At 41.2% G+C, this 57,671-nt stretch carries 53 protein-coding genes and 2 pseudogenes (2 of these 55 running past the window's edge); 13 read left to right on the top strand and 42 right to left on the bottom strand.

Going from position 1 to position 57,671, the window contains the following annotated elements; translation table 11 throughout:
* On the bottom strand, window positions 1-867 hold the 5' portion of the coding sequence (locus tag MKY19_RS14925; RefSeq protein ID WP_339804043.1) for a LysR family transcriptional regulator. 27 nt of this gene lie to the left of the window's left edge; 867 of the gene's 894 nt are visible here — the first part of the coding sequence; its start codon is at window positions 865-867; its stop codon lies off the left edge, out of view.
* Between the two features lie 363 nt (window positions 868-1,230).
* Here MKY19_RS14925 and MKY19_RS14920 point away from each other — a divergent pair, with 363 nt between their 5' ends.
* Window positions 1,231-1,764, top strand: a complete 534-nt coding sequence (locus MKY19_RS14920; protein WP_339248302.1) for a GNAT family N-acetyltransferase — start codon at window positions 1,231-1,233, stop codon at window positions 1,762-1,764.
* A 131-nt stretch (window positions 1,765-1,895) separates the two neighbouring features.
* Here the strand turns inward: MKY19_RS14920 and MKY19_RS14915 are convergent, their stop codons facing one another.
* The 4 genes from MKY19_RS14915 to MKY19_RS14900 all read right to left on the bottom strand — a co-directional run bounded on the left by MKY19_RS14915 (window position 1,896) and on the right by MKY19_RS14900 (window position 6,879).
* Window positions 1,896-3,833: a hypothetical protein gene (locus MKY19_RS14915; protein WP_339804040.1), complete on the bottom strand. Its 1,938-nt coding sequence runs from the start codon at window positions 3,831-3,833 to the stop codon at window positions 1,896-1,898.
* 215 nt (window positions 3,834-4,048) lie between these two features.
* The gene (locus MKY19_RS14910; RefSeq protein WP_076299742.1) at window positions 4,049-4,942 is read right to left on the bottom strand and encodes a sugar phosphate isomerase/epimerase family protein; all 894 of its coding nucleotides are present in this window, start codon (window positions 4,940-4,942) and stop codon (window positions 4,049-4,051) included.
* Between the two features lie 24 nt (window positions 4,943-4,966).
* Window positions 4,967-5,824 (bottom strand): sugar phosphate isomerase/epimerase family protein, encoded by an 858-nt coding sequence (locus tag MKY19_RS14905; protein WP_339804036.1) that lies wholly within the window; start codon window positions 5,822-5,824, stop codon window positions 4,967-4,969.
* Entirely contained in the window at window positions 5,821-6,879 is a 1,059-nt protein-coding gene (locus tag MKY19_RS14900; protein WP_042188278.1) for a Gfo/Idh/MocA family oxidoreductase, read from the bottom strand. Before MKY19_RS14900 ends, MKY19_RS14905 begins: the two co-directional genes overlap by 4 nt.
* Window positions 6,880-7,002: 123 nt before the next feature.
* On the opposite strand from MKY19_RS14900, the gene MKY19_RS14895 reads away from it, so the two are divergent.
* Together MKY19_RS14895 and MKY19_RS14890 are read left to right on the top strand one after the other, a co-directional pair.
* Complete coding sequence (locus MKY19_RS14895; protein WP_339804032.1) at window positions 7,003-7,872, top strand: AraC family transcriptional regulator; 870 nt, start codon at window positions 7,003-7,005, stop codon at window positions 7,870-7,872.
* Between the two features lie 180 nt (window positions 7,873-8,052).
* Window positions 8,053-8,622, top strand: a complete 570-nt coding sequence (locus tag MKY19_RS14890) for a hypothetical protein (RefSeq protein ID WP_339804029.1) — start codon at window positions 8,053-8,055, stop codon at window positions 8,620-8,622.
* Between the two features lie 35 nt (window positions 8,623-8,657).
* Here MKY19_RS14890 and MKY19_RS14885 read toward each other — a convergent pair whose 3' ends face one another.
* The 6 genes from MKY19_RS14885 to MKY19_RS14860 form a co-directional block, all read right to left on the bottom strand.
* A complete protein-coding gene (locus MKY19_RS14885) occupies window positions 8,658-9,557 on the bottom strand; it encodes a glycerophosphodiester phosphodiesterase (RefSeq protein WP_339248287.1) in 900 nt (299 codons plus the stop codon).
* Between the two features lie 141 nt (window positions 9,558-9,698).
* Entirely contained in the window at window positions 9,699-9,902 is a 204-nt protein-coding gene (locus MKY19_RS14880) for a biotin transporter BioY (protein ID WP_339804026.1), read from the bottom strand.
* 151 nt (window positions 9,903-10,053) lie between these two features.
* Window positions 10,054-11,043: an ABC transporter substrate-binding protein gene (locus MKY19_RS14875; protein ID WP_339271364.1), complete on the bottom strand. Its 990-nt coding sequence runs from the start codon at window positions 11,041-11,043 to the stop codon at window positions 10,054-10,056.
* Window positions 11,044-11,173: 130 nt separating this feature from the next.
* Window positions 11,174-12,148 carry an AraC family transcriptional regulator gene (locus MKY19_RS14870; RefSeq protein WP_339804022.1) on the bottom strand — a complete coding sequence of 325 codons (975 nt, stop codon included), beginning with the start codon at window positions 12,146-12,148 and terminating at the stop codon, window positions 11,174-11,176.
* Between the two features lie 284 nt (window positions 12,149-12,432).
* Entirely contained in the window at window positions 12,433-14,193 is a 1,761-nt protein-coding gene (dhaK, locus tag MKY19_RS14865; protein ID WP_339804019.1) for a dihydroxyacetone kinase subunit DhaK, read from the bottom strand.
* A 1-nt stretch (window position 14,194) separates the two neighbouring features.
* Window positions 14,195-15,331 carry a glycerol dehydrogenase gene (locus MKY19_RS14860; RefSeq protein WP_339804016.1) on the bottom strand — a complete coding sequence of 379 codons (1,137 nt, stop codon included), beginning with the start codon at window positions 15,329-15,331 and terminating at the stop codon, window positions 14,195-14,197.
* 202 nt (window positions 15,332-15,533) lie between these two features.
* On the opposite strand from MKY19_RS14860, the gene MKY19_RS14855 reads away from it, so the two are divergent.
* On the top strand, window positions 15,534-16,568 hold the full coding sequence (locus MKY19_RS14855) for a PocR ligand-binding domain-containing protein (protein ID WP_339804013.1): 1,035 nt from the start codon (window positions 15,534-15,536) through the stop codon (window positions 16,566-16,568).
* On the opposite strand, the gene MKY19_RS14850 is transcribed toward MKY19_RS14855, so the two are convergent.
* The 7 genes from MKY19_RS14850 to MKY19_RS14820 all read right to left on the bottom strand — a co-directional run bounded on the left by MKY19_RS14850 (window position 16,531) and on the right by MKY19_RS14820 (window position 24,722).
* Window positions 16,531-17,067, bottom strand: coding sequence for a redoxin domain-containing protein (locus MKY19_RS14850; RefSeq protein WP_339804011.1), 537 nt, complete (start codon window positions 17,065-17,067; stop codon window positions 16,531-16,533). The two genes, MKY19_RS14855 and MKY19_RS14850, sit on opposite strands and share 38 nt — an antisense overlap.
* The gene (locus tag MKY19_RS14845; protein WP_339804008.1) at window positions 17,064-17,783 is read right to left on the bottom strand and encodes an ABC transporter ATP-binding protein; all 720 of its coding nucleotides are present in this window, start codon (window positions 17,781-17,783) and stop codon (window positions 17,064-17,066) included. The genes MKY19_RS14850 and MKY19_RS14845 overlap by 4 nt, the downstream gene beginning before the upstream one ends.
* Complete coding sequence (locus MKY19_RS14840; RefSeq protein ID WP_076286793.1) at window positions 17,776-18,597, bottom strand: ABC transporter permease; 822 nt, start codon at window positions 18,595-18,597, stop codon at window positions 17,776-17,778. Before MKY19_RS14840 ends, MKY19_RS14845 begins: the two co-directional genes overlap by 8 nt.
* Window positions 18,597-20,510 (bottom strand): NosD domain-containing protein, encoded by a 1,914-nt coding sequence (locus MKY19_RS14835; protein WP_339804005.1) that lies wholly within the window; start codon window positions 20,508-20,510, stop codon window positions 18,597-18,599. The genes MKY19_RS14840 and MKY19_RS14835 overlap by 1 nt, the downstream gene beginning before the upstream one ends.
* Before the next feature lie 202 nt (window positions 20,511-20,712).
* Window positions 20,713-23,880, bottom strand: coding sequence for an ATP-binding cassette domain-containing protein (locus MKY19_RS14830; protein WP_339804002.1), 3,168 nt, complete (start codon window positions 23,878-23,880; stop codon window positions 20,713-20,715).
* A gap of 102 nt (window positions 23,881-23,982) precedes the next feature.
* Window positions 23,983-24,399, bottom strand: coding sequence for an SRPBCC domain-containing protein (locus tag MKY19_RS14825; protein ID WP_042188254.1), 417 nt, complete (start codon window positions 24,397-24,399; stop codon window positions 23,983-23,985).
* The gene (locus tag MKY19_RS14820; protein WP_042188252.1) at window positions 24,399-24,722 is read right to left on the bottom strand and encodes a metalloregulator ArsR/SmtB family transcription factor; all 324 of its coding nucleotides are present in this window, start codon (window positions 24,720-24,722) and stop codon (window positions 24,399-24,401) included. Before MKY19_RS14820 ends, MKY19_RS14825 begins: the two co-directional genes overlap by 1 nt.
* 352 nt (window positions 24,723-25,074) lie before the next feature.
* On the opposite strand from MKY19_RS14820, the gene MKY19_RS14815 reads away from it, so the two are divergent.
* The 3 genes from MKY19_RS14815 (at window position 25,075) to MKY19_RS14805 (ending at window position 29,243) form a co-directional block, all read left to right on the top strand.
* Window positions 25,075-27,180, top strand: coding sequence for a subtype B tannase (locus tag MKY19_RS14815; RefSeq protein WP_339803998.1), 2,106 nt, complete (start codon window positions 25,075-25,077; stop codon window positions 27,178-27,180).
* A gap of 126 nt (window positions 27,181-27,306) precedes the next feature.
* Complete coding sequence (locus MKY19_RS14810) at window positions 27,307-27,999, top strand: response regulator transcription factor (RefSeq protein ID WP_339803995.1); 693 nt, start codon at window positions 27,307-27,309, stop codon at window positions 27,997-27,999.
* Window positions 27,996-29,243 carry an ATP-binding protein gene (locus MKY19_RS14805; RefSeq protein WP_339803993.1) on the top strand — a complete coding sequence of 416 codons (1,248 nt, stop codon included), beginning with the start codon at window positions 27,996-27,998 and terminating at the stop codon, window positions 29,241-29,243. Before MKY19_RS14810 ends, MKY19_RS14805 begins: the two co-directional genes overlap by 4 nt.
* Here the strand turns inward: MKY19_RS14805 and MKY19_RS14800 are convergent.
* The 5 genes from MKY19_RS14800 to MKY19_RS14780 all read right to left on the bottom strand — a co-directional run bounded on the left by MKY19_RS14800 (window position 29,227) and on the right by MKY19_RS14780 (window position 33,317).
* Window positions 29,227-29,550 (bottom strand): hypothetical protein, encoded by a 324-nt coding sequence (locus MKY19_RS14800; protein WP_339803990.1) that lies wholly within the window; start codon window positions 29,548-29,550, stop codon window positions 29,227-29,229. The two genes, MKY19_RS14805 and MKY19_RS14800, sit on opposite strands and share 17 nt — an antisense overlap.
* Window positions 29,551-29,896: 346 nt before the next feature.
* Window positions 29,897-30,805, bottom strand: a complete 909-nt coding sequence (locus MKY19_RS14795; protein ID WP_339803987.1) for a hypothetical protein — start codon at window positions 30,803-30,805, stop codon at window positions 29,897-29,899.
* Window positions 30,802-31,428 carry a sigma-70 family RNA polymerase sigma factor gene (locus MKY19_RS14790; RefSeq protein ID WP_339271338.1) on the bottom strand — a complete coding sequence of 209 codons (627 nt, stop codon included), beginning with the start codon at window positions 31,426-31,428 and terminating at the stop codon, window positions 30,802-30,804. Before MKY19_RS14790 ends, MKY19_RS14795 begins: the two co-directional genes overlap by 4 nt.
* A 251-nt stretch (window positions 31,429-31,679) precedes the next feature.
* Window positions 31,680-32,369: a hypothetical protein gene (locus MKY19_RS14785; RefSeq protein WP_339271336.1), complete on the bottom strand. Its 690-nt coding sequence runs from the start codon at window positions 32,367-32,369 to the stop codon at window positions 31,680-31,682.
* 81 nt (window positions 32,370-32,450) lie between these two features.
* The gene (locus tag MKY19_RS14780; RefSeq protein WP_339803983.1) at window positions 32,451-33,317 is read right to left on the bottom strand and encodes an alpha/beta hydrolase; all 867 of its coding nucleotides are present in this window, start codon (window positions 33,315-33,317) and stop codon (window positions 32,451-32,453) included.
* A 157-nt stretch (window positions 33,318-33,474) separates the two neighbouring features.
* On the opposite strand from MKY19_RS14780, the gene MKY19_RS14775 reads away from it, so the two are divergent.
* A complete protein-coding gene (locus tag MKY19_RS14775; protein WP_339803980.1) occupies window positions 33,475-34,173 on the top strand; it encodes a MerR family DNA-binding transcriptional regulator in 699 nt (232 codons plus the stop codon).
* Between the two features lie 406 nt (window positions 34,174-34,579).
* On the opposite strand, the gene MKY19_RS14770 is transcribed toward MKY19_RS14775, so the two are convergent.
* From MKY19_RS14770 to MKY19_RS14740, 7 genes and pseudogenes are all read right to left on the bottom strand, one after another.
* Window positions 34,580-35,293, bottom strand: coding sequence for a 5'-methylthioadenosine/adenosylhomocysteine nucleosidase (locus MKY19_RS14770; RefSeq protein ID WP_339803977.1), 714 nt, complete (start codon window positions 35,291-35,293; stop codon window positions 34,580-34,582).
* 191 nt (window positions 35,294-35,484) lie between these two features.
* The gene (locus MKY19_RS14765; RefSeq protein ID WP_339803974.1) at window positions 35,485-35,892 is read right to left on the bottom strand and encodes a GNAT family N-acetyltransferase; all 408 of its coding nucleotides are present in this window, start codon (window positions 35,890-35,892) and stop codon (window positions 35,485-35,487) included.
* Between the two features lie 168 nt (window positions 35,893-36,060).
* Window positions 36,061-36,390: an HIT domain-containing protein gene (locus MKY19_RS14760; protein ID WP_149646112.1), complete on the bottom strand. Its 330-nt coding sequence runs from the start codon at window positions 36,388-36,390 to the stop codon at window positions 36,061-36,063.
* Between the two features lie 280 nt (window positions 36,391-36,670).
* Entirely contained in the window at window positions 36,671-37,579 is a 909-nt protein-coding gene (locus tag MKY19_RS14755; protein ID WP_339803969.1) for a phosphotransferase, read from the bottom strand.
* Between the two features lie 433 nt (window positions 37,580-38,012).
* Window positions 38,013-38,192: pseudogene (locus tag MKY19_RS14750) on the bottom strand (SDR family NAD(P)-dependent oxidoreductase); the annotation flags it as partial.
* An 84-nt stretch (window positions 38,193-38,276) separates the two neighbouring features.
* Complete coding sequence (locus MKY19_RS14745; protein WP_339803966.1) at window positions 38,277-38,957, bottom strand: NAD-dependent epimerase/dehydratase family protein; 681 nt, start codon at window positions 38,955-38,957, stop codon at window positions 38,277-38,279.
* Between the two features lie 52 nt (window positions 38,958-39,009).
* A pseudogene (locus tag MKY19_RS14740) lies at window positions 39,010-39,144 on the bottom strand (MarR family transcriptional regulator); the annotation flags it as partial.
* A gap of 404 nt (window positions 39,145-39,548) precedes the next feature.
* Here MKY19_RS14740 and MKY19_RS14735 point away from each other — a divergent pair.
* Entirely contained in the window at window positions 39,549-40,766 is a 1,218-nt protein-coding gene (locus tag MKY19_RS14735) for an IS110 family transposase (RefSeq protein ID WP_339803963.1), read from the top strand.
* 285 nt (window positions 40,767-41,051) lie between these two features.
* Here the strand turns inward: MKY19_RS14735 and MKY19_RS14730 are convergent, their stop codons facing one another.
* The 4 genes from MKY19_RS14730 to MKY19_RS14715 form a co-directional block, all read right to left on the bottom strand.
* Window positions 41,052-41,675, bottom strand: a complete 624-nt coding sequence (locus MKY19_RS14730; RefSeq protein ID WP_042188240.1) for an HXXEE domain-containing protein — start codon at window positions 41,673-41,675, stop codon at window positions 41,052-41,054.
* A 23-nt stretch (window positions 41,676-41,698) separates the two neighbouring features.
* On the bottom strand, window positions 41,699-42,280 hold the full coding sequence (locus MKY19_RS14725; RefSeq protein WP_339803959.1) for a TetR/AcrR family transcriptional regulator: 582 nt from the start codon (window positions 42,278-42,280) through the stop codon (window positions 41,699-41,701).
* 257 nt (window positions 42,281-42,537) lie between these two features.
* Window positions 42,538-42,891: a VOC family protein gene (locus MKY19_RS14720; protein WP_042188233.1), complete on the bottom strand. Its 354-nt coding sequence runs from the start codon at window positions 42,889-42,891 to the stop codon at window positions 42,538-42,540.
* Window positions 42,892-42,967: 76 nt separating this feature from the next.
* The gene (locus MKY19_RS14715) at window positions 42,968-43,768 is read right to left on the bottom strand and encodes an aminoglycoside phosphotransferase family protein (RefSeq protein ID WP_339803955.1); all 801 of its coding nucleotides are present in this window, start codon (window positions 43,766-43,768) and stop codon (window positions 42,968-42,970) included.
* A gap of 220 nt (window positions 43,769-43,988) precedes the next feature.
* Between MKY19_RS14715 and MKY19_RS14710 the strand changes: the two genes are divergently transcribed.
* A complete protein-coding gene (locus MKY19_RS14710; protein WP_339803952.1) occupies window positions 43,989-47,099 on the top strand; it encodes an ATP-binding protein in 3,111 nt (1,036 codons plus the stop codon).
* A 59-nt stretch (window positions 47,100-47,158) separates the two neighbouring features.
* On the opposite strand, the gene MKY19_RS14705 is transcribed toward MKY19_RS14710, so the two are convergent.
* The 5 genes from MKY19_RS14705 to MKY19_RS14685 form a co-directional block, all read right to left on the bottom strand.
* Window positions 47,159-47,953: an SDR family oxidoreductase gene (locus MKY19_RS14705; RefSeq protein ID WP_339803949.1), complete on the bottom strand. Its 795-nt coding sequence runs from the start codon at window positions 47,951-47,953 to the stop codon at window positions 47,159-47,161.
* A 92-nt stretch (window positions 47,954-48,045) separates the two neighbouring features.
* Complete coding sequence (locus MKY19_RS14700; RefSeq protein WP_339803946.1) at window positions 48,046-49,074, bottom strand: helix-turn-helix domain-containing protein; 1,029 nt, start codon at window positions 49,072-49,074, stop codon at window positions 48,046-48,048.
* 40 nt (window positions 49,075-49,114) lie between these two features.
* Window positions 49,115-50,065, bottom strand: a complete 951-nt coding sequence (locus tag MKY19_RS14695) for an LLM class flavin-dependent oxidoreductase (protein ID WP_339803942.1) — start codon at window positions 50,063-50,065, stop codon at window positions 49,115-49,117.
* Window positions 50,046-50,408 carry a hypothetical protein gene (locus tag MKY19_RS14690; protein ID WP_339271312.1) on the bottom strand — a complete coding sequence of 121 codons (363 nt, stop codon included), beginning with the start codon at window positions 50,406-50,408 and terminating at the stop codon, window positions 50,046-50,048. The genes MKY19_RS14695 and MKY19_RS14690 overlap by 20 nt, the downstream gene beginning before the upstream one ends.
* A 52-nt stretch (window positions 50,409-50,460) precedes the next feature.
* Window positions 50,461-50,910, bottom strand: a complete 450-nt coding sequence (locus tag MKY19_RS14685; protein WP_339271310.1) for an OsmC family protein — start codon at window positions 50,908-50,910, stop codon at window positions 50,461-50,463.
* A gap of 151 nt (window positions 50,911-51,061) precedes the next feature.
* On the opposite strand from MKY19_RS14685, the gene MKY19_RS14680 reads away from it, so the two are divergent.
* The 3 genes from MKY19_RS14680 (at window position 51,062) to MKY19_RS14670 (ending at window position 53,852) form a co-directional block, all read left to right on the top strand.
* Window positions 51,062-51,544 (top strand): nucleoside deaminase, encoded by a 483-nt coding sequence (locus tag MKY19_RS14680; protein ID WP_042188217.1) that lies wholly within the window; start codon window positions 51,062-51,064, stop codon window positions 51,542-51,544.
* Between the two features lie 141 nt (window positions 51,545-51,685).
* Complete coding sequence (locus MKY19_RS14675) at window positions 51,686-52,660, top strand: glycoside hydrolase family 43 protein (protein ID WP_339803937.1); 975 nt, start codon at window positions 51,686-51,688, stop codon at window positions 52,658-52,660.
* 49 nt (window positions 52,661-52,709) lie between these two features.
* Window positions 52,710-53,852 carry a glycosyl hydrolase family 8 gene (locus MKY19_RS14670; RefSeq protein ID WP_339803934.1) on the top strand — a complete coding sequence of 381 codons (1,143 nt, stop codon included), beginning with the start codon at window positions 52,710-52,712 and terminating at the stop codon, window positions 53,850-53,852.
* Window positions 53,853-53,935: 83 nt separating this feature from the next.
* Here the strand turns inward: MKY19_RS14670 and araA are convergent, their stop codons facing one another.
* The 3 genes in view from araA to MKY19_RS14655 are tightly spaced (at most 32 nt apart) and all read right to left on the bottom strand, a layout consistent with a single transcriptional unit that may run on beyond the window.
* Window positions 53,936-55,360 (bottom strand): L-arabinose isomerase, encoded by a 1,425-nt coding sequence (gene araA, locus MKY19_RS14665; protein ID WP_149645589.1) that lies wholly within the window; start codon window positions 55,358-55,360, stop codon window positions 53,936-53,938.
* Between the two features lie 32 nt (window positions 55,361-55,392).
* The gene (locus MKY19_RS14660) at window positions 55,393-56,088 is read right to left on the bottom strand and encodes an L-ribulose-5-phosphate 4-epimerase (RefSeq protein ID WP_042188210.1); all 696 of its coding nucleotides are present in this window, start codon (window positions 56,086-56,088) and stop codon (window positions 55,393-55,395) included.
* 16 nt (window positions 56,089-56,104) lie between these two features.
* Window positions 56,105-57,671, bottom strand: the 3' portion of a protein-coding gene (locus tag MKY19_RS14655; RefSeq protein ID WP_339803930.1) for an FGGY-family carbohydrate kinase. 41 nt of this gene lie beyond the right edge of the window; the window shows 1,567 of its 1,608 coding nt (coding positions 42-1,608); its start codon lies beyond the right edge, outside the window; it ends in the stop codon at window positions 56,105-56,107.

Here is a 57,671-nt window from a genome sequence, read left to right as displayed (position 1 = left end):
ACCAATCCCGAGTTCAAGTAGAGTTTCTATGAATTCAGCGTTCTCCCCATTTAGTGAAATCAGGCTGGTACGTAAGGAGATGCCTTCCGTCTCCGCAATATCCACCCGTACTAACGTCCCAGCTGCTACTTCCTCTTGCACACTAAGTGCCGGAAGGAAACAGATACCTGCTTTTTTCAACACCAGCTTCTTGGCTGTCTCCAGGTTATCCACCTGATATTCAATTTTCGGTGGCTGTTCCATGTTCTCAAATACACGATGCAGTCGCATCCAATCCAAAGACCCGCATTCAAAAAAGACTAACGTCTCCTGGCGAATATCTTCCAGCGATGTACGTTGTGCCTTAGCTAAGCGATGCCCCTTCTCTACATATAGCGAAATGGGGTCTTCGCAGAAAGGAAAGGCTTGAATGGCTGGATTTACGACCTTACGGATAAAAGCCAGATCTAGCTCTTTCGATTTCAGCTTATCAATCAATACTTCCGTAGAAGCTGTCGTCAGCTTGATCGTGATATGCGGATACCTGCGCTTCAAATGAAGCATCAGATGCGGCATTAAATAATTGGATACCGAGACAGTACTGCCGATCCTCAGTTCATTTGGAATATGCCCCTTGGCCTGAACCTGATATTTACCGTTCTGATAGATCTGGAGAATCTGCTGGGCATAGGGAAGAAATTGCTTACCTTTATCCGTTAGGCTAATCTGCTTACCTAACCGATCAAACACTCTGCAATCCAATTCCCTTTCGAGCGATTGAATCCGTGCCGTAACTGTCGGCTGAGAGATATATAGGACTTCGGCCGCTTTATTGAAGCTTCCATAATGGTTAATGTAGACAAAAGCCTCAATATTTTCAATGTTCATCCCTAATCCCCCTAAACTAATATTAATTTTACTATTCCGATGAAAAAACAATGAAATAGAACGATGCTTTCCTATAGATTTTGTTTATATCTTATGCACCCCCCTATTTTTTGTCAACTTAAATTCCGTGTAAAATAATCGGATTTTCACAAAATTTCCTTCATAAATGATTAATAATTTAAAATTCGAAACTATAGAAGCTATAGTGAATCCCTTTATAATCGACTGTTATGTTTATTTCATATAGAGCTTTTCTATTCATTTATCAAAATAATAAAATACCCCTTATATAACTCGGAATTATCGTTTATAATGACTTCATTCGTATGAACTATACATTAACTGAAAGGGGATCGCGAGATTATGTCACAAAAGATTATTATCCGTGAAGCTGAGAATAATGACCGTGATGCCATCGCTGAAGTGATACTGGACGCTTACCACCAATACTCGGAAATTATGCCCGAGCCGTTGTGGCTAGCGTACCGGAAATCACTTCTTGAATCTGTCCATGGCGATGCCCCGATTATGCGGATCATCGCTGAAATCGACAAGAAAATCATTGGTAGCACACTCTTGTTTAGCTCCTCGGAAACGGCTTACGGTAAACCAGAGTTAGGCATTCACTCCCCTATCCTACGCCTGCTTGCCGTATCCCCATCCGCTCGCGGCCTCGGTGTTGCAACCCATCTAATTCACGAAGCTGCTAGGAGATCTCGTGAGTTAGGAGCCACCACTTTAAATCTGCATACCTCAGAAATGATGGCTTCAGCAATCAAGCTCTACTATCGCTTAGGCTTCAAACGGGCGTATGAGACCGATCTTATGAACGGGGAAACCCTGGTACAGGGTTTCCAACTAGACCTACTAACCTCAGTCCGTACAACAGCAGGATAAATATAAAATTCGAGACAGACTTACTCGATGAATATAACGTCTTCTTAACCGTTGTCTTGAAATTAAAAAAGAAGCCTCGGGAAGCTTCCCAATGATCTTATGTGATCATTGGGAAGCTTCCCGAGGCTCATTTAATTTCCTTTTTTATAGGTAATTTCTTTAAAACTCACAGTGATATTGCCTTCATTATACGCATCATCCAGGCGATGATCTAAAATTACAGTTGCTTTGGCGGGGATGGACGAAAAGCTAGCCCCCTTCTGCTTCTTCTTTACATCATAGAGATAATAAGAAACATTCTTAACCTTCAGCCCTATAGTATCCTTGTACAAAAGTTCTACGGAATAGGATTTTATCACAGCTACATTAGCGTCCATCCATCCTACAACTTCAACCGCTGCATCTTCTTGGTCGCTTTCAGTCTTAATGGAGCCGATGGGAAGCCCATCCTGATTATAAAAATCAATTTTTTGGGGAGCGATTTTCAAATAATCGATATCGATGTCATGGATTCGGTTTTGGTTCATCTCTGCTGTATCCATCCAGGCAATCGTGCCCGCCGGGTTCCACTTTATTTTCTCAGAAGGTACATATTGCTCTTGTGGTAAAGCTACAGTGCGTAGCGAAGCTCCTTTATTATCGTAAAAGGTTAATTGGCCGCTCTCATCATCATGTACAAATCTCTTAAAGGTTGGTGAAAGAAACAGGGATGGCGCACCGGTCGTCGAGTGAGGGATTACCGGATATTTTAGAAGATGCACATCGTCCTTTCCTTTCCTCAGATCAAACAACCATACATTGCCGAGGTAACTTTGCATAAATAATATTTGTTCATCCGCATTCCACTGGAATTTATAGATGTAGTCAGAATCATCAGAAAGCGGCCAAAAGTCTTCCCGAAGTCGCTCAATATCTCCTGTAACAACATTATAAGAGGACAAATGATATTTCCCAGCTTCTTTCGTCAGATCCGATTCCAGAAATAATAGATGATCCTCGTCCAACTTGATTAGCATATTATAGTTGTTCATAAATGCATTGTTCCAACGGTTATCGGTATCGATCAGCTCATCGCTCCATTTCACCATCACCTCATCCGTAGCAGGATCATGGGCTAGTAAAGCGTTAACTGCATTATGGTCACCATAGAAAAAATGAATGGTGTGATATAAGATTCCTTGTAATTCAACCACTGCCCCACCGTTTAATAGATAGTTATTTTCGGTTATGCCAATTGGTTTAGCCACCAGTTCTCCATTTGAGCTCCGTACTGCATTAAACTCCAGACCCTTAAAGTTTGCTTCCAAAAATATAAGTTTTTTTAACTCGACAGTTGATTCCTTAGTAAGTGTGTAGCCTGTGCTTGTTTCGTTCACATTCATTAACATGCCTTGCTCGCTTGTTTCGTTAATCCATAGATGAAAGGCATATTTATTATTATTTGAAATTAGAACAATATCGTAGTTAGGCGTTGCGGTATTTAAATTTCCTGGTATTTGTACAGCGGTACGGATGGCTCGGACGAAAGTTTCTATGCTTTCATGATCTATGTATTCAGCCTTTATGTTAGCATTCACTGAACCATGTGCTAGAGATTTCGCTACTGTGATTCGCTTGATTTCCTCGTCAATTTTTAGATTATCGGCTTCTACTTGTTGCTCATTGGGTTGAAATAAGTCAAGTAAAACTACTTTTTTTGTTTCCGGCAGCTTGTAATGTCCATTTTGTCCTGATTTGGTGAAAAGACCATTATTCTCGCCCTTAATCCAGAATGAGAACTTTTCGTTTTCTTTATTCTTCAATTCAACAGTAGCTTCATAATCGGGTGCTGCAATATCAAGCTTGGCGCTGTCATACTCAGCAGTATGTATAGCTTCATTGAATTGTTCTATTAAATTGTTGTCCGTTATGGTTATCGATTCACCGCCAGCATTCTGGACTTTAATGGAATTAACAGAACTCAGATCGATTAGTGGTTGATTCGCATTATCCTTATTCCCTGTATTGATACATCCAACAATGATTACTGAAATGACTGCTAAAAGGGCTAGTAGATTTATCTTTTTCATATAGGCTCCCCCTTCGTATTCTCTCTTCTTTAACGCCAAATAGAGGATAAAGTTGCAATAAATGAGATTAGCAATTGGATCAGATTCTTATCCTGAACTAAGTAAAATTGTTTGTAGCAATAAAAAAGCCACCGTACAGGCCTGTTCTCCTGTAAGGCAGCTTCTCTTTTATCCCAAAGGTTGGATGAACTATTTAATCATTATCACTACCATGTTCAGACCCGAAAAGCCTTTAAAAAATTCACAGCCTGGCGGATATCTTCCTCTGGATTAGTGCCAACTTCCCGTTCTATGGTCAGGAAACCTGTATAACCGATGTCATTCAGCGCTTGCAGATAATTGTTCCAGTCGACAGAACCTGCTCCAAGTGGAACTTCACGGAACGCCGAGCCGGTCTCGGCCATTTCAGCCATCTTCTCATGGTCTAATGCGGGTGCTTCATAACCATATTGACCGTAAACATCGCGCGGATCGATATCGGCAAGTTTGAGACCATCTTTAGCATGGGTGTGTACAATGTAGTCTTTTAGTGTATGAACACCTTGCACGGGATCATCACCAGTCACCATCACCATGTTGGCCGGGTCAAAATTAACAGAAACCCCTTTGGAACCCAGACCGTCGAGGAACGTCTTCAGACGCGCAGCGGGTTCTGGCCCAGTCTCAATCGCAAAGTAAGAATTCATCTCATGCGCGTATCTGCTTAGTTCCTCACAGGCGATGTGCATGGTTTCATAAATTTTACTGGTGTGGTCAGAGGGAACAATACCGATATGTGTAGTTACGATATCTGTACCTAGCTCCTTGGCCAGCTCCATAATGCGTTTGGACTTTTCGATTTTGGCACGGTTCTGTGCAGGGTCCTGAAATCCATGTCCGCCTAAATCTCCAACGAGGGCAGAGATTTCGAGACCCAGTGAAGCGATGTATTCCTTCCATTCACGGCGGGCTGAAGGAGAAAGGTTAGCGGGATCAAATTCACCTTGTACTGCATAAATCTGAACTCCATCAGCCCCTGCTTCTTTTGCCTTGCGCAACCCCTCTTTTACTCCGACCTGAAAACTGTCTACGATAACGCCGATTTTGTTAGTGATAATTGGTTTAACCATGCAATAATCCTCCTTTAAAATGAATTAGTTTTGGTTCCAAACCCGCTTGATGTATTGGAGCCCAAGTCTTGTCCCCTTACGGCACTCTTCCATTCCCTCAAATTCTACAGAGATATATCCGTCGTAGCCACTTTCTTTAACGGTTCGAATGACACTCGGCATATCGATGTCTCCTTGACCAACGATGGCACCCCTCAACCAGTTCCCACCAGTAGACTGGAACCAGCCTTCGCCAGGCTGGCGATCCTGCGGACGAATATAAAAATCTTTGAAATGTACCATCGAAGCAAGCTTAATATTGTTAGTCACAGCAATAAGCGGATTCTCATCTGCGCACAGGAAGTTACCAATGTCGAGTGTTGTACGGAAGTTATCTCTTCCTACTGCGTGAACCAACGCCTGTACACGATCGCTGTGCTGAATAAAGTATCCATGATTCTCCACACTGGTTGTGATGCCCAAACCTGCGGCATAATCGGCAATTTCTCGACAGGCTTCAGCTAAATGTGGAAGCTCTTCCATAAAGTGCGCAATAGATAGATCATTTGACGAGGCTACATCATGCCGCATCCGCTGAATGCCTAATGCCGCACAGACGTCTACTTCCCGCTTTACCCGCTCGACTTCACGCTGTCTTTCCGCTGTCTCCAGACCGGCAAAATTCGCCCCGATAGCATAATTAGACAACTCTAGTCCACGACCTGCTGCCGTTCGTACAATCTGATCAATTAGCTCAGGATTCTCAACCAAATTGATGCCCAAGGGTACAATCTCCGCATGCTCCGCGCCCAGATCGGCGATCGTCTCAATGACTCCTTCAAGCGTAAGCTCACCCGTTGAAAAAGCTGAATGCAAACTGTAGGTACTGATTCCTAGCTTCATAGTTTCACCTCTTCGCCTTTGGCAGCGGATTCATAGATCGCGCCGAGAATCTTCATGATTGTAACGCCGTCCTGCACAGGACTAATCGGTGTAGAGCCGTTGCTGATGTTGTTCGCAAAGTGATTAATCTCATTCTGGAATGCACTGTTGAACTCAAACCCCTTATGATCGGTCTGCGGATAGATATTGACGATCGTATCCGACTGTTCTTTGACGAGGACTATCTCAGGATCAATTTCAAACCCACCCTTGTCACCGTACAGACGGACCGAGCGCTCGTCTTCTTTGGCATGCAATGTAAAGCTAACATCAACCATCAGCGAAGCTCCATTCTCAAAACGAATTAGTGCATTTGCTAAATCTTCCACCGTATTGTTCGCTGCGTCGTAATCAGCGGCTTTATAGAAAGAAAGGTTCTTGATATTGGAACGATTGCCGAGCTTCCGGTAGGTATTGGCACTTACTGATACTGGATTCGGACGGCCCATCAAATACCAGCATAGATCGATCACATGGACGCCGATATCAATCAATGGTCCGCCGCCGGAGCGTTCAATATCACTGAACCAGCCGCCGGGATTACCAAGTCTCCGGAACGTCGTTGCCTTCGCATAGTAGATTTCACCGAATTCTCCTTGTTCCACCAATGTCTGAAGTAGCTGGGCATTAGAGTCATAACGTCGTACAAAGCCTACTTGCAAAATTTTACCGCTCTTTTCTACTGCCTGCTGAACCTGAAGCGCTTCTTCAACCGTGCGGCAAAGGGGCTTTTCCACAAGTACATGTTTGCCTGCCTCAAGTGCCGCGATGCTAATCTCAGCATGTGAGTTGTTCCATGTGCAGATGCTGACTGCATCTATTTCGGAATTAGCCAGCAATTCACGATAATCCGTGTATACGTTCTCCACGTTATACTCAGCAGCAACAGCTCGTGCACGCTCTTCATTCAGGTCACAAACCGCATATATGATTGTCTGCGGATTATTCCGATAAGCACTTAAGTGCATACTGGAGATAGAGCCGGTTCCTATTACGCCAATTTTGATCATATCCATAAATACTCTCTCCTTTATTTTGCATAGGTTATGATTCGTATTATAATGATTTCAACCCTAAACACCATGCAGAACCTTGCGGTTTCATTTGTACAATTGTGCTATAGGAGGTGCAGTCAATAAATGTTGGACTATGATAAACATCTACAGGAACCCATGGACATGCCGGATCCCGAGTTTCCGATTAAAGTACATACCCAGCGCTTCAACCAAGAGGGAGTTTTGTTGTTCCCACATCATTGGCATGAGCATCTTGAGTTTCTGTTTATTGAAAGGGGTGAGGCTGTTTTTGAATGCGGACGAACACCGATCAACGTACGGGCTGGTGATTTAGTTGCTGTGAACAGCAACGAGCTGCATTATGGGGTGAGCGCTTCTTCTGATTTATTGTATTATGCGATCATTGCAGATACTTCTTTGCTGCATAGTGCGGTAAGCGACGCTGCCGAGACCAAGTTCATCGCCCCGATTCAGCAGAACCAGCTGCTGTTACGTAATCATATCCGGGGGGATCAGCACATTACAGACTGTGCGCTGGCGATTATTCGGGAACTGGAACTTCGCGAATTTGGATATGAGCTGGCCGTGAAGTCCGAGCTATACCGCCTGCTAACGTTGCTATTGCGCAGACATATCGTCACCGTACTCTCACAGGCTGAGCAAGAAAGACGTATTCAAACCGTTGAACGCTTCGCACCTGTTTTGCGTTATATCGATACACATTACCAGGAGCCCATTCAAGTTGACGAACTTGCGGCACTAACAGGGCTAAGCCGCTTCCATTTCAGTCGTCTCTTCAAGGAATTAACTGGTCATACGATTTCGGAATATATAAATGCTGTCCGTTTAGACCGTGCAGATTATTTGCTAAGGCATACCCAGTTAACGATTTCTGAAATCGCTACCACAACTGGCTTCAGTGATATCTACTATTTCAGCCGGACTTTCAAAAAACATAGAAAAGTACCCCCAAGCAGTGTGAGAGAGTTCTAGTTAGGGTGAACAAAGGAAGCAGTCTTGTACTTGCTATCGCTCCTTAATTTTAACATCAAAAAGGTCAGGAAAGGGTAATCCCCTCTACTGACCTTTTTTTATTTTATTAATTGCATAAAAGAAACTATCTTCCATCTTATGGGTATAATTAACATAACAAAAATATAGGAGGAGATTTCATTGAGAAAAATAATTAAACTGACTATATTAGCACTTTGCATAATGATTCTACCGGGAACAATGATTTATGCCGCATCGAACCAATCAGAAGTTTCATTATATTTCAATAATGTGGTACAAAAACAGGCAGCAGTAATATCCGAGAGGGACATTCTCTTACCTGTTGAACAGCTCTCTAAAAATTTGTTTGCTTTAATCGCTTTAGATGAAACAAGTAAAACGGTTCGAATCTACAAGCCAAATGTGAACATGGTATTGCTTGATAACAATGGAGAGATTTTCGGTAAGGTAAAAAGCCCTTCACGGTTTGCCTTTTCAACCTTATTACAAGTAGATCATTTAAAAACAGAAATTTCAGATATAAAACTTACGATCACTGATCCCGCAGATAAAACAGAAACTATCGATAATCAACAAATTAAGAAAAGTGAAGAAAACTTTTGGTTCAAAACTAACGAATTTACTTATTCGTTTAATACAAAAGGCACCTATACTATTCAAGTGTTTTTTAAAGACGTAAATTCAAAAACATGGTATCCTGTCTCTGAAATCGATGTATTCGGCATATGAATTTCCGATAGTTGAATTCCCGTTTCCGTACTTCCTCACTTCTTATTATTCTTAATCACTTCATTAAAACGGTCAGGAAAGTTGGTATGTACCCCGTCTACGCCCCAAACCACGGCTTTGTCCATATTCACTTGATAATTCACTGTGTACGGAAATACCTTTAGACCCGAATTTTTCACCTGTGCGACATAGGAGGAATTTATTCTTTGAAAGTTAGGGCTAATACCAACTGCATAAGTTTTCACCCGATTGATAAAAGACTCTGGTACTTTGTAAACCGGAATATTATACCAAACAATTTGATAAAGCGGGATCTCTGGGTTAATCGAATGAAGCTTACGTAAACTCGCCTCACTAAATGAATGTACGGAAACATGATCAGACAGATTATATTTTTCAATTTGTTCGTTTAATATGGTTTCGATATTCGGATACAAAGCAGGATCTTTAATCTCAATCATATAGTCCACTTCTTTTCCAAACCTTTCAAATACCTCTTCTAACGTCGGAATACGTAATCCAGCATATTGTTCCCTAGCAAACATGGGATATTGTTCGTTAAACCAAGAGCCAGCGTCTAATTTCGAAAGCTGCTCTAAAGTATAATTCTTAACATACCCCGTTCCATTTGTCGTACGATTAATAGTTTCATCGTGAATAACAACAGGAACACGATCCTTAGTTAACTGAATGTCTAACTCGATATAATCGGTATCCATATCAATGGCTAGTTCGAATGCAGGTATAGTATTCTCAGGAGCATATCCCGAAGCGCCACGATGAGCAATGGTATAGACTTTGTCCGCAGGCTCGAGAATTTCCTTCACTTTAGTACGAATCCATGGAGAATAGGCATACATTGAGGTACATAATAAGATCAACAAAAATATGTGAATAAATATAAAGTACATTTTAGAATTTTGAATCCTTTGCATAAAACTTCCCTCTTCTTTTCAAAAATTTATTGTTGTTTACTTGGTGCTGTTTTCTACATCATATCCAGTTAATTACCATTCATAATCCTATCAAATCTCCTCTTGATTTATAATTATGTAAAACCTGCGGATTATTCTAAGCTATATCGCAATGATGGCTGCAGTAACCGCTTTAATGATATCACCTGGAAGAAAGATCACCACACTTGTTAATCTAGCCCAAATGGAAGTATTCGTAATCAATGCCATGATAGGCGCACCTATCAGATTAATCAACATTACACCAAAAATCAAATTTACGACAATTAGATTCCAAGTTCTGACATACAGCGAATAATGCAGCATATACAAATTCTTTGATTTTCATGAAAAAACCTACATAGAAAAATTGAATGTATTGATTAGATTCATAAAGTTGGAAGAATCTCGAACTAAAAAACACTGATCCAGATTAGGATCAGTGTTTTTTTGCTACACATTTTTAAACAGAACAGCTTTACTTGTTGATATGTTCCTTGATTTGTTCAGCGATTTGTTCCAGCAATGCCTCTTTCCCCAATGCAAAGAATGCTTCATTGTAATTTTGTCTGCTTGTCATGCGATATATATTTTTCGATTTTACAGCTTTTAGGCTGCTCCAGACCTTACTTTGGTCTAGAACATTCCGGTCATTATCAGATAATAAAATGATGTGGTCTGGATTAAAGGTAGACAGTGCTTCTAGACTTGTTACTTTTCCTCCCCATGGGTCTGGTTCCGGTGTACCTGGCGCGATGAGTAATCCAAGATCATTAAAAATCATATCTGCAATACCTGTGCGGGAATAGATCCGGATTTCTTTCTCTGTAGCTTCGATTACCGCAAACGTTTCTTCATTAGTTATCTTTGTGATTTGATCATGCAGTTGTTGAGCACGTTGATCATAGGCCTTCAGCCACTCATCCATTTCTGTTTTCTTATCAAGTACCTCTGCAACAAAGGCAAACCGCTCTCTAAAAGCATTAAAGCCATAAGGAACCCTTACAGTTGGAGCAATCATATTTAGTTGATCATAGATCTTCTCTTGCGTAGGCCCTGCCAGTATCAAGTCAGGACTTGCTGCACTAATCGCTTCCAAGTTAACTTCCGTTTGAAACCATCCAACGGGCGTTACATTAGGCAGTTCTTTTTTTAGAATAGGTGTGATTTCCAGTGAATTAGCCATGTCTGTATTCCCGGTAATCACAGGTTTATATCCAAGCACTAAAAGTTCTTCAGTTGAGCCAGATACATCGGCAATTCTAACCGGGTTTACCGGTATTTCAACATCTCCCTTGGCGTCCTTAATGGTACGTGTTTCGGAGGAATTCGTAGCGACGGGTTCAGATTTTACCGCAGGTGGGGAGTTCTCCCCTTGAGCCTCCTGCCCTGAATTCCCACATCCGTACAACATCACCATCATGAATAAGGCGATTCCGACAAAAGAGATACGTTTTAAACTGAACATTTTTTCCAACCCTCTCCAATCTATTGATAATCATTCTCACTACTAGCAAGTCCGATCATACACTCTGCTGATAGGGCTAAACTACCGATAGAGGGATTAAATAACGGTTTGGCGGATATTTATTTGTTGTCTAACGTTTTTTTATTATTTCAGAAGGATTTATTCCATACTGCTTCCGAAACGCCTCCGCAAAATGACTAAAGTTGTTGTAACCTACCATCGTCGCTGTTTGACTAACACTACTCTCTCCGGAACGCATGATTTCCCATGCTTTTTCTAAACGTTTGTTCCGTAAATAGGCAAATACAGTCGTACCATACTCTTCCTTAAAACCAACTTTTAATTTGTATTCGTTAATACCCGCCAGCTTGGAAAGCTCTATGAGTGATGGAGGGTTTGCCATTTGCTCGAGTATGATTTCCCTGGCTCTCCGAATGCTTTCCCGGTCAGTGCGAGATAAATGCAAGCTACGTTTAGTATGATTCTGCTCAAAAAGAAAAGCGCCCAAATATGCGGAAAGGAGTTCTAATGCCTTACCCTCTGCGTATAACCTGCGCATTGAGGTATGATATGGGCAATCTCTCAATTGAACCAATATTCGGGAGGTTTCTGGAAGAATAGGCATACGGAACATACGAAATGATTGTGTATCTAACAGCCCGGATAAACTGCAAGTATGTAGAGATCCTTGCTCTACCATCCATGAATCGAACAGTGTTACCGGTACACCAATGGACAGTAAACGGATGGGTTCAGCACTGCGATAGTGAAATTCGGCTTGGAAATCTCGCATGAGCTGCAATGAACAACTGTCGGGCACCAACTCGTGACTATTGCCTGTTACATGAACTTCTCCGCTGCCCTGTAGACAAAAGCTTAGCTCAATCATAGCTGCTTCGGATTGAACTCGGACTAAACGATCCTCAGTGAAACGGTAATCACTATCTACAATTTCGATCCCGGAAGATGTGATAACCCTATCGACGTATCCATGGTCACTAGGTTGTGAGAAATGCATTCGCTCTGTGGTGTCCCTTATAGCCGGAGTCTCAAACAATGCATTGAAATACCCGTTATAGATGTTATGAATTGATTTTCTTGTCATTATTTCATACCCTCAGCAGATCTGTAGTACGCTGTAACCCCAATGTAGTGTTTTATCATGAGGAGATCACCTTTATTCATGTATTAAATGATAACGATTATCATTTAGATCATTATATTCGAGGCATTAGCTAAACTGCAACGAACAGTTTATGAGGAGTGTTAGCGTATGATTCCAAATACAAACACCCCCTCATCCTAATGGATAAGGGGGTGTCGATTTCTGTTAAACAGCTTTTAACTTTCGTAGCATTATTCAGATCCGGATTCAGTTTATATTATCTCTTATCTCATCGATTTAGCTAGCTCTGTGAAAATAACTCCAAGCGCGTAAGCTCCTGCATCCGGATAACCAATGCTGCGTTCACCTACCGTGCCTGCTCTTCCCATACGGGCGACGATATCGGAAGTCTTCTGGGCACCGAGAACTGCCGCCTCAGCAGCTTTGATAGCTGCCAGCTTTATATCTTCGCCTTGTTCTGCGCTTTGTGTCCAGGCATCCGCAAAAGGTACAAGCGCATCAATTAAAGTCTTGTCTCCAACGACAGCACCTCTCCCGAAAGACCTTTCGCCCGTATCTTGAATTCCTTTGACGACCGCTTGCATCATATTAGCAAATTCCTGAATGGATAACTCCTGCTTCTGCAGCGCAGTCTTGCTCGCAGCGCGGAAGCCCGATCCCCAGATCGGCCCGGAAGCTCCTCCACAATGCTCCATAATGATCAATGAACAAGCATCAAGGAAGTCACCGATATCGCTGTGATGATTAGCTAGAATATCTTCCCATTCTACTTTCAACTGCTTAAAGCCCTTGGCTACGCTCATCCCAAAATCACCATCTCCGGCGTGGGCGTCTAGCTCGCAGAACGGTACCTCATTCTCGATAATGACCTCACTCATTTGATCGATCAAAAATACGATATTTTGTAAGGAAAACTGGTTGTTCTTAATTATCGCTGCTTCAGCATCCGTATTATTCTTGAAGGATACCGTGCTGTCTGCTTTCTCTTCCTTGATGACTTCCGTATATTTTACAGGCTCAAATGGACCTTTAACCGACAATGCCGGTGTATCACACGGAGCAGACAACCATTTCTTCAGCGTCTCATCCAGCTTCATAATCGACACTGATGCGCCAGCCATATCGATGCTGGTCATATAGTTGCCGACAAATACTTTAAACACTTGCTTATTCTTCGCCGTCAATTCACGGATCACAGAATTATTCAACAAATAAAGCTCTTGCAGTGGTGTTCCACCAAATCCATTGATCAGAACTGCAACTTCTTGCTGCGACTCATCGTTCATTTGCAAGTTGCTCAGCAAGGACGTAACCATTCGCTGCGCGAGTTCATCCGCTGACACGGCTTTTTCTCTGCGAATTCCAGGTTCACCGTGAATTCCAACACCGTATTCCATCTCATCCTCTTCGATATGGAACGTCGGGGTTCCTTTGGCAGGAACGGTGCAAGATGTAAAGGCGAAGCCGATGGTGCGAACATGGTCAATCGCATGTTGCGCCGCTTCTTTTACTTCCGACAGGGACAGTCCTGCTTCTGCCGCAGCCCCGGCTACTTTATGAACGAGAACAGTTCCGGCCACCCCTCGTTTCCCTACGGTATAGAGACTGTCTTCAACGGCAATGTCATCGTCTACTTTGACATATTCCACTTGTATGCCATCTTCACTTGCGAGATGAGCCGCATTTTTAAAGTTCATGATGTCACCGCTGTAGTTCTTAATAATAAGCAGCGTTCCCTTTTTACTAGCAGAGCTACGGATCGCTTGGTAGACCTGAATCTGGGATGGAGAAGCAAACACATCGCCACACACGGCTGCATCCAGCATACCGCTGCCTACGAACCCGGCATGGGCCGGTTCATGCCCACTTCCTCCACCGCTTATAAGTGTAACTTTATCGGTGTTGATCTCTTTTTTAGAAATCACTTTGAATTTATCGTTGAAATCCAGCTCAGGATGCGCTAAGACAAGTCCATTACACATTTCCCGGACTAGCGTTTCCGGCTTATTCATAATTTTCTTCATCTTATAGCTCCTTACTTAATTTGTATTGATGGCCTAATTGGTCGGCAGCCATAATCGCCGATGCTACGGCTTCTTCTGTAATTGGGAACGGCATCGAATGAATCGATTCCTCAGCAATACAAGCTTTTTTAGCAACCTCAAGAAGTTCTTCGTAAGTGACTTGCTCCACTCCGATATCTGCTAAGCACACCGGAAGCCCAATAGACAGGCAGAAATCCAATACTTCTCTTAATTCGGTACGGTCTGCATTTTCAAGCACCAATTGAGCAATTGTACTGAAGGCTACCTTCTCACCATGATAATAATGATGCGTTCCTTCTAAAGCTGTTAAACCATTATGGATCGCATGAATCGCAGCCAATCCTCCACTTTCAAAGCCTAGTCCCGATAACAAAATATTCGTTTCAATGATATTCTCCAAGGCTGGGGTTACGATATTCAGATCGCAGGCCTGCTTCGCCTTGAACCCATTTTCAAGCAAAGTGTCATAACACAGTTTGGCAAGACCTAGTGCGGTTATTGTTCCTTTAGCTTCCCCACAAACACCTTCACGAACCCCGCAAGGCAATCCCGCATTCACATTGGAATAAGAATTTGCTGTAGCTCTTGCTTCGAAATAAGTGGAGAGTGCATCACCCATCCCTGCAACAAGAAATCTTGTTGGCGCTTTGGCAATGACTGTTGTATCGATCATGACTACACTTGGGCTTTGCTTGAAATAAGCATAATCATCAAACTCACCTTCTGGGGTATAGAGTACCGCGGAGTGGCTTGTTGGTGCATCTGTTGCTGCTATCGTTGGAACGATAATCAATGCTTCACCTTCTGCTACGCATTTTGCCGTATCAATCGCCTTACCTCCACCCAAACCAATCGTACATGCACATCGATGTTCCTTAGCCAGAGCCTGTAATCTTGCAACTTCTTGTCTTGAGCATTCCCCATGGAAGCCACTTTCAACAAGAGTTATATTAAATTTCTGTTTAGTTGACTCCAATTTATCTTTCACACGTGTAACATCATCTGGATGTGCAATGAGCAGTGCGGAATCACCGAATGTTTTTACAAAATAGCCTAAATTCAAAAGTTCATTCTCACCTTGCACATATTTCGTCGGACTGATAAACGCTCTTCTCATTTTCATTCCTCCTAGGTTGTATATAGTTATTATTATAGATTGCTCTATTTCGGTATGCATGAAACAATAAGATCAGAATAAAGCGTTTTCTTATCGAGTTTTTTTGTCTTCTTATTAAGGAATAGTATTATCTTGTCCTTTTGAGCAAAAATTCGCTATAATGTTCAATATGTTTCTATAACTTACCTAGGAGAATATCGTGATGTCCAAATCTCGATTTAATTTAGAAGAAATAATTGATTTGAAGAAATGGGAGAAACTGCAGGATTCTTTATCACTTGTGACTAAAATGGCGATTCTTACCGTAGATTATAAAGGCGTTCCCGTGACTAAGCACAGCTTCTGTCAGCCTTTCTGCCAAGGCGTTCGCCAAGATTCTACTCTCTCTCCTTATTGTCAAAAATGTGATGCTCGTGCCGGCATTGAAGCTGTACGCCAGAACAAGCCTTATATTTATTTATGCCATTTCAACATTATCGATATCGCGATTCCAATTATTATTGACGATCAATATTTGGGTGCAATTATGGCTGGACAGCTTAAGCTTCGTGAACCTGATGTGTCACAGCTGGAGCAGATAGTATCTAGGCCACCTAATGTTGAGTCGAACATGAAGTTTCAAGCGCTCAAAGAGGATTACGAAGCACTTCCTGTCCTATCCTACGATGAAGTAACCAATTGCGTGGACCTACTTCTACAGTTAAGTACTTACATCGTGGAAGAAGCCATTCAAAAGCGTACTACCGTTGATTTGTACAAAAGAGTACTGACCACAGATATCGATATATCTGCTTCAGCAGAATCTTTCGAGGAGACAGACCTTACTTATCGCAAAATTCAGTCTCTGCAGCAAGAGTTATCAGGAGCGCTTATTGAGACCAAATTGAAAAATGGAGCACAAAAGTTCGTCTCTTCAAATGCAGTGCTTCAGCCTGCGTTCGATTACATCTATGCGCACAAAAATGAAAATTTCAGCCTAAAAGAAATGGCCAAGCTTTGTCATATCAGCCCCAGTTATTTCAGTCGCATATTTACAAAAGAAACAGGCGAGAACTTCTCCCTCTTCGTTGCCAGGCTCAAAATTGAATGGGCCAAGCAGTTGCTGGAAACCACAGACGCACCTATTAATCAAGTGAGCGATGATTTAGGATTTTGTGATACTGGTTATTTTATTAAAACCTTCAAACGGTTCGAGAATCTCACTCCAGCTGTATACCGGAATATGTATATGAATTGATTAGTTGCATTAAGGGGAAATCTGTGATTTCGCCTAATATAGCCTCTTTGATCTTTCCCTCTCCGTTTATAATAAACGTAGCAGGAAGCGCACTAACTCCGAATGAAGTAGATATTTTTCCGGTAACATCGATGACAACTGGAAAAGAAAAACTGTGATTCTTAAGATATTCGGATACAGTCCCTTTAGACTCACCAACATTAATAAACAAGGTTTCAATTTGAGAACTAGTGGATTTGTGAATGTCATTCAGAAGGGGCATTTCTCGCACACATGACGTGCACCAGGAGGCCCAAAAGTTAAGCACCACAATCTGTCCCTGAAAATCGCTTAGTCGAACCTTTTTACCTTCTATAGAAGTAGCTTCAAATTCGGGAGCGATAGAGCCCACAGCAATCCTCTCAGATGAATCTCTTGTTTCATTATGGCTAAATACCCATACAACAGTCGTGACAGCTGCGATGATCACCAGCAAAGCAATGATTCGACGCATGCTCATTTCAGACCCAGACTATGATTAAAGGCTGTATACAGAGAACCAAATTTCGCATGAAATTCTTTGGTCGGACCTGAACCAACATTTCTTCCATGACTTAAAAAGACAATCTGATCTGCGATCTTATCAGCGATTTCTAACTGGTGTGTGGAGAAAATAACAGTATGCCCTTCTCCCTTGATTCTTTGGAGTAGGTCTACGAATTCATTCATCCAGAAAGGGTCAAGACCGTTTGTGGGTTCGTCCATAATTAGCAACGAAGGTTTGGCCAGCAATGCCTGAGCAAATAAGATACGCTGACGCATTCCCTTTGAAAAGGTGTTGACGAGACGATTTCGTTTATCCTGTAGACCTACTAAGCCAAGGACTTCGTTTACTCTCGCTTTGCGATTGGGTACCCTACGGAGAGCGGCCCAAAAAGTCAGAGCTTCCTCTGCTGACAGCCCCTGATTGAATTGATAATCATCCGGCATATAACCAATTTGTTTCGAGAATTGTTTGCGTGATTTGTGCCAGTATAAACCACTCACTGAGATTTCGCCCACCGAAGGCTGAATAATACCGGCAACCATTCGCAAAACGGTACTTTTGCCAGCCCCGTTACCGCCACATAGTGCAAGTATGCTGCCAGTGGGGATTTGAAAGCTAATCTCTTCAACTATTGTTTGCTTTTTAATAACCTTAGAGATTCCTCTTACATTCACTAAGGGGTTATCCACGAGAGCGCCCCCTTTCCCATATCCAATATACAAACAGGATCGAGCTCAACATCCAGACTAGACAGACTCCCATAAACAACAAACTACCCTTCGAACCATTTATCCATTCTACCCATTGGTAATATTCAGGTCCCAGCACTGAACCTCCGCCCAGCTTAATTACAACGAATAACCGAACAAGCTCTGCTGGGTTGAGTATTGTGAATACGACCAGCAAGGGCTTAATCCAGAGATAAGGCATTAAACCTAAAAAGGCGATCAAAAAGGTCGGCCACCCTATTACTGTGAAAAACCACACAGCAACAGAAACAGTCAGCGCCTGCCAGCGGTTTCTTGATAATGAACCGATAAACAAGGCGATGGTCAAGAATAGTAAAACAAGTCCTGCGGAAAACAACAAAAATAGAAAGTAAGTAGTAGAATCATAGGCCATGCCCAAGAATCCACTAATCATTCCCATTAAACCATAGCCGAAAGCCACAACCGTAAGTAATACGACAGCCAGCCCCACATACTTGCCAAGAATAAATGACAACGTTCCTATTGGATAAGTAGATAAAAGCTGCCAGCTACCCTCTTCCTTTTCTGAAGTCAGTGAAAAAGAGCCTAGAAATAATGTCATAAGCGGCAGCAGATACAAAATTAGACTTAGCATGGAACCTGTAACTGCGGTGTAGCCTTGAATCTCATTTTGTGCATTAATCAGCAGTAAGCCAAGACTAAACGCACAAAATAATGCCAAAAAAGAATAAGCCCATGGATTTCGAAACCCCATTTTAATCTCTCTGCGTGCGACTTGCAGGATATCAACCATTACATATCCATCTCTTTATCCGATGTCATACCTTCCATTTCCTCTGACTTATGCTCGTCCATATGACCTTCTCCGCCATTCATATCCATTTGCATCATATCCGTATTTTGTTTCCATTCATGCTTGGACAGATCACTTGCTGACAGAACGCTGCCAACACCTTGTTCCTTCACAAAAGCTTCGGCAGAAGCAGTATCCTTGAAGCTGATAACTCCATAAGCCATAGGTGTGCGTAGTGTCTCATCATAGACAAAGCTGGCCTTACTGAATTCTACCCATTCTTTGTCGTTATAGTCACGGACATAATCCTTTCCAATGTTTTTGGTTCCATTCTTGTTCTTCCATTCATTCATACAACCAATATCATCAAACTTATAATTCTTCCCGTCTTTCGTTGTTAGCTGAGTAGCAAAGGCATCGTCCTTAACCTGCATATTGCAAATCGCGCAAATATCAACTTCTTCATTAATCGCCAAAGGTTCAAACTTTTTGGAACCACAAGCCGCTAGAATTAACAAACCCACCATCAACATCAGCATTAAACTCCATTTTTTCATAACCGTAATACCCCCATATATAGTATTTGTGATCACAGAGAAAAACAAAAGTAGCCAACCGGCTACCATCACCGCCCCTTGCCCCTCACTAACTTGTCCAACATCTGCATGAACTGAATCCAATTGCATAAGCGGCTCTGGATCGGTGGACCATTGTTCTTTATCATTTGTATACAGATCGCTTAAAAATGTCATGCCCGGTGATTGAAAAAAGAGCTGATAAGCAGCATTTTCTGTAACTAATTGCTGATAAAATGGATTAATAGCATATGATAGATCACTTACGCCATCACCCGATACATCCAGCCCTTCGAATGAATCCCAAAAATTTCTCGTCATCTTATTATTCTTAGAATCCGTTGCCTGTGCTTCAATCACATTCGCAATAAAAGCATTCTTCTGAAAGCGGTTGCCTTCAGAACCCTCAAATTGAATCCCAATATAATTTCGGAGCACCATATTATTCTGGAGAGTGTTGTCGGAGGATTGTTGCATATAGATTCCTACCCGATTTCCTTCCACGAGGTTATTTACAATCTGAGAGGTACGAACGTCAAAGAGCAGGATTCCTTGAGAATGAACATTCTGATTTTGTTTACGAAAAGAGTTTCCTGATACCATAACGTCGCTCACGCCCATCACCATCGCGCCAGTAATATTGTATTCTCCAATATTGTTCGTTACAGATGATCCATTGATATACATACAGTGAACACCGTATCGCAAATGAAAGAGCCGATTATTATCCACCTTTGTATTGCGACTCTTCTCTAGATAAATGCCATCTCGGAGATAAGAGATTTCATTCTCTCTGATATCTGAACCATGAGAGTTATAGAGATCGATGCCATTACCTCTTTTTCCCGAAGCAGCACCTTTAGGTATAAACCAACGGATTTTATTGTTTACTATAACTCCACTATCAGCCTCACGTAGCATAATGCCAAAGCCAAATGTATGTATGACTAAATCTTTCAAAGTTACCTGATCGGCTTCCACCCGAATCGCTGCTGCTTCTCCCCCGTTATGCTGCTGTATATTAAGTCCTTGAAGCTTTACCCCATCAGCCTGAATCATAACTGCAACCTCAGCATCGGGAGATGAATTTAATAGTGTTGCCCTTCCTTCCCCGCTAATCGTCAGCCTTTTATCAATTTGAACCGGACCCAGGTAAGTACCTGGAGCTAAAGTAATTGAATCTCCGATTTGGGCCGCATTAATAATCGGCTGGAGTGGAATCGCTTTCGAAGTAGTATTTGCACTGGCACTCCCACTGTAGGCCGTGATTATTAAGAAAAGGCTGAAGAACATCATTAGCATTACTCTGAGGTGACAGAAACTTTTGCGTATAACCATTGTTCACCCCCTATCAGCAATTCATTCTCTAATCTATCATTTGCCTAATTGTAAAGAAAAGGAAGTTGCATGCCTATAGCTCAATGTAGCTATCCCTATTAATAAGATGTGTCTAAATTGTGAGTTATATCACATCGTTTGCTATCCCAAAAGTGTGTCCACATAATAAAAAACCGCGCATAGCGCGGTTTCATTAGGTTAACTAATTATTTTCAAGGTATTGATAAACGGCCATCATTTCTTGTTTATTTAGCTCCCGAATACGATTGAAAATTGGAATATCTGCTACAGCATCAATATTTGAGCTTTCAGTCACGACATCACTAACGTTACCTGTAAGCCAGGTCTGGACGTCAATGCCTTCGACAATTTCTTTACGCCCTTCATCATTAATGCCACTTGCGTAACAACTAACACATGGAATCGTTAACTTATAAACGCCATCGTGAAGTCCATCTTCGGATATGACTTTCTTTCCTTTACAGAATGGACATGGCTGACTAGCTTTTATCTTATTAACTAGAGTGACCAGTTTTTTGTAACCAAACGCTTCATAAACATAGGTCAGCTTTTTGTATTTTCCATTCGTGAAAAACTTATCAATGATGTATTCTCTGGTTTCGGTGATATTCTCAAAATCACAAATCGTAATCTGATTATTCAAGCTAATAGATTCAATACTGCCGCTAATATCGCCCCAGAATGGCAGTGCATTTTGTAATACCATTTCATAGTGCGCAAAGCTCGCTACTTCAAGTTCAAGCATTTTTAGAGCAACTTGTATTTCCCTAGGTAATAGAGAGACATCCACTGTTAGAACCATATCACCGCCGACAATAGCTTTCATTTTTTCAAGCACCGGTAATTTGCCAACGGTACTGATCACATGTTCAAGAGGTAGTCCAATGATCTCACGAATATCTGTGTCGTCAAACTTTAGCTTCTTATGATGATTTAGTACGGTCCCTTCACAGATTGGACAGGTAATCAGTATTTTGGATTGTTTAATATGCTCTTTAATAATCGCTTTTGATATCACCATGTAGTTCCCAATGATGTAATTAAAGCCTTCCCAAGTCCTCGTTGCTTTGCTTGCCTTATCATAAAATGACTTTTCCCAATACCCGTACCAAAAAGTATGCTTTTCTACATCCGTCATCTCATTATAACTTTTGCTGAGATCATGTCCGAGTTCATTCTTAATCTCTTCAAAGATGAATTTTATTTTGGGGAATTGATAGAATTTCAGAATATCCATTGCATCTGGATGCAATAAGCCATCCCAAAATGGCACATTTTTATCCTGAAGAACAACTTCAAAATCAAATTTTTCAATGACTCGACGTCCCTTGCAGGATGGACAATGATTGTCTTGATTATAGAAATCGAAGCTATTTGTATCTTTATTGGTCGGATGTGCCGTTACAATTTGGTTGATCAAGCCACCAATTTCATATAGAAAAGTATATTGACTATATAAGTGTCTTTCCAGATCAATGGCGATGACAGGTGCAATGATATCTGATTCATATTCACCATATATCAAACGCGCCATAGAAGATAAGCTTTTTAAGATGCCACCTTTATAAACGTTTTCCGCATTTTTAAAGTAGGCAATTTGATTTTCTTTTAAATAGTTAATGCCATTTTGTTGGCGCAGTGTTGAAGAAATCTGCAATGGAGCGACATGATCTTCACTGATTTGCTGGAGATAATAATCTTCATGACTTACAACTTCTAGATGCTCAACAGGTTCAAGCTGTCTTTTACCAAAATCAACGATAAAATCAGAATTTTCCAGCATATACGAGTTATGTTCAATCATCATTATGGAGACGGATTCGTCCTGAAGAATGTCTCTAATGCTATCAATGAATTGATTTAGAATATTTTGTGATAACCCTTTGGAAGGCTCGTCAAAAATGAAAAGTGTATTGGGGTTTCTTGAACCTGCAAATAGCTCGGAGACTAAATGAACACATTGAAATTCACCTGTGGATAAAGACTGTGTTTTTCTTTCCAACGTTAAATAACCCAGCCCAAGCTTGATCAATAAACTTAAACGTTTATGAGCGATGTCTTCATTTGGCAGTTCATCAATAATATCTTCAATTGAGCGCTGAAAAATATCATCAATCTCTTCGCTATATTTTGTGAGCTTTCTCTTAATATCAAGAAAAGTCGCAACCGTAGACCGGCTGGTAATCGATTGATTTCGATCCTGCCCCACAATCACCAGCTTATCCTTGGGATATCGCTTCACAAAATCCTTGGACATACACTCATTGACCAATGTAGATTTGCCGCAGCCAGATTCCCCAGTGAACGTTACAAGTCTATTACGGGGAATCTGAATTTCGGCGATTTGAATATTACGACAGTAAAGATCATGAAAATGATAATGTTCAGTTGGAGCTGTCTGATTTATTTCTCCATTGATGGGCGCCGGACGTGGCGATTCTTCAACGATTTTTCCGCCGTATTTACCACTTCCTGGTCCAAAGAACAATTGCTCGTCCGTTATGTCTAATACGGTATCCGAATGATCAATAAGCCAAATTTGATTCTTAAATCCTAGTTGTTTTATCTGCTCTAATATTTTCAAAAGGGTTTGGTGATCCAGACCCACAGAGATTTCGTCAATGATAATTACTGTATTTTCACTGGTTGCCATGAATTCTGCCAAGTAAAGTCGTGTTAACTCTCCGCCTGACAAGGTACCCATTATACGATTTAAGGTTAGATAACCAATATTCATATGGATTATGTTCTTTAGAATGTTTTGTTTACCTTCACTAATGTTTAGAACTTCTGCTAGAGAAAAAATGGTTTCAATGCTTAAGTCATTAATATCGGAGATACTCTTGCCTTGACCTAATAACTCCATTTTGTATTGTTCAGCTTCGTGATTATATCGCTTACCCTTACACTTTTTACATTCGACATTTTTAGTAGTGCCGCGACCTTTACAATCTGAGCACCAGCCTAATTCATTATTAAATGAAAAAACCTCTGGCGATAGGTTATATTGTTCAGCAATCGCAACTCGAATCTCTGTGAACACGCCCGTATGCGTGCCAATGGTTGAACGAGGATTGGAAGAAATAGATGATCTCCCTAGAAAAAGTACGAGTGGCATTTCTTCCATCTGAATCGCACTGAAATTAGTCTCCATAATGTTAGGGAATAAATACTGATATTCTGCCTTTGGCAATAAAGAAACGAGACGTTTCTTGGATTCTTCTCCGATGGTTTGACAAAAGGTGGTTTTACCAGATCCGGATAAACCAGCAATCCCTAGGGATTGGTCAACTGGAAGTACTGCATCTAACTTATTAATATTGTTCGCAATCAATCGGTTGATTTTCATAGTGGTATCATCTCATCTCCATTCTCTTCATTTAGTATTGCCATCATTTATTCCATTAAAAAGGGCACTTTCCATTTTCAGAAAAGCGCCCTATTCTTGAAATTACAGTTCTGCTAATACTTTTTCAAGCTGACTGCCCATATTCGCCCAAGCATATTTAGCTCCTTCAATAGCGCCTTGGCGAGCTTTGGTCTCCTCACTAAATCCAGATTGAGCAAGATGCAGATGAACCTTACCATCTTCCTCTTTGCTCAAAGTCCAAGTAACTGTTGTACCTTCTCCGGCACTATGCCAAGTATAGGATAATGTATGTGGCTCATCTACTATGAGAACCTCGCAATCTACAATACCATCCCACCATTCATTTGGCTCTGCACGAAATTGAAATTTATGCCCTACGACTGGTTTAAAGTCATTGCTCCAAATCCATTTCGCTAGTGTATCTGAATCCGTTAAAGCGTTCCATACCTTCTCGATGGAGCTTGTAAATTGATAATCTAAGGATACATCTGGTTTCATTATTCTTCCTCCAATAAAAGTTTTAGTTTATCGATTCTTTCTTTCCAGAAGCCTTCGTAAAAAGATACCCAATCCCGAATTTCTTTCAATGGATTGGCATTCAAACGATACCTCGTTTCTCTACCAACCTTTCGAGCAACTACAAGATCAGCCTCTTTAAGAATAGACAAGTGCTTAGATACTGCTGTACGGCCCATATCAAAATGAACCGTGATTTCATGTAGGGGTAATTCATCAACATCAGCCAGGATTTGAAGTAATTTTCGCCTTGTTGGATCTGCAACAGCGTCATATACATCCCTCACTTGACTATTATCGTTCAAAACCACCCCCACCTTTTCCGTAATATTACCTGTAGTGTAACCGATTATACTTCATCAGTACCCAATCGGACACCATTTAGTGTCATATTGATTATAGGACACCAAATGGTGTCGTGTCAAGATTCCTATTCCTTCCATTAACAGTTCCTTTACTTTTCTGATTAAGATTCGATATCTCAATGAGGATGATATTTTTATGCCACAATGTTTTGTTAGATTCAATCCATGAAGGATATTCGCAATATTCGTGCGGAATCCAAACTAACACTTGCAGAGAGGAGTTGAAAAGAGTTTGTAGATATCTATCGTTGATGAAATGATCTATTAAATTTTAGAAAAAGGAGATAAAACTATGAAACTAAAAAAATGGATTACCCCTGTTCTTACTTTTTCTCTGCTATCGATGTCGTTCACTACAGGCTCTGCTAGTGCAGCAACTTCCGGAGCATACAGCCTAAAGTTCAATGATGCCCAATATACTACTAAAACTTTGACGGTAGACGGCCGATCAGTCACTTACCGAGCTTATGAGAATATTGTCTACGTTAAGAATCCAGTAGATACTAATTATGAAATCATGAACGTTTATGTCCCTGAGGATTATTTCCAAGGTAAATCGATCGGAAGCTATACCGCCGATACAGCACCTATCTTTTTCCCGAACCAGGTCGGCGGGTACATGCCTGCTCAGCCAGGTAGTACTGAGTCGAGCAAGGGCATGGGTATGGGAGCGGGTCCGCAAGGCGCTGCTCAAAAAACAGATAAGGATTCCGAAATGACTTCAGAATCGAATGCGAAAACTGATTCGAGTAAGCCCGAAGCGGAAACCGGATTAAATAGTACTGCAGTTGGCACAAACGTAAATGCAGGACCTGCCTCCTCAGGGTCACCTAACGCTATAGCAGTTGCCTTGTCAAAAGGGTATGTAGTCGCATCCCCTGGTGCTCGCGGTAGAACTACACAAGATGACAATGGCACATACACTGGCAAGGCACCAGCAGCGATTGTGGATTTGAAGGCAGCTGTCCGCTACCTTCGCTATAATGACGATATCATGCCAGGCGATGCCGAGAAAATCATTTCGAACGGTACAAGCGCAGGTGGAGCGCTCTCTGCACTGTTAGGTGCGACTGGCAATAATGCGGAATATGAGCCTTATTTGGAGGCTATTGGTGCAGCCGACGAGCGTGATGACGTTTTTGCTGTTTCGGCTTACACGCCAATTACGAATCTAGACAACGCAGATGCAGCCTATGAATGGCAATTCAACGATATTACCTCTTATGAAAAGCTGGATTTCTCCGGAAATACGGATTTTATCATGGAGAGAAAGATGGTTGAAGGAACATTAACGAAAGATCAGATTAAAGTATCAGACGAACTGAAAGCAATGTTCCCAACTTACGTAAATAGCCTAGAGCTAACAAAAGCCGATGGAACGGCATTAACAATGAATGCAGATGGCAATGGTCCCTTTAAAGATTACATCAAATCCTTGGTCATCGCTTCAGCGCAAAAAGCGCTAAAAGCGGGTTCAGATCTGTCTGATAAAACATGGATTACAATAGAAAATGGAACCGTCACTGATATCGATTATGATCAATACCTCGCCTACTTGGGCAGAATGAAGCTGCCTGGAGCCTTTGACGGTTTAGACCTGAGCAATGGCGAAAACGAACTGTTTGGCACATCGAACGTCACTGCCCAGCATTTTACCCAGTTCGGTTTGGATAATGATACGGCCGGCGGAACGCTTGCTGCCCAGAATCTAGTGAAAATGATGAATCCGATGAACTATATCAGTACTGAGGGAACAACCACTACAAGTAATTGGCGGATTCGGATGGGTACCAAAGATAGTGATACCTCTCTCGCTGTTTCTACTATATTGGCTACGGAGCTGGAGAATAAAGGCTTAAATGTAGACTTTGCGATGGCTTGGGATATTCCACACAGCGGAGATTACGATCTGGATGAGCTTTTTGCTTGGGCGGACAAGGTTAGTGCTACATCACCAAAAGCATCCGCAACTGCCACTCCTTCCAAGTCATCAGTGATGGTGAATGGGAACAAGATATCTGTAGATGCGTACACTATTGACGGCAGCAACTATTTTAAACTGCGGGATATAGCTATGGCTGTAAACAACACTACAAAACAGTTTGAAGTGACATCAGATGCGAAGACAAATGCTTTAAACATTACATCTAACAAAGCGTACACCCCGACTGGCATTGAACTTTCAGCATCCGGAAATACTAATTCGAAGACAGGTGTTACGACATCCACTAAGATAACTTTAAACGGTCAAGAGATTTCAGTAACAGGCTATAATATCGGCGGGAATGAGTATTATAAGCTCCGGGATATAGCAAAATCCCTTGATTTTAATTTAGTATGGAATGCCGCAACGCACACCATAAATATGGATACTTCTAATGTATATATTTCTGAATAAAGCATACTTGGTTAAGAGAGGCCGATCATCCAATCGGTCTCTTTCCATTCTGCTTGAGTCTTCCTTGCTCCGTATAGACATTTTACTTACAATAAGGTCCATGATATCGGAATAAAGGTGGTAGCTATGCAAGGAAAAGTGAAAATACTAATTTGTGATGACAATATTGCTGTGCATGAGAGCATATCTGCTTATTTACTTGCAGAACATATGGAATATGAATCGGTATACAATGGTGAAGAAGTGCTTAGAAAGTTAGAGGATCAGCATTTTGATCTCGTCATACTGGACATTATGCTACCCGGGCTTTTTGGGACAGAGGTGTGCCGTAAGATTCGAACAACTAGTAACGTCCCGATTATTATGCTAAGCGCAAAAGGTGAAGAAACTGACCGCATATTGGGGTTGGAAATTGGGGCAGACGACTATATAACGAAGCCGTTCTCCCCTCGGGAGGTTGTCACACGAGTAAGAACCATTTTGAAACGGATCCATTATACCTTTCCAACTGAAGATGCAATCCTGACCCTAGGTGAAATGAAAATTGATCGCAATGCTTTTGAAATCCATATCAAGGGAAACCGAATGGACTTTACACCTAAAGAAATTGAATTGATGATCTATTTTACAACCAATAGGAACAAAGTGCTTTCAAGAGAACAAATCCTCAATAAGGTCTGGGGATATGATTATTTTGGCGATACTAGAGCGGTTGATAATCTCATTAAGAGAATGAGAAAAAAACTACCCGAAGAAGATTTGGGGTTTGAAATCAAGTCCGTTTATGGGATGGGCTATAAAATGGAGTCTTCTAAATGAAAAGAGTAACTTCCAACAAAAAAGTAATTTATTTGGCCATCCTTTTCTGCTTTATTTTAGGGCAAATCGGGGGAACCTTGATTATAAAACAGCTTTTTTTGAATTATAAATTAAAAGATATGCTACCTCAGGCAACCTCTATAGCTGCTGAAATCGCACAAAACGAGAAGAATATTAGGGGTTTTAGACCCTACCTTATGAAGGTGTATGATTTGGAGGGAAATGACCTATCACCTGGAGACGAGAGTAAGCAGCAATTTTTCAATGTTACATCGGAAGAATTCAAAGATGCCCTTATAGATTATATTCCAGAAGTAATTAAAGCGAATAAATTTGCTGCGATTAAAAATATTAGCGGGTTTCCGAGTAAATCCATTGTCGTGGGTGCACCCGTTATTCAGAATGAGCAAGCGGTCGGTGTTGTCTTTTTATTAGAGCCGGGTAGTGAATTTCAAGCCGTATTGAATGGGTTCTATTACGTTTTTACCGGCACCCTACTATTAGGCACGCTAATAATCGGCTTTTTTATCTCTTCTTATCTTAAAGAAATGAAACAGCTTGAAAAAACTCGCCGGGATTATATCGCTAATATTAGCCATGAACTGAAATCTCCTATTGCCTCCATCAGGGCTTTAACAGAGACATTGGCAGATGGAATGATTAAAGACGAAGAAAAAACCAATAAATATTATGGCATTATTTTATCCGAATGTGCACGTCTGCAACGTTTGATTTATGATGTGTTGGAATTATCAAGAATGCAAAATAAAAGAGATACCTGGGATAAAGAAAAAATAGATATGCAGGAATTAGTGGTGCTCATAGAGTCTAAATACTCTTTCTTGTCTGATGAGATGGGCATTGTATTTGAGATTACAGAGAACGCTAGAAATCTGCCTGCTGTTCTTTCCAATAAAGATAAAGTATTGCAGCTGGTCAATATTTTAATGGATAACGCCATGAAATATGTAGGAGAAGATGGAAGAATAACTTTTGATGCTGAAGTACATTCAAGGGTTGTAACTGTACTGATATCTGATAATGGACCCGGTATTGCGAAAGAACACCTCCCTTATATCTTTGAAAGATTTTACAAGAGCGAGCAGTCACATAATGAAAAAGGAAGCGGTCTGGGGCTCGCAATTGCGGAAGAAATTGTGAATGGTCTAGGTGAAAAAATATCGGTTACAAGTAAACCGGGAAAGGGAACGATCTTTCAATTTACCCTTAAACGCTATAAATAGAGACACACAAATAGTTATCCAGTGGATTATATCCGATTGCATTTATATCTACAGGGGGGCTAACCGTTCCTCGAATAACGGTTGCACCTGTTACAACATTGAGGTAATACCAAACGAAAGGTCTTCCTGCAAATTGAATCATTGTTGTATTACAGCTTAAGGGATTATTTGTAGTATCATGGCTAAAGTTCTGATTGGCTACAGTTGCATTATTGCTGATTTGAGACTTCGTAACGGTTAAGGTCAGTTTTCTTGGCCCATTGACATTGTAAATCCACTTGGCTGCGAAAAAGTAGTTGGTGGACAAGTAGCATCCGAATCTGTAACCGTCTTATAAACGAAATAACTTCCCGCAACGGTAATCGGAAAACTATAAACTCCATTGACATTCGTTAGCGTAGAAACACAGGTCCACTCGAATTACTATATAGAACAACATTAACATTCGGAATCCAAGGTTCACCAGGATTAAACTGCCCATTATGATTTAAATCATTACGCAAATGACTATTAGTGGGTGAGGGCTAACGCACAATCTGGGTAATTGTACTCTACTCTAAAACAAAGGCATCGAATCTGTGGATTCGATGCCTTTGTTTTAACTTGTTAGAAATCGTTACTTTTTTCTTAAGCATAATCAAATCTTCTTAAGTTTAGTAAAGCGGCAACACTTCTTGTTTAAGCCCTGAAAAAAGTTCGCCGGATTGTTTAAAGAAGGTGTCAGGCAAATGATAGTAAGCATCTCCAATAGATACGACTTTTAATTCAGGAATGATATACATGCCCATATAGGTTCCATCCTTGAGGTTGAACTTTAACTGATACGATTTTCCTTGGGATTGCGCCTCTGCAATAGCCTCGTATTCTTTATTACTTAAATCAGCTGTTTTTGCGCTGTACAGCCCATCAATGATAGACTCTACAGAAGCATGATCTGTCATTTTCTTTAACACGTCATTTCCCACATGATTAAGAACATGAATATCTTTTGCATGCTCTTTTAGATTAGACATATCCAGATATTCCTTAGCGGTCATCGTAGAATCGTTAGTCTTCGCCACGATTTCTGCCAAATAATAATGCTCCTCAACTTTAACAGCGATGCGGAATTGGGATGGGTACGTCGGAATCTCATATAACTTACCTCCAACAGCGAACGTAGACGAAAAATCCTTTTCTACAACTTCTCCTCCATTGTTCTTCCCAATCTCTTGGTTAATATCAAAATCTATGGTACCAAGTGATTTTTCAGGCTTCATTCCTGTGAACTTAAACTGAGCACCATCACTTACGAATGCATAACGAAATCCATTGTAATTTAAAATTTTCCGAACTCCGGTAGGAGCTGAAACGGGCGTTTGCTGCGAGATTTGTGGTGAATTCGTTAATGATGACTTTAGAGGAGATGTATAAATGGCCACTCCTAACACAAGTGCAGCACAAGCAGCCATGGTTCCCCACTTCGCATATGTTCTCTTATTAGTACGCCTCGCAGTGTTGGCCTTTTCCACCAGATTGCCGTCTACATAACCAAGAGTCTTAAATAAATCTTTATTATTCATAGGATATAGCCCTCTTTCATAAGGTATAATTGGAGTTTTTTTCGTGTTCTAAAAAGAACCGATTTCGTTTTACTTTCACTTATTGAGAATCGAGTTGCGATATCAGCCAAAGAATCGGAATACCAGTAACGTCTCAGAAAAATATTCCGATGATCTTCATTAATCTTCAGCAGAAAATTGCTTATAGATTCAGCGATTTGTTCTTCCTCATATTGACTTTCGACATTGTCTGGAGAGGATAAACAATCATTTAATTCATCAAGAATCGTATCGAATGTTTTATTCCGCTTTTTGGCCATGTAATAATCGTGTTTATTTAACGCGATATTTCGTGTGATCCTCCCCAAAAAAGATGAGAGCTTAGCAGGCGTCTTCGGCGGTATCGTTTCCCACGCTCCTAGAAAGGTATCGTTCACGCATTCTTCCGAATCTTCAAAATTAGACAGAATGTTATGAGCAATCTTGGTACAATAATTTCTATATTTTTTGGATGTTTCTTCTATTGCTGTTTCATTGCGGGCAAAGTACAGCTGTATGATTTCACTATCGTCCACTCCATCACTTCCGTTCAGTTTGATTAAGGCCTCACTTATAAAGTAAGAAAAGAAGGGTTTTGGTTGCAAAAAAGTTTTTTTCTTTTATACTAGTGCGGGAAATCATTTTATGTCTTCATAAGCTTCGACATTCAATGCCAATAATATGACGTGTGATCTTATCCTTTTGATTCCTATGAAAAAAGCCGGTGTACCCTATAATGGGCAACACCGGCCAATATATTAAAAGTAGAAACTATAGAGGAATTGCTGCAGCTTCATGATAGAAGCATAGACGCTCCGCGATTTCGTGAACTGACCTTTTTTTTGTTCAAATCATGCTATTCAGCCACAAACCGTTTATTGTTTAAATCCAATTTGTAAAAGATATCTTTTGCATCTGCTTCTTGTGTACCTGCTCCAACTGGTGGATGGACTACTAAGATATTATTTTCGACACTTGGTAAAGGCTCAGCTTCTGAATAAAGAAGTGTTTTCGAGACTTGATCCTTCTTTACGATTTCTAATGGGAATACATCTTCATTTTGCTTATCAATCGCGAAAATATATCCTTCCACGCCATGACCTGTTTGATATTGAGGAGTAAGGATGTAAACCTCAGCTTCTTTAAAACTCAGCTTCTCAAAAGATATTTTTTTGCTGGATGGTCGGAAAAACAAGTAATTGGGTAGTTCCATTAAGACTTTGTCCTGATCTCCCTGTCTGTAGATAATAGAGTAATTACTCTGAAACGTCTGATCACCCTCTTGTCCCATCGTGCTCGATACGACCAAATGCCCAAGTTCTTCTCTACCTTTGGCTATCATCAATAATGTTCCCTTTTCCGTTTGCTGTTCCGCCCGAATTGATTTATCCTCATTTACTGCGTCAATTACAATAGAATCCATGAGATCGTTTTTTGGAAATAAGCTAACCTCTGATGGTTTTTGTTCCTGAGTAGATGAGTTGATTTGTTGATGGTTACAGGCAACGAGTAAACTAAATGCTAACACCGATGATGCTACTTGCAAAATAAGCTTGTTAATTGTAACCCTCTCACTTTCATTTACAGCTGGGGTACAACTGCTCCCGAATTACAGTCCAGTCTGTATTCATAATTGTTTTATAAACCAGGGCTTAATTAATGGTATTACCACGGCTGGTTGCATAGCTTTTGTATGATCCATTTGGCTTCCCGTTAGCACTTCAACATCCCAGCCTAAATCACACAGCTTCGTCGTATTCTTCTTTAATATCCCAGCAATATCAACGGTAACATTTCCAAAATTCTCACCATATACGATAGTATCATTTTCTCCTGCAAAAGCTAATTTTGGAAGACTTAGCAATTGGTGAATACTACGATCATCAAAAGCAGTGAGGCTCTCGTATAAGGCAACAAATTGAGCTGTTACACGGGTATCCATTGATACTTTGATGTTGTCCCAGTCTATCTCATCAGGATTCTCTGTTTCAATGGAGCTTTTTTCAGCTACCTCATTTTGATTATTCAAAGCTTGGGTATGTGTTTTTTGAGTTACAATCAGCATCTCTTGATAGGGACCATTATATGGCGGAAAACCTCCCATGACCAAGCTTTCCAGACGATTTGTTCTGATAGCCAATTGTAGTCCAATTAAAGCTAGCCAGGAATAACCGTAGTAGCTAAAGCTCTTAACGTTCATTTCATCAGCAATGAGGAGCAGATCCTTCACAATATGGTCTACGGTTAAGTTGTCCACTGGATGTTGAAAGAGATGACCTTCATAATCAAAATAAAGCACTTGAAACGTATCCGCTAGACCTTCAACAAAATGTTTACCTAATTCAGGATCTACGCCCCATAGCTTTAGATTTTCTGCCTCCTGATTGTACACGGATTTTTTAGCGATAGGTAACATAATGGTTGGACGATCTGATCCTCCTGTCAATCCTACTTCTATTGCTGAATGGTTGGTTAATCGTATGATTTTTTTCAAACAATCCTCTCCTTACTGTTTTATAAAAATATCATATAACATTCATGCAATCTTTCGGTTTATCTCATACTAAGCCTTGATATATCTAATTAAATTAGATTTAATGTTGTTGTAGCACTTGAAGGTTTAACTTTAATGTTCTGGAGTGATGACGATTATGGGAGATAATTATACACCAACAATAATAGCTAAGAAATTAAATGTAAGTACCACTACATTAAGAAGATATGAAGATCAAGGCTTAGTTCCAGAAGTCCCGAGGACTCCTAGCAATCGCCGGTGTTATACAGACATTCATGTCCAAGCTTTTATTACGATTCGGGAACTTTTACAAGGATATGAGATTCCAGTTGTGTACGATGTGATGAGAAAGATTAAAGCTCGGCAAATTGAGGATGCACTTTGGTCAATCAATCAGGAACAGCATAATACACAAACGGAAAATCATAGGTTAGAGGATGTGTTACGCATGTTCCGAAATGCAGATTTATCAAAATACAACGATTTAGAGGTCACAAATGCAATGACTATTGGTGAAGTTGCACAAATGGCAGGCGTTAAGCCTTCAGCCATTCGACATTGGGAACAAGAAGGCCTTATTACTTCTAACAGAAACAAAGACAACGGCTATAGGGTCTATACTATAACGGAATTAAGAAAGATTATACTGATCAGCAGTTTAAGGAAAACCGTGTATTATATCGAGAACATGAAACAACTCCTGAATGAAATAGAGACACAAAACTATAAAAAAGTAGAATTGTCATTCGAGCTTGCGTTACAAAAATTAAACAGTCAATTAATGAAGCAGTTTTTAGGGATCGCTGAGCTTATGAAATATGTGAAATACTATTAAACTTGATAACTTGATATCAACAAGCAATCTTCCCAAAAAGAAGAAAACTTAACTCAAATACCAGTGCACCTGCATACCCCTTCTTTCGGCAAGAAGTCCTTACAGCAATAAACATATTCTGGCTCAGAATTCGATCGAATGCATAGATTTTTTGGAACATAATTAATCCTTCTTAAAATCATTTATAAGAACACAAAAAACTCCTCCCTTAAGGGATGGAGTTGATTTCGCGTTACCACCCTGATGGGTGTATTCATGAATACACCCTCTCTGTTATCGTCCAATAACGATGCCCCCTTGTAAACGGCAGAATCTCGGAACTATTTAGACAGCCGCTAGTTTATTGAACTAACGTTCCCCGTTAGTTCAATACGTCGTTTTTTTCTAGATGGATGGTTCTAGGCGACTAATTTAGTAATAAAATTAGTAAATTCTCTACAACTTTAATTGAATTTAATGATGCAGTTTTCACGTTGCACTCAAAAGTTTCCGGCGCTTCACTATCAGCATTATCCGATATTGCTCGAATCACAATAAATGGAACATTATTTACGTAACACACTTGGGCGACACTGGCACTTTCCATGTCTACACACATAGCTTGATGTTTCTCAATCAATATATTTCTTTGTTGATGGGTAATAAATGTTTCACCAGTTATGATTCTTCCTAAATGGCATGTAAAACCGAGTCTTTCAGATTTAATTATCCTAATACATTTTCCTATTAGTGCTTCATTAGCTTTTATGTATTGATGCTCTAACCAAGGATGATATTCAATAATAATCTCAGGAACCACATCATGATGAGCGACTTCTGTTGATGCGACTACATCACCAAATTTAAGATTATCGTTTAATGAACCCGCTACACCAGTTAAAATGATTAAATCCACCTGGAATTTATCGATCAATACTTGGGTATCTATTGCAGCATTTACTTTACAAACCCCACAAAAAGCACCTACTACCGACACATCATGATATTGCCCTGAATAAAAATTTAGCATGATATGCTTTGTGATTGTCTGATTTTTTAGTTTATCGATAAACGGATTAATTTCATCTTCAGAAGGACCCGGTATACTATCTTCATTGAAATTACCACCTTTTATTTTCAATAACACCTAATTATACATACACACAAATTCCAACGGATCAACACATAGTATTCGTTGATTTAGGGGGATTTTCCTTTTTATGCAACTAAACTGCCCGATAGTTAAACAGGTAGTCACTAATACCGACTGCTTGTTCTTCATGATGCTAACCATTCCCCGTTTGCGTAATGATCACTTGAATTATTTGTGACTTAAAAAATACATTCAAACCGCTCTACTCCTGGGTATTTTTCTCCCAAACTTGTTATCGAGAACCCAATTTTTTTATAGAAGCCAACAGTATCTTTATCGGTTTCTGCCTTTATTCTCACATTCTTTTTAGTTTTTATGAACTCATTTATCATTTCACTGCCTATACCTTTACCACGATAATTGGCTTTAATTGCAATATGCTTAAGTTCTATTTCATCAGTTGATTCGTATATGAATCCAATTAACCCTACTAGTTCATCATTATTTAAACTCCCAACTAATTCCCGTGAATCATTGTCTATGTATGTTTTAAGTTCATTATCAATTCTTTCATCATTAGCCCACATACACTCAGCCATTAAAAGCTTCAATTCACCTAAGTCTTCATAATTTTTTAAACTAATCATAAGAAGCACCACTCCTTATTTAGATGATCTTACAGATGTTACGTATTCTTGACACATGTTAAGCTAACCTGCCGTTGAATAAAGGCAGCCGATTGAGTTGACTGACGTCTGGCATATTGTGTTTGAGCTAACGTTCCCCGTTAGATCAACAACTAAGAATAAAATGATTTAGCGTATTGGCTCACCATAAATCACATGAAAATGAAGATGCTTTGAGTCTTGGTATTTTCCTAAATTAGTCGATACCCTACAAGCCCCATACTCAGACTGCACTTTAGATGCTACTTTTTTAACAACGTCCATCAATTCAATTAAGAGGGCGTTGTCACTCTCATCTAGTGTTAAAAGAGATGAGATATGCCTCTTTGGAATTGTAATAATGTGAACGGGATAAAAAGGGCGAGTGTGATGGTACGCAAGAACGTTATCAGTTTCAAGTACTTTCTTTACATAAGTACGACCACTTAACACCTCATCGCAATAAAAATCCTCAGTCATCAAATCTCCTCCTTCTTACTTTTCTCATTTTAACATTTGTAATTATTTGCAACTATCCTGCCCGTTAGTTCAATGAAAAAAGCAGGATACCGTAGCTCCTGCAAATCAATTTGTATTATTCAACTATCGTTCCCAGTTAGCGCAACGACTTACTCTGTTGAATTTCGTGTTCCTCAACATAAAACGGCATCAGAGAAGGCGAATCGTACCTTATCGCGGCCTTTAAACGACAAAATGGTGCCGATAGCCCTAGCCCCATAGCTGCAACGAAATAATGAGCCTAATCCGACAGTGCTCGCAAGATGTTGGATTTCGCCTCTGCCGCAATCGCTTCATTCCCGTCATCGACCGCTTGCATCAAGATCAGTACGGGGATGTATACCGCGATCAGCCGCGCCAGCAGCTTCGTTTCCTCGTCCGCTCCTCCGTAAGTTTCGAAAAACACGCCGCGAGCGTAAGGTGGTAAAAAGCTGTAAGCAACGCTCAAATCGCAAGCCGGATGGCCTACGCTCAGATCGCCCCAATCAATGATGCCGGAAACGATCCCGTTCTCATTCACAAGCATATTTTTGAAATGAAGATCGCCATGTAGCAGTGCATTCACCGCCTCGACATGGTCCGTTTGCAGCCTGCTAATATACGCTTCGATCACACCGGACTCCTCCGGCGACAAGTGTTCAACCACCTTCGATAGAAAACCTTCCAATTTCACTTTGCGCGATGCTATGTCCGTCAAGCTTCGATGATCTTGCTGAACTCCGCAGTTCAGCGCCGCCTGCACCGGAAACTCATGCAATCTCCGCAAAAATTTCGCCAGCGTCTCTGCCGATAAAGCCCGGCGTTCTTCCGTCAAACCGATGGGGAAATCTCCTGGCACGTAGGCATAGCCAAGAAATGGTGCCGGGTATTCGTCACTTGCTTCGCCATAAAACAACGGTTTCGGATAGGGGATGGTCATATATGCCTCCAGCTTCGGCAGCAGCTTCCCTTCCATACGAATCGAGCCAACTGCAATCGTTCTTCTTGGAAACCGGAACACGTACTCGTCACCGATGAGAAAAACCGTATTGTCCCAGCCCAATCGTTTCACTTGCTTCGATGACAGCTGAGGGAATTGTCTGCCGATCAGCGTCCGCGCCTGCTCTTCGTTAACCTCCCACTCCGCATCCCATACATTCGTCCCTCCCATGAAATGTCTGCCTCCTCGTTCCTTACTTTATTTAGACGTTTACATTCCCTGGAAGTTATGCATAACTGCCCGTTAGCCATACATGCAGCGCAAACGCCGCACCACAGATGATGAAAATGGGTAAAATCAGTCAATACTGCTACTACGGCTGGCGAAGAAGGTCGATGAGCTATGGTGCCTTAGAGCCCATCCGTTAGTCTGACTCCAACGACCCCGGTGCATCACAGATTGTCGCTCCCTTTCGGGAAGCACTCATGGGAGATTAATCCTACTCTGGTTTTTGCACCAGCCTAGTCTTTAGTAATTGTAGAACGAAGTTTGTTCTTTTACTAGTTTTGAGCTAATTTAATTTTCATGGGAGCTCAATGACTTGTCTGAGATCGGAACAAAATGCTGCCAATGAGACAAATTTCAAAATAGGTGGACTCCGCCTCTACCTGAAATTTTCTACACACTCATGCAGAAAGGCCCCTAACGTGCGTGGCTCCCTGCCGAGTAAGCGCTTCACAGTGTCATTTGGTCTTTCTGGTACCACCGTAGACATGGTTTGAATTTCCACAACGTGGTTCGCGAGCCAAGGAGGCATATGCCCGTTCTCCATAAGATTGCGCTTTGTGCTTGGGAGAGCGACACATTGAGAATAATTACCCGGATAAAACAGCTGTATTATTGAACTCAGATGAATTAGATTATGAGATCAGCCAAAAGTACCCGGTTCGGATTTAGCCAATTTAATGATATCCTTGCTCTCAAGAATAGATTTATCATATCCTTTTGTAACAGTATGAATCATTGCAATACCAAGCTCCTTTAAAGACACGGTAAAGTTTGGAAAAAGTCTTCTTAGAATAGGATATAGCCACATAAATGCATAATAAGATTTATGCGTATTTTTTAATCCCTTTATTGGATTGATGTAGGCAGGACGAAACATGTATGCTTTTTTGAAAGGCAGCTGCATGAGGTGATTTTCTGTCTTGCCCTTCACTCTTGCCCACATCTTTTTTCCTAGCTCTGTACTATCCGTCCCCATTCCGGAAACATAGCAGAACACCATATCTGGGTTCAAGCCTGCGAGCATTTCTGCCATATGCACAGTAAGATCAAACGATAATCGTGAGTACTCCTCCTCCTTCAAACCAGCAGAGCTTACACCCAAGCAAAAGTAGCATGCATTATAGTTGCTTAATTGAGACTTGATTGCAGATAAATCAAAAAAATCTTTGTGGATGATTTCAGTTAATTTGGGATGTGAAACGCCGCATGGTTTGCGGTTAATCACTAAAACGTGTTCCACATCAGGATGCTGCAGGCATTCATGTAAAACACCCTCGCCAACCATCCCCGTAACACCTGTAATTATCGCTCTTATTTTCACGATGGATCCCTCCCTTTTCTCAATTAAATTGTTATTAACTATTCGTCTGTCCATAGTGAAGCTTGGCTTCCGCTGCCATTAGCCTAGACGCGACGAGTATAGCCTCTGCGTCTATGTCTAGCATATAGCGATCAATCTGCCGCTTGGATTTTACAAGCGAGGGAATAGCGTCAATGTCATTTATTATTGTTGTTCATATAAATAGTATGGTTCCTAATTACTTTTGTGTCAACGCATTTTTATAACACATCAACACCCCGCCTTTCTTCATATCTGGAACTGTATTCCTCCTCGGCCACTGCAAAAGGCTCGACCTCTCTTTTATTCCAAATCTAGCTAGCCCTACATGCAGCGCAAGCGCTGCACCACAGATGATGAAAATATTTGTATTTGTTAATACTTCTACTATGGCTGGGAGAGGAAGGTCGATAAGCTATGGTGCCTACGAGCCCATCCGTTAGTTTGACTCCAACGATCACGGTGCATCACAGATTGTCGCTCCCTTTCGGGAAGCACTCATGGGAGATTAATCCTACTCTGATTGTTGCACCAGCCTCTTACCTAATTTAGCCGTAGAGAGGATACTTGAGAGTGAAAATCGTAGTTGAACGGGCATGTGGTATGGATATTCATAAGGATAACATTACCGCATGTATTCTAACGTCTAATGGAAAGGAGATTCAATCGTTTCCGACTAAAACAGTGTTTCTTTTACAATTAATTGACTGGATTAAACAACATGAATGCACTCACGTCGCTATGGAAAGTACAGGTGTATTTTGGAAGCCTATTGTAAATTTGCTTGAAGCTGAAGGCGTAGAATTTTTAGTAGTGAATGCCCAGCATATGAAAGCTTTGCCTGGACGTAAAACAGATGTCAAAGACTCCGAATGGATTGCAAAGCTTCTTCGTCATGGGTTACTTAAAGCAAGTTTCATTCCAGATCGAAATCAACGGGAGCTTCGAGAACTTGTTCGTTACCGTCGGAGTATTATCGAAGAACGAGCTAGACAACATAACCGAATTCAAAAAGTGTTAGAAGGAGCCAATATTAAACTCATCTCTGTTGTCTCTGATATTATGGGGGTCTCCTCTCGTGATATGCTTCATGCTATTGCTGATGGTGAAGATGATCCTGAGAAACTAGCGAACTTTGCTAGACGCACCATGAAACGAAAGAAGGATGACCTTGAACTTGCTTTACACGGCTATGTAAACCCTCATCAACGCTTGAAGATTAAGACTATTTTAACTCACATTGATTTTTTAAGTGAACAAATCACAGTGCTAGACCAGGAAGTCGCTATGAGGGTTGTTCCATTTTCTGACGATGTCGAACGTTTAGATTCAATTCCTGGAATAGCCACTCGAATGGCAGAACAAATCTTAGCCGAAATTGGGACCAACATTAAGAAGCAGTTTCCCAGTGCTGCGCATTTATGCTCATGGGCTGGACTTGTGCCTGGGCATAACGAAAGTGCAGGAAAAAGAAAATCTGCTAAATCTAAAAACGGAAACAAATATTTGAAGTCCGCCTTAGTGGAAGCAGCCCATTCCTTATCAGCCTCAAAGAACTATCTTGGTGCCATGTACAGACGAACAGCGGCAAGAAAAGGAAGAAAAAGGGCTGCAATCTCTGTCGCGCATGCTAGGTTGAGAATAGCCTACTATTTGTTGACTCGTGAAGAAATGTACGTGGATCTAGGCGAAGATTACTTTGACAAGCAGAAGCAACAATCTATTGTGAAATACGCAGTTCGAAGACTAGAAAACTTAGGTTATTCTGTAACTATTGCAGAAGTCTCCTAATTCATTAAGACACCCATATTCTTATTTCGGATGCTGTGACATTCAAAAAAATGAATGGACTGCGTCTTATTTACTTTGCCTCTTTACAGTTACTGCAGATTTAATTTTCATGGGAGTTTAATAAAAAAGAGCAGGATACGAAGCACCTACTCATCATTGTGTGTTATTGAACTAACGTTTCCCGTTAGTTGAGAAAATAATCATCCTTCAATTTCAGTTACATTAACCCATCTAATTTTACATCAAGAGTTATAACAACTGGACCTTCTGGTGGGTTATGAGGACCTACTTACGAAAAGACCATAATTGTTTTTGCGAAAATTTGTGAATGGAGTTTTTGTTTTTCATCCATGTATTTCCTTTCACTATTAAAATATAAACAGCTATGGCAAAATAAATTGCGCTCCAAATCCAGTCTGAGAGGGTTATTAAATGATGCTCATATAAGTAGTTGATGTACCAGATCCCCACCGGTAAATGTACAATAATTGCGGAGACTAATCCTGGATTATACATGCTTTTTGCTCTTATATTAATGACGACTCCATGGAAAATGATTTGGAAAAAGCCCATTAAAACAGGTGCCATCCCCAGCCATACTACTGACGGGAAGAATACAGGGAGCAAGTAGAACACATAGGCGATGACCACATTAATAATCATTGCCGACTGTTTATTTAACGGATAGTTGTCAGGGGATTCACTTTTAAAAAGGGCTATATTGAATATGCCTGGAAAGTACCCTGGCCAGCGGTATTCCTCAAACTGATGAAGAAGGATCGCAACAAAGCTTAACCATAATATGCTGTTTATCCGCGGTATTGTTTCCCAGTTCATTAGAAGATAAATGCATATAACAATGCCAATGAATAGTCCTATATCCTGCCAATATTTTCTCAAAAAATTCATTTAATCACCTCAATCTGAGTTTATTAATGAAAGTATCTTGCAAAGAGCAAGTCAATCTGTTCCTCTATAGGTGCAATCTTCACGGAAGCTCCTGTTTCTAGAATAGGACTCATAAGTGCTGGTAGAAAAAGCGCTCCAAAAATCTGCATCGTCATGGTCATCAGGTGCTCTGGCTGCTGTTCATCGGTTAACTCTCTTAAAGTATTTTGTATCTTAGGAAACCCCAATAGATTCAAAAATGATCCATATTCATGCTGGGAGGAGAACACGGTATTGCCCATCAGGATGATTCTGGAGAGCAATTCGGGATATTGACGGATCACTTGCAAATAATCTAGTAAAAATTGCCTCAATCTATCCCGTGAGGATATAGAGAAATCGTCAAGTATGGCAAAGGTATGCTGAAAGCTGTTCAATATCAATTTGATGGACTCGCTAAACAAGTTTTCTTTGGACCCAAAGTAATAGTTAACTAGAGCGACATTCGTGCTTGAGGCTTCTGCAATTTTTTTTATAGTGATCCTTTCAAAGCCTTCTTGTTTGGTCAACTCCAGTGTGGCACGCATAATCTTCTCTTTTGTTTCCAACTTTTTGTCTGTCTCCATAGGCAACCTCCAAGTATATTTACCCTGATTTAAACAACATTTTAAATAGCATTTAAAATAACGTTTAAACTTAGTATAGCAATATTTTTCCTTTTTGCAACTTTTATTTATCCGGAATCAAACCAAGTCTCAAAGTCTCATTGTGACTATCCTGCCCGTTAGTTTAATAATAAAAGGAGCTCCCCTATAGGAAGCTCCTCCACTATCGTTTCAAGTTTGTTTAACAATCTAGATTTCTGCACGCCGTGACCGTTTATCTAATGTCCATGAGCAAGGATGTTGATAAGTTTGCCAAATGGGTCGCGGACATAGAATCGCCGAACACCCCAAGGCTCATCAACAGGTCCATATTCTATCGTATATCCAGCACTCTTCATACGTTCAAACACTGCATCGACATCATCAACTTCAATCGATAGATCAGGAGTAGGCGTATTGGAGCCGCCCTGTGATGCGAAGCTTATTTGAATGTTCTCCTTCCCCAGTAAGCCGTATGTTTCAATCCAACCATGATCCATCAATAAATCAAGCTCGAGTACGTCCTGGTAAAAGCTTTTTGCTGCCGAAACATTCTGCGTTTTAATATTTGTGACAATTCGTTTTACACTCATTCTCAGACCTCAATTCTAATGGTATACTATTTTAATTTTATTCAATGATCCTGTCCGTGAGCGGAATATCCGATTTTTATATCCAATCTTCGAAATGATCTGTTACAAACCTAATCTCACTCTCATAGTGGGCCAAGTGACCCTCATCAACCATTTTCTGAAAGGCAGGATTCCCATCAGCAGCACCATTTCTCAACGTATCACACAGTACTATCAAACGTTGTATAATCCACTGTCGCAGATTATTTGGGACGGGAATTCCATAAGCTTCAAAAAACAAATGAATTCGCCGACGTCGCTCTACGTCATGTATTTCACATTGGTATGCTACTATGGTTCCAGAAGTATGGTCAGGTGCAAAACTCGCAAGTGGAACAGATGTGTAAAGGGTGTACGCAATGTCCCACATACGCGGACCTGGACCTGCCATGTCAAAATCAATGAGCGCCACAGGAGCCTCCTTTTGAAAGACAACATTATACAATGCTGCGTCATTATGACAGATCACTTCATGTTCGGCATCATCGGCATAGCTAAGCTGCCATCTGTCTTCCATATTGGGCCTGAACACTGTAGTCACATCATGGAAACGACGTATAAGGTGTGCCAGACCCACAAGCGTTTCGTCCGTCCACATATACGGTTCAAGGTTTGGATAATTATTCCCTGCAACTTCTCCAGAAATAAATGTCAATATTTCACGACCAGAATCATCGATTCCGAGGAATTTGGGTGCTCCCTCATAGCCCTGTTTTTCCAAATGTTTGAGTAGTTCATGAACATTCGGACTCCAATAACCTATAGGGCGGCGAACAGTGTTCGCCATACGGACTATATGATTTACATTACCGCCTTTTAATACTTCTTCCTTAGACATTAGGTTCATTCCTTTTCTTTTCAGTGCATTACCTATTGCAGATTTTTGACCTCTTAGCGATGAAAACGCCCTCTCTAATAATAACAATATTTACAAGTTATTGTTTAGAAAGAACAATTATAACTATACTGTCCTTTAAGATCATTGCTTGCATTTGCTCATCTTATATAAATAAATCCATTTTAGAATCTAGATTAGAATTATTTGCTATAATGTTCTCATGAAAAATAATACGATCCTAAACAAATTAGCAATCATTCTACTTTTTATCAGCATTCTCTTTGGCCTACGCTGCATTTGGTTCAGCATATTTAAGGTTTCCAACAATGTACCTATGATTAGCAACGGTGTACTGGATTTACGTGGCCAGGATCTGGAGAAAGCTAACTTATTCAGGCTAGATGGTGAATGGAGCTTCTATCCTTCGCAATTTGTTTCATCCAAGACTTCCACTATCCCAAATCAATCCAAAGCGCTTCAAGTTCCTGGGAAATGGAGCCACGCTATCGAAACTGATCAGACAACTTCATATGGATACGGGACTTACCGTCTGCGTATTTTGGTAGAACCGCTTCAGGAACCTATCTCGTTCTGGATCAAACAAATTTATTCCGCCTCCAGTGTGGAAATTAACGGTATCCCTATTCTCAATAATGGGACAGTTTCTCTCGATGCCAATACATATGCACCAAAAACCACCTCATTTACAGCATCATATTTTTCGGAAAATATGACAGAAATAGATGTACTTATTCAGGTAGCAAATTTTGATCACCCCTATAAAGGCGGTATTAGTGGGCCTATTTTCTTTGGCTCTCAGGAAGTGGTTAACCGGACAAATTTTTATACCGTTGGATTTCAAATGCTTACTGCAATCATCCTGCTACTACATGGGCTGTATGCCTGTATTCTGTATTTATTTAATCCTAAAGAACGTGCCCTGTTTCTTGTAGGGCTAATGACATTATCTGTAGCCGTAATCCTTTTAGCCCGAAATGACAATTTAGTTTTAGCATTACTGCCGATTAATTACACTTGGTCATTAAAAATCCGTTTAATCGCCTTCTTATGGCAGAACCTTTTTATTCTGCTTGTTTTCAGGAAATTCACCTCAGGTGCCGAAGTCAACAAGTGGTTACGCGCTTACACGTTGTGTCTTTTTCTTTATACCTTATTTATATTTATCGTTCCTGCTTATTTGGTCAGTACATCGATTCACTGGGGAATCATTCAAGTGTTTCAGTATATTCCCTTCATCTGGTTAATTTATAGCTTGGGGCGCTTATTGTTCAAAAGGCAAGATGAAAAAGATGTTGTTTTTCTACTGATATCAGGTGCAGCCATCATCTCTAATTTGTTATGGAATTTGTGGGATAATAACGGCCATTATTCAATTGTCTACTATCCTGTGGATATTATTGCCGCCATCGTTGGCTTCTCAGCTTATTGGTTTAAAAAGTATTTTCAGAATGCCAAAGAGAACATGGAGCTAAATGAGCAGCTGAAAAAAGCGGACAAACTCAAGGATCAGTTTCTCGCCAATACTTCTCACGAGCTGCGAACACCAGTTCATGGAATTATGAATATCGCGCAAAATATAATAACGAAGGAAAAGGATAGACTCTACGAGAGTAGCCGGCAAGATATGGAGTTACTGATTACTATCAGCCGCCGCATGTCCCATATGCTTGGTGATCTACTGGATGTAGTACGTCTTCAAGAGCATCGCGTTATTTTGTATCAGGAGCCTATTTTGGTTCAATCGGTGGTTCCCGGAGTCATCAATATGCTTCAATATATGATTGAAGGCAAACCGGTACGGCTATCCATGAACATACCAGAATCTATGCCTCCTATTCTTGCGGATGAGAAACGACTAGTACAAGTATTATTAAATCTAGTGCACAACGCGCTCAAATACACCGAGCAAGGACTTGTTTCTGTTTCAGCTGAGGAAAAAGACGCTCATGTCTTTATATATGTAACAGATACCGGAGTAGGCATGACCGAAGAGACCATGGCGCGGGTATTCCTCCCCTATGAGCAAGGCCCTCACGGAATAAATGACGGGCGTGGAATTGGACTGGGACTAAGCATTAGTAGGCAGTTGGTAGAACTACATGGTGGCAGCTTGAGCATACATTCTGAACTCGGCAAAGGTTCAACTTTCAGTTTTGCACTACCCCTTGCTGATTCCTATAGCGAACAGATAGTAAGAGAGGTTTCACCTATAACAACGTATACACCAGATGAGATTTATAAGCAGATGGCTGAATGGGGGATTTCCGAACAAACTAATCAACACACTGACAAAATCCCGCCACTCTTTACAGATGCTAAGGTGAATCTCTTGGTGGTAGATGATGACCCTGTTAATCTGAATGTGCTAAAGGGCATTCTCGAAAACGAACCTTATCTCATTACGACAGTGAACTCAGCACAAGAGGCACTGGATTGGCTAGATAAAAAGAGTTGGGATTTACTGATTAGTGATGTAATGATGCCGCATATGTCAGGATATGAATTAACGCAAAAGGTTCGCGCTCTTTATTCCCTATATGAGCTTCCAGTGCTATTGCTGACTGCCCGCAGTCAACCTGAGGATATTTACACTGGATTCTACTCCGGCGCAAATGATTATGTTACCAAACCGGTGGATGCAGTTGAACTCAAATATCGCATTCGAGCTTTAACAGCGATGAAAATTTCATTTAATGAACGGGTGCGTATTGAAGCGGCTTATCTACAGGCACAGATACAACCCCATTTCTTGTTCAATACATTGAACTCTATTGCGGCACTCAGTGATATGGATACTATAAAGATGCAAGAGCTCATCACTGCATTTACTTCCTTTTTGCGAATCAGCTTTGACTTTTTAAATATCGGAGAACTCGTGAACCTTTCACATGAACTAGAGCTGGTAGAATCTTATTTGTATATTGAACAAACACGATTTGCAGAACGAATTTCCGTTGTTTGGGAGGTAGATCCAGACATTAATATCCTGTTACCCCCTCTATCCATCCAACCCTTGGTAGAAAATGCTATCAAGCATGGTCTGCTCAAGCGTCAACAGGGGGGTACCGTTTATATTCGGATCTCACGTCTGAACAATGCTGTAAAGATCGAAGTGGAGGATAATGGGCAAGGTATGGATCATAGAACGCTCGCGTTGTTGTTGGAACCGACCATGAAAGCTAAAAGTGGCATCGGACTGGCTAACACCCATCGAAGACTGATGCAATTGTATGGTCAGGGTCTTTTTATTCAAAGTAAACAAGGTGAAGGTACTTTGGTATCCTTTGTTATACCGGAGGACAGTGAATAATATATCAAATAAAAAAAGCCATTCCATAAGGAGTGGCTTTTTGTGTATCGATACTACATTTAGAAAATAGTAGGTACCATGCCCCCATCCATACGGATCGGAGAACCTTTAAATGCAGAGGCATAGGGACTGCTCAAAAATGCTGCTAGTCTACCTATTTCATTAGGTTTAATAAATCGCTGTATTTCAGATTGAGGTAAGTTTTTAGCCATGAAGTTTTTCTCTTTTTCTGAAAAGGTCAACGCTTCATCTGGGTACATTCCATCGATGATTTGCTGCACATTTTCCGAGAGTGTTGGTCCTGGCATGATAGTATTGACGGTTACTTCTGTTCCAATTGTTAATTTAGATAAGCTTTTTGCCAATGATAATAGCATTGATTTTGTCATTGCATACTGTGGCATTTGAGCTGACGGCATTATTGCTTCTTCACTAGCGATAAAGATCACGCGACCAAAATTGTTTTCTAACATTTTTGGTAAATAAAATTTTGTTAATCCATTTGCAGCAAGAACATTCGTTCGGATGTATTTTTCAAATATTTCATCGTCAACGTCGTCATAGCTCATCAGTTCATAAATCCCCATATTATTAACTAAAATATCGATATGGGGGTGTTTTTCAAATAAAGCTTCTCTTTGCTCCATATCTACAATATCGGCTGTAGCATTCTGTGGAGAAGTTTCCGGGAATTTTGCTTTAATTTCATTTACTGTTTGTTCTACCTTTTCATAATTACGTCCATTTATTAGTACATTAACGCCTTCGTTGGCAAGTTCAAAGGCGATAGCTTTACCAATACCTTTTGTAGATCCTGTAATTAAAGCTGTCTTATTGTTTAATCCCATATCCATATTTCTTTTCTCCTTTTATCATGGCAAGTTAATTAGCAGTTTCTCAAGAACTGTACTGAGCATCGGCTAGTATTTATACTATCTTACCGGGATTATTCAGTAACTAGTGTCTTGCGCCAAACTTCTTGTTTAACACGCCAATTTGAAGGAGTATCTCCCTCCCAAAGTCGGAAGGCACGATAGAACGAGTTCTGATCTTCATATCCGATCAAGAAAGCCACCTCTTTAACATCGAGGGAAGGATCTGCTAAATACGCTCGCGCCTGCTCATGTCTGGCTTGTGTCAGCAAATGCTTGAAGCTCGTATTTTCTTCAGTAAGCCTCCGCTGTAAGGTACGAGCACTCATCCTTAGCTCTTTAGCAACGGTTTGAATCTCGGGTTGGCCTCCGCTAAGGCTGCGTTTCATAATCCATTTGACCCTTTCAGTAATTGAGCGACTGCCCTGCTGTTCAGCAAGTGTCCGATCCAAAACGGGAGTCAGAATCTCTAGCAACTCTTCGTTATACGAGATAAAGGGCAGATCCAAGTCACTTCGTCGTAGCGTTAAGCGGTTAGTCTCAGCACCGATCTGAATTCGACAGCCGAAATAAGCTTCAAGAACCTGTAAATTCACTATGGGTTGTGAAAATTCTACAAACTGTGCTGTCAGAGGTATACCTGTTCCCCGCCGCCCAAGCTCCAATAAAAACGCCAGTGTAAGACCAAGCAGCAGCGGTGGACCGGAATACTCGGGATGCTGCCAATTCAATTCGATTGCACACAACTCTCCCTCCTCGACGATATGCAAGCTTTCTGGAGGGCACATTCGTTTATAGCGCACCATTCGGTTTAGAGCGTCGCGATAATCTTTAGCATGATAAGTGGCTAAGACGGTCGGCGGATATTGTGTGGTTTCAAAAACAGTTGCTAGCTTGATGATTCCCTCAGCAGTGTCTCCAACGAGATCCGAATATGCCTGCCAGATAGCGAAATATTGGGCTGTGGTGACTGCTGACTCCGTGATAAGGCTCAGGGGTAGACTTGCTTTACTGGCTATATCTTGAGCGGTTATTCCTAATTGAATTAATCCAGCCCAAAATCCGGGAGGGATTTTAATGGAGTCAGAGGTATGAGTCTGCATCTATGTGGACCTCCTTTAGCATCATTGCATGAAGAAAGGGCTAGTTAGAATTCAAGCAAGCGCGGGCAAGCAACTCAAACGAATGCAACCGTTTCTCATAGTCTGGAATCATAGTAACGATAATGAATTCATCAACTCCATACAAGTGAGATAATTGTTCCAGCTTTTCTTTGATATTTTTGGGTGTGCCTATCAGCAGTTTACGTTCCAAAAGCTTGGATTTCTCTTCGGCTGAGCCTGCTTGTTGAAATAATGTCATACCGGAAGAGGCTAGCCGCTCTGCTTCTTCCTCAGTCTCGGCGCAAATAACGCCAACAGCTACGATGGCCCGAGGACTAGCATTAACTGAAGAAGGGATAAAAGCTTCACGGTAAGCTTGCAAAATCTCTTCCCCAGCTACATCGCTCATGAATTGACCAAACACATAGCCTGCTCCAAACTCGGCAGCATATGCTGCACTTTTCTTGTTTGTACCCAGCATCCACAGCTCTGGCGATTCGGGTGGAGTCGGACGGGCGGTTATCTGACGTCCTTCATATGAATAGTTCCCCTGCAACAATTCGGTAACTCCCTTAAGCAGTTCCGGCATTTTCCAAACATTTTCGAGAAAATTCCCGCTCAGCGCTAAGCTTACTTCAGCAGCACCGCCAGGAGCCCTGCCTAACCCAAGGTCGATGCGTCCCGGATATAAACTTGCCAGCAAATGAAAAGATTCCACTACTTTTAACGGCTTATAGTGCGGCAGCAATAAAGCTCCCGATCCGATGCGGATATGCTGTGTTCTCGCTCCGATATGCGATAAAAACACCTCTGTAGAGGTACACGCTAAGCCCGGCATATCATGATGTTCAGCAACCCAATAACGAGTATATCCCAGTCTTTCAGCTGTTTGAGCCAGTTCCACGGCTTGTCCTAAAGCAAAGCTTGCATCCACATTATCAAATACAGGTACAAGGTCCAAAACACTCAGCTTAATGGATGTCGTTGTCATGGCTACGTCCTACTCGAGGGTTTCGGTAAAATTCAATCATATCAATAAAAGTAACCTTGTAATCGCCGGCAATCGCTGCCAGATTAAACATTCGTCCATGGCCGTCTTCTTTGGACGCGAACACAACATCGTGCCGCAGCTTATCCATAATCACTTTGCCGATGAACTGGTGCTCGTATTCCGCATATTTCTTTTTAAACTCTTCATTAAATTCCAGGAGGTCCTGATAAGAACGCTCAAGCATTGCGTTTACCAAGGTCAGTTCATTGCCCTCTTTTTGCACCGCTACGTAATAATTCCCACGTTCATCCTTGATCAAATCCTTATACAACTGGACGTTCAAAGTTAATTTCTCCTCTCTGATTCCTAAGGGATAACTCCTTTAGAACTTAACCTTACATACTTAATGTTAGCACTGTTGGCTCTGTGGTAATTTGTACATTTCCTGCTACAGCTCTGGAAATCATACAAGAGCCTTCTGCTTTATGAGCAATACGAATTGCTTTATCAATATCTTCCTGTGACGCATCTTCGGTAAGTGTGATGATGGGTGAATGTTTGATCGCTTCATATGTAAAAATGTTATTTGTTACATCCACTGTCGCCTCTGATGTTAACGTCAGGCTGGAAGTCGTAAGCCCTGATCGCTCCAGCATAGCTGCTAGTGTAATGAGATAGCAGGTTGCCGCGGCACCCAGTAGCATCTCATCCGGATTCGTTCCAACTCCTGGCCCGCCCATTTCTTTCGGAATGGAGATTTGAGTCTTGAGTTGTCCAGCTTCAATCGTTCCATCACTATTACGACCGCCGTTCCATACGGCATTTAAAATAAATGGGTGTTTCATTTCTAGATGTCCTCCCTATCTTGAAATTGCATGACATATTTTTAATCGAATACTTTACATGCTAACATAGAAGAATGCGGTGAACAAACAGGCTCAGGCCTACTGTTCGTGAGATTTATCTATAAATTAAATTTCAGGAGGCTCTATTATCATGATAAACGATACAGATATCAAACATCTTCAGCGTTGTATTGAACTTGCCCGAATTGCACTCGAGGTTGGGGACGAACCTTTCGGCTCCATCCTGGTCTCAGCAAATGGAGAGGTCTTGGCCGAAGACAGTAACCATGTAGGCGGTGGTGACCATACTCAGCACCCCGAATTCGCTTTAGCTCGCTGGGCAGCTCAGAATATGTCACTGGAAGAACGTAAGCAGGCAACTGTGTATACTTCCGGGGAACATTGCCCTATGTGTGCGGCAGCTCACGGTTGGGTTCAATTAGGAAGGATTGTATATGCCAGTTCTTCGCAGCAATTATCACAGTGGTTAAGCGAAATGGGCATTGCAGCATCACCTGTCCGTAATTTGAGCATTCAGGAAGTCATCCATAATGCGGTCGTAGATGGCCCTGTAACGGAGCTTGCAGAACAAGTGCGGGAACTTCATCGACAATTCCACGGACAAAGACAGTAGTAAAAAAAGAACCTTTGAATAAAGGTTCTTTTTTATGTCCTAAACTTTGTGGGGTATAAACTATAGTTGCTATATATACAGCGTCCTAAAGTTCTTATACCATTAGCTTTGTAAGCGATTAACTTTATAGGAGGAAATGACTTGACAAAGCCTGTGCAACCCAATGAACCTCTCGTAACTCATATTTATACTGCGGATCCTTCCGCTCATGTATTTGAAGGTAAAATTTATATTTATCCCTCACATGACCTGGATCACGAAATGATCTCTAATGACAACGGTGACCAATATAATATGGAGGATTACCATGTTCTTTCTATTGATGGAGAAGGCTCTCCTTGTGTTGACCACGGTGAAGTGCTTCATGTGAAGGATGTTCCATGGGCTAAGCAGCAAATGTGGGCTCCGGATGCAGCATACAAAAACAATACCTACTATTTGTTTTTCCCAGCTAGAGACCATGACGATATTTTCCGAATCGGGGTCGCCACCTCAGCTTCACCTTCCGGACCATTTACACCTGAACCAAGCTACATTCCCGGCAGTTATAGCATTGATCCCGCCGTTTTCGTTGATGATGATGGTAAATCGTATATATACTTTGGTGGTCTTTGGGGCGGTCAACTTGAAAAATGGCAAACCGGCTCATTTGTTCCGGATGCCGAGGGGCCGTCTGCAATGGCACCAGCTCTTGGACCTATCGTAGCGGAGTTGAACGAGAATATGCTGAGCTTTGAAGGTGAACCTAGAGAAATATCCATTATCAATACGAACGGAAATCCGATTCTTGCTGGAGATGAAGAGAGAAGATATTTTGAAGGTCCTTGGGTTCATAAATATAACGGTTATTATTATCTTTCTTATTCCACGGGTACTACACATAATATTGTATACGCTATCAGTAAAGATCCGCTTGGGCCTTTTGTATATCAAGGAAAAATACTTACACCCGTCCTGGGCTGGACAACACACCATTCTATTGTTCAGTTTAAAGAGAAATGGTATTTATTTTATCATGATAGTTCTTTATCTGGTGGTGCTGACAACAAGCGTTCTGTAAAATATACGGAGCTGAAATACAACGTTGATGGCACCATTCAAACCATCCATCCTTAGTTTTTACTAAAATGGACTGCATGTTGTAGTTCACAGGAGGTCGTTTTTGATGACAATGAAACAACAAGGTGCTTTTTATACAGGGGAATATCGCAATATATTTAAGGAGCTCGGCTTTTCTGAAGATGATATCAACGCTAAACTCAATGAAACTTGGAATGATTTGTTTTACGGAGATCCGAACGTACGAATATACTATCCGCAGGACGAGGATAATAGCTATATCCTGGATACAGGTAATCTAGACGTTCGGTCGGAAGGAATGTCCTACGGGATGATGATGGCCGTTCAAATGAATAAAAAAGAAGAGTTTGATCGTCTATGGAACTTCTCAAAGACGTTTATGCAGCACAAAGAAGGTCGCTATGCCAATTACTTTGCTTGGCACTGCAAGCCTGACGGTACAAGGATTTCTCAGGGACCTGCACCGGACGGCGAAGAGTTTTTCGCCATGGCTCTGTTTTTTGCCTCAAAACGTTGGGGGAACGGTCCGGAACCTTATAATTATTCTGAGCAGGCCCGAACGATATTGCATGCTTGTGTACATAAAACTGAAACAGGAGATGGCGACTCAATGTGGGACGCGGAAACGAAATTGATCAAATTCGTACCGGAATCCACCTTCAGTGATCCGTCTTACCATCTCCCCCATTTCTATGATTTGTTCGCCTTGTGGGCTGACGAACGTGACCACATGTTTTGGCGAGAAGCCGCGGAAGCCAGCCGCACATATCTGCATACTGCATGCCATCCGATAACTGGCCTTGCTCCCGAATATGCTAATTTTAACGGGTCCCCGGCAGAACCCCAGCCTCATGGTGATTTCAGCCATTTTTTCAGTGATGCTTACCGGGTAGCGGCTAATATCGGTCTGGACTGGGCTTGGTTCCAAAAGGACATCTGGCAGGTCGATCAATGTAACCGGATTCAGGCTTTTTTTAGGAATATCAAAGTTTCCGATTACCGGCGGTATACCATTGAGGGACAGCCCTTCGACGAACCGGCGCTGCACCCGACAGGTCTGTTGGCGACCAATGCCATGGCTTCCCTAGCTTCTAATGGCCCGGAGGCAGAGCATTTTGTCCGTTTGTTTTGGGATACACCATTGCGCACTGGACAACGTCGTTATTATGATAACTGTCTGTACTTCTTTAGTTTATTGGCCCTAAGTGGAAACTATCGCATTTATTGAAAGAAATCGAACAAACAAATAGGACTCCATTCCTCAAAAAGCTCGAGGAATGGAGTCCTATTAATCGTAATAAAGCTTTGCTATTATTTAATAACTACATATTCCAAGTTTACAAGTTTTGCATAAGCAATAATCTGGTCTGTTGTAAGCGTTAATGAAACAACGGTGTGGTGACCGCCACCATTTTCGATCCATGCTTTAACCCCATCTTGGAAGTTAGGCTTAACATTCCAAAGTACACGAGCTACTGGAAGGTTGGGAGCTGGAACCGTTGGTTCGAAAGCAGTAACTTCATTGATCAATAGTTTGTAATGAGTCCCAAAGTCAGCCATGGAAACAACTACACCGTCTCCTGCCTTACCGTCAAATACTAAACGTGCTGGATCGTCTTTACCACCAATACCCAGTGGAGATACGATAATTTTGGGTTTGTTGCTTGCCAAAGTAGGATCTACTTCAAGCATATGGGATTGTAGAATGGATTCTTGACCAACCGTCAATTCATAAGTGTAATCTTCCATAAAGCCAGTGGATTGGTTATGGCTCATCACTTTAAGCAAGCGATCGAGAGCTGCAGTCTTCCAATCTCCTTCTCCAGCAAAACCATAGCCTTGTGCCATCAGTCGTTGAACAGCAAGTCCTGGAAGTTGTTTCATTCCGTGTAAATCTTCGAAGTTCGATGTGAAGGCGTTGTAGCCACCTTGATCAAGGAAACGTTTAATAGCAATTTCATAGCTTGCTTGAACTCTCACGCTAGCTTCCCAAGCTTCTTTGCTGTTAGTTCCATAATCAAATTCATACAGCTCTGAATACTCAGCGAATAAGGCGTCGATCTCTTCTTCTTTAACTTCATTAATGATTTGTACTAGATCGCCAATACCAAAGTAGTCAACAGTCCAACCAAATTGAATTTGGGCTTCAACCTTATCTCCTTCGGTTACGCCAACGTTACGCATATTGTCACCAAAGCGAGCGACCTTGATATTAAAGCTTTCGTTATAAGCAACGGCTACGTCCATCCATTCTGCAATTTGCTTTTGGACTTCAGGACGTTCCCAGTAGCCTACTACCACTTTGTTTTGTTTGTTCAAACGGGCGTTAATAAAACCATATTCACGGTCACCATGAGCGGCTTGATTTAGATTCATGAAATCCATATCGATCGTTGCCCATGGGATACTTTCATTATATTGCGTAGCTAGATGAAGCAAAGGCTTTTGCAGCATTTTAGTTCCGCGGATCCACATTTTTGCAGGTGAGAAGGTATGCATCCAAGTGATAACACCGGCAACTTCATCGCGGTAATTGACTTCTTTCATGATGTTTGTGATTTTATCTGCGCTGACAGCCAAATCCTGTAACACTAGTGGGTAAGGCAAAACTCCGCTTTTATTCAAAGCATCTGTCATCGTTTGGGCATGCGCCTTAACTTCAGCCAATGCTTCTTCGCCATAAAGATGTTGTGAACCTACGACAAACCAAAATTCTTTTGCTACTGCTGTTGACATATTCATCCTCTTTTCGTAATTTTGTGGTTTAATTATTTTTGTCCGTAATAAGCGTCTTTTCCATGTTTTCGCAAGTAATGTTTATCTAAAATACGTTGTGGCAACTCCTCAGCAAAATGGTTCAGCTCTCTTGCAAACAAATTCATTTTGGATACTTCATCCAAAACTACGCTGTTTATTACCGCCGATTTCGCATTTTTCCCCCAAGTAAAGGGTCCGTGTCCTTTAAGTAAAACACCAGGAACCGCCATAATATCGATCCCACGTTGTTCAAAGGTCTCGATGATTACATTACCCGTTTCCGCTTCGTAACCACGATCGACTTCTTCTTGCGTCAAGAAACGCGCACAAGGAATGGAACCATAGAAGGTATCAGCATGGGTCGTTCCCATGACAGGAACATCTAGTCCTGCTTGAGCCCAAATGGTTGCCCAAGTGGAATGCGTGTGAACGATTCCCCCGATCTCGGAGTAATGCTTATAAAGCACGGCGTGAGTAGGTGTATCGGAGGAAGGTCTCATATCTCCTTCAACCACATTGCCATCCAGATCAACAACTACCATATCGCTGGCTTTCATTGTTTCATAATCTACACCACTAGGTTTGATTACGAATAATCCACTTTCACGATCAATTGCACTCACATTTCCCCATGTATATTTAATAAGTCCTTGCTTCGGCAATTCCAGATTGGCTTGAAAAACCTCTTCTTTAAGTTGTTCTAACATCTTGCCACCTCCATTTTCACACTAAATTGTCAACAGCGGACTGCTCAATCGCCAGACCCTTTTTATAACGTTCCATAAAGGTTTCAAATCCTTTAATGTCGGTTGCCTCTGGATGAATTTCTTCACCCTTAACATCTTTGAACACTTTTTGATCGAGGAAGTCTTCTAAACTTTCTTCCTGATTTTTATTCATCATGTAAGCGGCAAGAATAGCCATTCCCCATGCACCGCCTTCACCGGCAGTCGACATTACGGAAACAGGAACATTCATTGAAGCTGCCATCATTTTTTGACCCACTACAGGAGTCTTAAATAAGCCGCCGTGGCCTAAAATACTATCAATGGCTACATTCTCTTCCTTCGTCAAAATGTCCATTCCAATTTTCAAAGCACCAAAGGCGCTGAATAGATGTGTACGCATAAAGTTGGACAGATTGAATTTGCTCTCCGGCGAGCGGACAAATAGCGGACGACCTTGTTCTAACCCAGTAATATTCTCTCCTGAGAGATAACCATAGCTTAGTAATCCACCGGCATCAGGATCTGCTTCCAAAGCTTTATTTAATAGCACGCTGTACAATTTATTGGCATCCATTTTGTGTCCCATGGCTTCATAGAATTCACGGAATAACCCGAGCCAGGCGTTGAGGTCACTTGAACAGTTATTCGCATGAACCATGCCCACTGAACTTCCGTTCGGAGTAGTAACCATATCAATTTCCGGATAAACCTTGGAAAGTTCTTTTTCTAATACAATCATGGCAAAAACAGAGGTTCCTACAGATACATTCCCGGTGCGTTTTCTTACGCTATTCGTTGCAACCATCCCGGTTCCAGCATCCCCCTCTGGAGGACTAAGCGGAATACCTGATTGTAAATGCAGCGATGGATCCAGAATTTTAGCTCCCGCTTCGCTTAAAACGCCTGCTTGCTCTCCTGCAACATACACCTTAGGAAGTAAATCACTGGTCTTCCACGGATAAGCTTTGCTTGCAACAAGTTCATCAAACTGCTGTATCATGGAAGCGTTAAAATTTCTTGTAGTTTCATCAATTGGAAACATACCGGATGCATCACCAACACCAAGTGCTTTATTTCCAGTCAATAGCCAATGAATGTATCCTGCTAGTGTCGTAACAAAACGTATCTGTGGCACATGTTCTTCTTCATTCAAAATCGCCTGATAAAGATGAGCAATGCTCCAGCGTTCTGGGATATTAAACCCAAACAGCTCGGTCAATGCTTTGGCAGCCGCACCTGTAGTTGCATTACGCCAAGTCCGGAATGGAACAAGCAGTTCATTGTGCTCGTCGAAAGCCATGTATCCATGCATCATTGCAGAAAAACCGATTGAACCAACCGTTTGAAGGGTGATTCCGTATTTTTGAGCAACTTCTTCCTTCATCTCGCGATAGGCGTCTTGTAGACCTTTGATAATATCTTCCAAGTTGTACGTCCAAAAACCGTCCTTCAACTGATTTTCCCATTCGTAACTTCCAGAAGCGATCGTTTGAAAGCTATGATCGATAAGTACAACTTTAATGCGCGTGGACCCAAATTCAATACCAAGCGAAGTTTCTCCC

The sequence above is a fragment of the Paenibacillus sp. FSL R5-0744 genome (genome assembly GCF_037972555.1).
GTDB lineage: Bacteria > Bacillota > Bacilli > Paenibacillales > Paenibacillaceae > Paenibacillus_AQ.
The sequence above is the reverse complement of the archived record's forward strand: the minus strand, read 5'-3'. Positions and strand labels throughout refer to the sequence as shown.

What these genes read in the sequence shown, in the direction of transcription:
- MKY19_RS14920 (WP_339248302.1), top strand. Translation starts at nt 1,231, where the DNA reads ATGTCACAAAAGATTATTATCCGTGAAGCTGAGAATAATGACCGTGAT.
- MKY19_RS14915 (WP_339804040.1), bottom strand. Translation starts at nt 3,833, where the DNA reads ATGAAAAAGATAAATCTACTAGCCCTTTTAGCAGTCATTTCAGTAATC.
- MKY19_RS14910 (WP_076299742.1), bottom strand. Translation starts at nt 4,942, where the DNA reads ATGGTTAAACCAATTATCACTAACAAAATCGGCGTTATCGTAGACAGT.
- MKY19_RS14905 (WP_339804036.1), bottom strand. Translation starts at nt 5,824, where the DNA reads ATGAAGCTAGGAATCAGTACCTACAGTTTGCATTCAGCTTTTTCAACG.
- MKY19_RS14900 (WP_042188278.1), bottom strand. Translation starts at nt 6,879, where the DNA reads ATGGATATGATCAAAATTGGCGTAATAGGAACCGGCTCTATCTCCAGT.
- MKY19_RS14895 (WP_339804032.1), top strand. Translation starts at nt 7,003, where the DNA reads ATGTTGGACTATGATAAACATCTACAGGAACCCATGGACATGCCGGAT.
- MKY19_RS14885 (WP_339248287.1), bottom strand. Translation starts at nt 9,557, where the DNA reads ATGCAAAGGATTCAAAATTCTAAAATGTACTTTATATTTATTCACATA.
- MKY19_RS14880 (WP_339804026.1), bottom strand. Translation starts at nt 9,902, where the DNA reads ATGCTGCATTATTCGCTGTATGTCAGAACTTGGAATCTAATTGTCGTA.
- MKY19_RS14875 (WP_339271364.1), bottom strand. Translation starts at nt 11,043, where the DNA reads ATGTTCAGTTTAAAACGTATCTCTTTTGTCGGAATCGCCTTATTCATG.
- MKY19_RS14870 (WP_339804022.1), bottom strand. Translation starts at nt 12,148, where the DNA reads ATGACAAGAAAATCAATTCATAACATCTATAACGGGTATTTCAATGCA.
- dhaK (WP_339804019.1), bottom strand. Translation starts at nt 14,193, where the DNA reads ATGAAGAAAATTATGAATAAGCCGGAAACGCTAGTCCGGGAAATGTGT.
- MKY19_RS14860 (WP_339804016.1), bottom strand. Translation starts at nt 15,331, where the DNA reads ATGAGAAGAGCGTTTATCAGTCCGACGAAATATGTGCAAGGTGAGAAT.
- MKY19_RS14855 (WP_339804013.1), top strand. Translation starts at nt 15,534, where the DNA reads ATGTCCAAATCTCGATTTAATTTAGAAGAAATAATTGATTTGAAGAAA.
- MKY19_RS14850 (WP_339804011.1), bottom strand. Translation starts at nt 17,067, where the DNA reads ATGAGCATGCGTCGAATCATTGCTTTGCTGGTGATCATCGCAGCTGTC.
- MKY19_RS14840 (WP_076286793.1), bottom strand. Translation starts at nt 18,597, where the DNA reads ATGGTTGATATCCTGCAAGTCGCACGCAGAGAGATTAAAATGGGGTTT.
- MKY19_RS14835 (WP_339804005.1), bottom strand. Translation starts at nt 20,510, where the DNA reads ATGGTTATACGCAAAAGTTTCTGTCACCTCAGAGTAATGCTAATGATG.
- MKY19_RS14830 (WP_339804002.1), bottom strand. Translation starts at nt 23,880, where the DNA reads ATGAAAATCAACCGATTGATTGCGAACAATATTAATAAGTTAGATGCA.
- MKY19_RS14825 (WP_042188254.1), bottom strand. Translation starts at nt 24,399, where the DNA reads ATGAAACCAGATGTATCCTTAGATTATCAATTTACAAGCTCCATCGAG.
- MKY19_RS14815 (WP_339803998.1), top strand. Translation starts at nt 25,075, where the DNA reads ATGAAACTAAAAAAATGGATTACCCCTGTTCTTACTTTTTCTCTGCTA.
- MKY19_RS14810 (WP_339803995.1), top strand. Translation starts at nt 27,307, where the DNA reads ATGCAAGGAAAAGTGAAAATACTAATTTGTGATGACAATATTGCTGTG.
- MKY19_RS14805 (WP_339803993.1), top strand. Translation starts at nt 27,996, where the DNA reads ATGAAAAGAGTAACTTCCAACAAAAAAGTAATTTATTTGGCCATCCTT.
- MKY19_RS14795 (WP_339803987.1), bottom strand. Translation starts at nt 30,805, where the DNA reads ATGAATAATAAAGATTTATTTAAGACTCTTGGTTATGTAGACGGCAAT.
- MKY19_RS14775 (WP_339803980.1), top strand. Translation starts at nt 33,475, where the DNA reads ATGGGAGATAATTATACACCAACAATAATAGCTAAGAAATTAAATGTA.
- MKY19_RS14765 (WP_339803974.1), bottom strand. Translation starts at nt 35,892, where the DNA reads ATGATTAGTTTAAAAAATTATGAAGACTTAGGTGAATTGAAGCTTTTA.
- MKY19_RS14760 (WP_149646112.1), bottom strand. Translation starts at nt 36,390, where the DNA reads ATGACTGAGGATTTTTATTGCGATGAGGTGTTAAGTGGTCGTACTTAT.
- MKY19_RS14755 (WP_339803969.1), bottom strand. Translation starts at nt 37,579, where the DNA reads ATGGGAGGGACGAATGTATGGGATGCGGAGTGGGAGGTTAACGAAGAG.
- MKY19_RS14730 (WP_042188240.1), bottom strand. Translation starts at nt 41,675, where the DNA reads ATGAATTTTTTGAGAAAATATTGGCAGGATATAGGACTATTCATTGGC.
- MKY19_RS14725 (WP_339803959.1), bottom strand. Translation starts at nt 42,280, where the DNA reads ATGGAGACAGACAAAAAGTTGGAAACAAAAGAGAAGATTATGCGTGCC.
- MKY19_RS14720 (WP_042188233.1), bottom strand. Translation starts at nt 42,891, where the DNA reads ATGAGTGTAAAACGAATTGTCACAAATATTAAAACGCAGAATGTTTCG.
- MKY19_RS14715 (WP_339803955.1), bottom strand. Translation starts at nt 43,768, where the DNA reads ATGTCTAAGGAAGAAGTATTAAAAGGCGGTAATGTAAATCATATAGTC.
- MKY19_RS14710 (WP_339803952.1), top strand. Translation starts at nt 43,989, where the DNA reads ATGAAAAATAATACGATCCTAAACAAATTAGCAATCATTCTACTTTTT.
- MKY19_RS14705 (WP_339803949.1), bottom strand. Translation starts at nt 47,953, where the DNA reads ATGGATATGGGATTAAACAATAAGACAGCTTTAATTACAGGATCTACA.
- MKY19_RS14700 (WP_339803946.1), bottom strand. Translation starts at nt 49,074, where the DNA reads ATGCAGACTCATACCTCTGACTCCATTAAAATCCCTCCCGGATTTTGG.
- MKY19_RS14695 (WP_339803942.1), bottom strand. Translation starts at nt 50,065, where the DNA reads ATGACAACGACATCCATTAAGCTGAGTGTTTTGGACCTTGTACCTGTA.
- MKY19_RS14685 (WP_339271310.1), bottom strand. Translation starts at nt 50,910, where the DNA reads ATGAAACACCCATTTATTTTAAATGCCGTATGGAACGGCGGTCGTAAT.
- MKY19_RS14680 (WP_042188217.1), top strand. Translation starts at nt 51,062, where the DNA reads ATGATAAACGATACAGATATCAAACATCTTCAGCGTTGTATTGAACTT.
- MKY19_RS14670 (WP_339803934.1), top strand. Translation starts at nt 52,710, where the DNA reads ATGACAATGAAACAACAAGGTGCTTTTTATACAGGGGAATATCGCAAT.
- araA (WP_149645589.1), bottom strand. Translation starts at nt 55,360, where the DNA reads ATGTCAACAGCAGTAGCAAAAGAATTTTGGTTTGTCGTAGGTTCACAA.
- MKY19_RS14660 (WP_042188210.1), bottom strand. Translation starts at nt 56,088, where the DNA reads ATGTTAGAACAACTTAAAGAAGAGGTTTTTCAAGCCAATCTGGAATTG.